This is a genomic window from Streptomyces sp. NPDC052721, from assembly GCF_040678315.1.
In the GTDB taxonomy this organism is placed as follows: domain Bacteria; phylum Actinomycetota; class Actinomycetes; order Streptomycetales; family Streptomycetaceae; genus Streptomyces.
Genome location: NZ_JBFATL010000056.1, coordinates 1 through 49152 on the forward strand (window position 1 = coordinate 1; position 49152 = coordinate 49152).

Below are 49152 nucleotides of genomic sequence, written 5' to 3' on the forward strand. Positions count from 1 at the left end.
CCCGGTGAACGTCTCCACCCACACCGGCTCAGCCCTCAACACCCCACCCATACAGGCAAAATGCCCGCCACCAAGCCTTCTGCAACACCCTTTAGCCCGTGGCCGTCCCCCGAGTGCGCGGGGGTTGCGCGCGCCATGCGGCGGAGCCGCGCGGTGACACAGCCCCGCGCCCCTTCGGGGCGCTCACATGCCTGACGGATCCTGTGGTCCCCGACCTGACAGCACCTCTCCGTACGCCTGCATCAGGTCGGGCAGCCGCAGGGTCGCCAGGTCGTCCCGGGACAGGGAGCCCGGGTACGCCGACAGCCGAAGATCCCGGTACGCGCAGCTCTTCTCGTACAGCGTCCGCAGGAACCGGCCGTTCCCCAACTCGTCGATCCACCCTTGATCGACCACGTGCCCGGCGATGGACCGCAGCTCGTCCAGCGCCTCCTCGTCCCACAGGTCCCCGTTCTCCGCCGCGAGCACCTTGCCGATCTCGGTCAGCTCCAGCGGCCGGTAGGAGGGGAAGTCCACCCGGGTGGTGAAGCGGGAGGACAGCCCGGGGTTGGCGGCGAGCAGGCGGTCCATGCCCTCCGGGTAGCCGGCCAGGATCACCACCAGGTGGTCCCGGTTGTCCTCGGCCCGCTTCAGCAGCACCTGCAAGGCCTCGTCGCCGTACGCGTCCCCCTTGCCGTACCCGGAGTTTGACAGCGAGTAGGCCTCGTCCACGAACAGCACCCCGCCGATCGCGGAGTCGATCAGCTCGTTGGCCTTCACGGCCGTCTGCCCCAGATACTCGCCGACCAGGTCGGCCCGCTGGGCCTCCACGAGGTGGTCCCCGCCCAGCAGCCCCAGCGCGTAGAACACGCGGCCGAGGATCCGCGCGACCGTGGTCTTGCCCGTGCCGGACGGGCCGGAGAAGACGAAGTGCCGTTTGGGCGGCTGGACCGGCAGCCCCTGCCCGGCCCGCAGCCGCGCCATGTTCAACTGCGCCGACAGCGCCTTGACCTGGCGCTTGACCGGTTCGAGCCCCACCATGCGCTCCAGTTCGGCGAGCGCCTCCTCCAGTAACGCGGGGTCGGTGGGCCCGGCCGGGATCGACGCGGCGGACACCCCGGACACCCCCGTCCTGGTCCGCACCGAGGGATCGGCCACCGACGGCAGCGGCCCGGTCGGCAGATCGGGCTCCGGCAGCCGCAGATCCCGGCTCTCCGTGCCGAACAGCGGATCGAACCCGTCCGGCCCGTCCACCGCGTCCTGCCCCGCGCCGGTCAGCGTGATCGCGGCGTAGTCGGCCGTCTCGTCGTACCCGTCGCCCTCGGAGATCGCGGCGAGCCGGGCGGAGGTGTCCATGAAGGCCGGGTCGACCCGGTGCACCGCGCGGTACAGGGGGAGCGCGGCGGCCGAGCGGCCCGTTCCCTCGTGCGCCCTCGCCAGCCAGTAGCGCAGTTCCTTGCGCTGCGGCTGCTCGCTGCGGCACCGCATCAGCGCCGCCGCCAGCAGTGGCTCGGCCTGGCCGTACATCTCCAGCCGGACCCGGGCCATGCCGCCGAACAGGCCGGCCTCGATGCCGAGCAGGGGGTCGGCCAGCAGCGGATCGGTGTGCCGGACCAGCTGTTCCCAGTCCTTGACCAGATAGGCGCGGCAGGCGTGCAGGAAGCGGACCTGCGGGTCGGCGTCGACCGGGGGCAGTCCGGCGAGGGCGCGGTCCAGCTCGGGCACATGCCGGCCGTCCAGCCAGTGGGAGGCGTGCGCCAGCAGCAGGTCGCGCGGGCTCTCCAGCACCGGCTGCACCCACCAGCCCAGCCAGTACCAGGAGTTGAGGCTACGGCGGTGCCGGGCGCGCTGTTCGCCGAAGCGGTCGCGGTGCCGGAACATCCGCAGCAGCGCGGTGGTCGTGTCGACCCGGAGCGCGTGCAGCCCGAGCCAGGCGTCCGCCATGCCCGGGTCCATCCGCACCGCGGTGCGGAACTCCTCCTCCGCCTGCGGGTAGGCGCCCATCGTGTAGGCGTCCACACCCCGCAGCCAGGCGAGGTCGGCCGGCGCCTCGGGGCCCTGCGTGCCGAAGTCCATCACGTCCCCCCACAGACCGTGTCCCCGTGCTTCACCACCGGGCAGTCGCCCGACGGCCGCCGCGGTCGAACCGCTGTGCCGCGGACCGGAGTTGCAGGTGCGCGAGGCAGCCGCTCGAAGGTCGCACCGAGGGCATCGTACCCGTGGTACCTGCGCGTGCCGAAGGGTGCCGCACGGGGCGTTCGACGAGGTGGGCGCAGACGGGGCGCACGGCGTTTCGTGACAGAGGGTGAGAGTGCGGGTGCGCGGGGCGCCTGGAAAACGGTCTTCGCGGGCAGAACGAAGCCCCCGGTCACGGGGGAACAACCGGGGGCTTCGCGTGGGTGAGCGACTCCGAAAGCCGCACATTGAGAACGTAAGACCTGTACGGCCCCCCGGTCAAGCGGAGTTGAGGCGCCGGAAGAAGTTGTCCCGCGAGGCTCTTCACGACTTCACCACATCCGGGACGGTCCATCACTCAGCGTGATGGACGGCCCGGCTCAGTGCGTCGTCGCCGGTCCCGGCAGTACCTCGTATCCCTCATGCCGCTGGAGCACCAGCAGATCGGCATGGGGGCGCGAGGGATCAGCGGCGAAGTGCGCGCGCTCCGCCGCGACCCAGCCGTCCCAGAACTCCCGTTGCTCCGCGCCGTCCCGTCGCCGCCCGCGCGCCCAGGACTCCTCCCGGGGCAGCTCCATCCACAGCAGCCGGGCCAGATGCGGCCGCAGGGCGCGGCGGCCGGCGCCGACACCCTCGATCAGGACGACGGGAGCGGCCGGCAGGGGGCGCGGGGCGTCGAAGGCGCGGGCCCGCCAGTCGTAAGGGGTGTAGTGGGCGCTCTCGCCACGCGCCAGGGGTTCGATCACCTGGGTCATGAGCCGGTCGGTCCACGAGAAGAGCCGTTCATGGCTGGCGATGTCGTCGAGGTGGAGCACCGGAGCCCCGCCCAGCGCGTGCGCCAGCCGCCCGGCGAAGGTGGACTTCCCCGAGCCGGCGTGCCCGTCCACGGCGATGAGCCGGACCGGCCCCAGGGAGGGCGGGAGCCCGTGCAGCCGGGCGGCGAGGTCGTGAATGGTGATTCCCGGGGTGTCGTGCTGTGCGTGCGGCATGAGGTGTTGTGGGTTTTCGGTGAACCAGTCTAGTGGTGGTCACGCGCCAGCAGTTGTCACGCCTTGAACCATCGGCTGGCGGCCAGTCAATGGCACCGATAAACAGTCCGAATCCCCTGACCGATATGTCGAATTCGGCGTTCCGGGTGTGCCCCACGCTGAGTAAGGTGCCTCCTGCGCAAGGTGATGCGTCGAACGGGGACCGGCAGGGGGACCATGGCCGCGGAATTATTCGAAGGGCACTATGTATGGCATCCGGCGGCCGACGACCGGGTCCTGGCGAGCGTATGCGTCGATGTGCGCGCCGGACGCTATCGATACGCCCACGAGGCGCTCGCCGACACGCGAGGCGACTTCGCCCTGCGCGCCCACCGCTCGCTCGTCCTCGCCTCCGAGGCGGCCGGCACCGACCTGGTGGAACGCTGGCTGGCCGAGGAGCCGACGCCGGAGGCCGCGCTCATGTGGGCACGGGTCGCGGTGCAGCGCGCCCTGCGGGCCGCCGACGCACGTGACGAGCGCGCCGAGGCGCTGGAGCGGATCGCGCTGACCGCCTGCGACCGGGCCGCCGAGGCGGCTCCCGCCGACCCCACCCCCTGGGTCGCCCGGCTCGCCATGGCCCGGCTGCACCGGCTGCGCGACCCGGCCCCGCAAGGCCTGCTCACCGCCCCGCCCGGCCCCTGGCGGCTGTTCGCGCACATCCTGTCCCTCGACCCCTGGCACCGCGAGGCCCACCACCGCTTCCTGTCCTGCTTCTTCACGCGGTACGGCGGCTCGGTCACCGCGGCCTGGGACGTGGCCGCCTTCCTCAGCCAGCGGGCGCCCGCCGACTCCGCCCTCCGGCTGCTGCCCCTGGTGGCCCTGGTCGAGAGCTACAACCCCACCCAGCTCCTCGCCGACCGGGTCTGGGAGCAGCCCCAGTGGCGCTCCACCGCGCTGGCGATCTACCAGCACTGGCTGCCCACCGTGGCCGGCTACCGCTTCACCCCCGTGCTCGACCTGGCCTACCTCGCGCACGCTCTGATCATGGCCCAGCGCGCGTTCGAGGCCCGGGCGGTCTTCACGGCGATGGGCCCGTACGCCTCGCGCATGCCGTGGAGCGCCTTCGGCGACCCCGCCGAGCAGCTCTCCCGGGCGCGGCGCGCCTGTGGCCTGCCCGTCCCGGGGCCCGCCTGACCCGCTCGTCCCCCACCCCCATCCAGAGAAAGGCCGATCTGTGTCGGAACGGATGTCGACTCCCCGGGCCCGCGCCCGCGCGGCGGACTCCGTCGTGCTCGACGACGACGCCACCCTGCACGCGATGGGTTATCCGCGGAAACTCACCCGGCGCTTCCAGGCGTTCGACAATTTCGCGATCTCGTTCACCATCATCAATATCCTCTCGGGTATTTTCTCGTCCTTCGGGTTCGGCATGAACGCGGGCGGCCCCCGTATTCTCGTGTTCGGCTGGATCGGCGTCTCGCTGATGGTGCTGCTCATCGGCGCGGCCATGGCGGAAGTCGCCTCCGCCTATCCGACGAGCGGTGCCCTGTATTTCTCCGCCGGTAAACTCGCCAAGCGGCACAAAGGCGCCTGGTCGTGGTTCACGGGCTGGCTGAACTTCGTCGGCCAGATCGGCGGCACCGCCGCCACCGGCTATGCCGCCGCCACCTTCATCCAGGTGTTCGTGCAGCTGCAGTGGCCCTCCTACCAGCCGACCGCACACCAGACGGTCCTGATCACGGCCCTGATCATCGTGCTCCAAGGGCTCGCCAACACCTACACCGTCCAGCTCGTCGCCGTACTGAACCGCATTTCGGTGTGGTGGCTGCTGATCGGACTCGTCGTGATCGTCGGCGCACTCATCGTGATGCCCGGTCATCACCAGTCCGCGTCCTTCGTCACCCATTTCGAGAACAACACCGGCTTCACGAGCGGGCTTTACGGCGGCATGCTCGGCCTGCTGGTCACGAGCTGGACCTTCACCGGGTTCGACGGCAGCTTCCACATGTCCGAGGAAACGGTCCGCGCGACGGTCAGCGCACCGAAGGGCATCACCCGCGCCATCGGCTATTCGGCGATCACCGGTCTCGTCCTGATGCTGGCACTGGTCTACAGCATCGGCGACTACGCCAAGGTGGCCGGCGCCGCCGCGCCGCCCGTCCAGATCCTCATCGACGGCCTCGGCCTGCGCACCGCCAAGGCGATGCTCCTCATCGTCATCGGCGCGATGCTCTTCTGCGGTCTGGCCAACCTCACCAGCAACACCCGCCAGATCTTCGCCTTCTCCCGGGACGGCGCCATGCCCGGCTCCCGCTGGTGGCACTCGGTCTCGCCGCGCACCCGTACGCCGGTGAAGGCGGTCTGGCTCGCGGTCGCCTGCTCGCTGGCCCTGGTGGTGCCGGGCTGGTGGTCGCACACGGCGTTCACCGCCATCGTCAGCGTCAACGTGGTCGGCCTCTTCCTGGCCTACGCCGTACCGATCTTCCTGCGGCTGCGGCTCGGGGACGCGTTCCAGCCCGGCCCCTGGCACCTGGGCCGCTGGGGCAGGCCGATCGGCTGGCTCGCGGTGACCTGGATCCTGCTCAGCAGCGTCCTGTTCATGCTGCCGCAGGCCTCCCCGATCACCGTCGACTCCTTCAACTACGCGCCGATCGCGCTCGCCGTCGTCCTGCTGGTGGCGACGGTGTGGTGGTTCGCCACGGCCCGCCGTCGCTTCCAGGGGCCGGTCAGCTACGGCCGCCCGGACGAGGTCGCCGCGATGGATCTCGTCTGAGCATGCCGGGGTGCCGCTCCACCGCGTGGGGGCCGGCCGCGCCCACGCGGTGGAGCCGCACGGCGGCACTGCCCGCGCCCCTTCGCGCGCCCCCGCCAGTGGCCCAGACCAATATTGGTGCCGCGGCATGCGCCGAAGTGCTGGCAGCGGGATCCGGCCTGCTTCATAGTTACCGCACCGGATCAGCCCGTCTCGGACACCCTGGGGGTCGTCGCGCCCATGAGCAGAGCCCAACAGCCGTCCCGCAGAACCGTTCTGGCCGTGGCCGTCGCCGCGGCGGTGACCGGCACAGCGGCCCCCGCTGCCGCCGCCGCACCGCGACCCGCCGGCAGCGACGACCCCGGCCAGGCGCAGCCCCGCCCGATCGACTACCACTGCTGGACCACGTTCCGCGACTGGCGCTGCGGCACCGCCCAGGGCGCCCGGGCCGTCTCCGGGAGCCGCCCCGGCGTCGTGATCGGCGCCCCGGCCGGCCGCACCGACTACACCGACCCGCACACCGGCACCACGGCCACCTGGGAGTACGCCACCTGGACCTCCCCGGTGCACCGGCTCACCGTGCCCGCGACGGAGGTCATCGCCTCCTGGAACGCGCACACCCCCGCCGGTACCTGGCTCCAGGTCGAGCTGCACGGCACGTACTCCGACGGCACCGAGACACCCTGGTACGTGATGGGCCGCTGGGCGGCAGGCGACCAGGACATCAAGCGGACCTCGGTGGACGACCAGACGGACGGCAAGAGCACGATCTGGACGGACACCTTCGCCATCGACGACGCGAGCACCGGCCTGCGCCTGACGTCGTACCGGCTGCGCCTCACCCTCTACCGCAGGCCCGGCACGCACCTGACCCCGACGGTCTGGCGGCTCGGCGCGATGGGCTCCGACATCCCCGACCGCTTCACGGTGCCGGCCTCCACCCCCGGCCTCGCCCAGGAACTGGCCGTCCCGCGCTACTCGCAGGAGATCCACAAGGGCCAGTACCCCGAGTACGACAACGGCGGCGAGGCCTGGTGCAGCCCCACCTCCTCGCAGATGATCATCGAGTACTGGGGCGGCCGGCTCACGCCCGAGCAGCTGTCGTGGGTCGACCCGTCCTACGCGGACCCGCAGGTCTGCCACGCGGCCCGGTTCACCTACGACCACCAGTACCAGGGCTGCGGCAACTGGCCCTTCAACGCCGCCTACGCGGCCACCTTCGACGGCCTGCAGGGCGTGGTCACCCGGCTCGCCTCCCTCACCGACCTGGAGACGCTGATCGCGGCCGGCATCCCGGCCATAACGTCCCAGTCGTTCCTCAAGCAGGAGCTGACGGGGGCCGGTTACGGCACCTCCGGCCATCTGATGACCGTCATCGGCTTCACCGCGGACGGGGACGTGATCGCCAACGACCCCGCCTCACCGAGCGACGAGGCGGTGCGGCGCGTCTACAAGCGGCGCGAGTGGGAGAACATCTGGCTGAGGACCAAGCGGTACAACGCCTCCGGCAAGGTCGTCTCCGGCACCGGAGGGGTCTGCTACCTCTACTTCCCGGCCCACCCGACCCCGCACCAGCGCAAGGCGCTCGCCGCGGTGGGCGTGTACTGAGGCCTGGTCGGCGCGGCGTGTGACCAAGCTCATCGCCGCGAACGCCGTCGCGGGTGGCATGGTGGACGGATGGGTGGGGGGATTCCGCCGTATACGTCCTACCTCTGCGAGTAACACCATGACCGCACACCCGGCCACCGCCACCCGCGCCGTCACCGGCGGCCCGCAGGAAGACGGCCCCAAGATCGTCGAGCATGTCATGGGCTGGGTCCTCGTCGCGGTGTTCGCGATGCTCGTGACCCAGCTCGGCCTGCTCTGAACCGGTGCGCACCCGCCTCGGAACCGGCGCGCACCCGCCTCTGAACCGACCACTCACGCGTGCGGCTTGTTCTGACATACTGCGCCTGTCCCGTCGTACCTAGCTCAGGGCCGGTCTTGAACATGCCGCAGCAGCGTGCCGTCACCCAGGCGCGCGGCACCGAGCGCTCCGCGACGCGTCGCGCGGAACTCATCGCCATCGGGCGGAAGTTGTTCGCCGACACGTCCTACGACGCGTTGTCCATGGACGACATCGCCCGCCAGGCGCAGGTGGCCAAGGGCCTGATCTACTACTACTTCCGGTCCAAGCGCGGCTACTACCTGGCGATCATCCAGGACTCCGTCGCCGATCTGGTCACCTCCGCCGCCGGCGGGGTCCAGCTGCCCGCCGTGGACCGCGTGCACCGCACGATCGACGGCTATCTGCGCTACGCCGAACAGCACCAGGCCGCCTACCGCACCATCGTCAGCGGCGGCGTCGGCTTCGACACCGAGGTGCACGCGATCCGGGACGGCGTGCGCGAGGCGATCGTCACCACGATCGCCGAGGGAGCCTACGGCCGTGGTGACATCTCCCCGGTGGCCCGGATGGGGCTGCTCTCCTGGGTGTGCAGCGTGGAGGGCGCCACCCTGGACTGGATCGGCCACCCCCGGCTGTCCCGCGCCACCCTGTGCGAGCTGCTGGTGAAGACGCTCGGCGGGGCCCTGCGCGCCATCGAGGAGCTGGACCCCGCCCACCCGGCCCCGCCGCCCGCCCGCCGGGACGGCTGATCCGGGACGAACCGTCAGTTGATCGCCTTGATCAGCTCACCGTTCGCGGTGTCGCCGCTCAGCTCCCAGAAGAAGGTGCCGCCGAGGCCCTGCTGGTTCTTGTACGTCATCTTCGTGGCGATGGTGGCCGGGGTGTCGTAACTCCACCAGTCGCTGCCGCACTTGGCGTAGGCGGTGCCGCCCACCGTGCCGGTCGCCGGGCACTTGGTCTTGAGCACCTTGTAGTCGTCGATGCCCTGCTCGTACGTCCCGGCCGCCGGACCCGTCGCCGTACCCCCGGGGGCCGCCTGGGTGACGCCGGTCCAGCCGCGCCCGTAGAAGCCGATGCCGAGGAGCAGCTTCGAGGCCGGGATGCCGAGGCCCTTGAGCTTCGCGATCGTCGCCGACGTGTGGTAGTTCGCCTTGGGGATGCCCGAGTAGGAGTTCAGCGGGGAGTGCGGGGCGGTCGGGCCGGTCGCGTCCCAGGCGCCGAAGTAGTCGTACGTCATCGGGTTGTACCAGTCGACGTACTGGGCGGCGCCGGCGTAGTTCGCGGCGTCGATCTTGCCGCCGCTGGTGGCGTCCGCGGTGATCGCCGCCGTCACCAGGTTCCCGGAGCCGAACTTCGAGCGCAGGGCGGCCATCAGGTTCTTGAACGCCTCGCGTCCGCTGGTGTCACAGGTGTTGCCGCAGGCGTTCGGGTACTCCCAGTCGATGTCGATGCCGTCGAAGACGCCCGCCCACTTGGAGTTCTTCACCAGGTCGTAGCAGGACTGGGCGAAGGCGGCCGGGTTCTTCGCGGCCTCGCCGAAGCCGCCGGACCAGGTCCAGCCGCCGAAGGACCACAGGATCTTCAGGCCGGGGTGCTTCTTCTTCAGCTTCAGCAGCTGGTTGAAGTTGCCGCGCAGCGGCTGGTCCCAGGTGTCGGCGACGCCGTCGACGGACTCGGCGGCGGTGTAGGCCCGGTCGGTGGCCGCGTAGGAGTCGCCCATGGCGCACTTGCCGCCGGTGACGTTGCCGAAGGCGTAGTTGATGTGGGTCAGCTTGGCGGCGGAGCCGGAGGTCTCGATGTTCTTGACGTAGTACTTGCGGTCGTAGGTGCCCCATTCGGTGAAGTAGCCGACGACCTTGGAGCCGGCCGCCAGCTGCGGGGTGCTCGGTGCCGCCGCGGTCGCCGTGCCCGTTCCGGCCAGCAGGCCGGCGCCGAGGGCGGCGGTACACGCGGCCGAGACGAGGGCCCGGACGAGGGAGCGGTGCGGAGTGTGCATTCGGGTGTCTCCTCGTGGGGGAGAGGGGAACGCGCGCCGATTGGCATGAACGCGGTAAAGCGTTGGTCATGCACCCTAGGAGGACTAGACCATTAGGTCAATGGTTCGGACCAATCTCGCCCCTGCGCACAGCCCCGACTGGACTCCTGAAGTAAGCGGTCGTTAACTGGTGACGGGAGGTCGCTGATCGGGCATACTCACTGCGCATGCCGCTGGTCAGCAGCTTCCGAGACCCGGGAGCGGGCGCCTTCGGCCAAGCGCGTTTCATCAGGCGGAGCCGCCCCCCACCCCGGGCCGGACCGCCGGTGCCCGAACAGGGAGGAGCCCGACGCCATGTCCGACCGCGACCCGCAGCCGGTGGAGCGTCAACTGCCGACGGAAGAGGCGAGGGATCTGCTCGCCCTCGTCCGGGAGATCGCCCAGCGCGAGATCGCGCCCAGGGCCGCGGAAGAGGAGGACGCGGGACGCTTCCCGCGCGAGATCTTCACCCTGCTCTCCGAATCCGGCCTGCTGGGCCTGCCGTACGCGTCCGAGTACGGCGGCGGCGACCAGCCCTACGAGGTCTACCTCCAGGTCCTGGAGGAGCTGGCCGCGGCCCGGCTCACCGTCGGCCTGGGCGTCAGCGTCCACACGCTCGCGTCCTACGCCCTCGCCGCCTACGGCACCAAGCAGCAGCAGGTCGAGCACCTGCCCGCGATGCTGGGCGGCGGCCTGCTCGGCGCGTACTGCCTCTCCGAGCCGTCCTCCGGCTCGGACGCCGCCTCCCTGCGCACCAAGGCTGTCCGGGAGGGCGGCAACACCTGGGTGATCGACGGCACCAAGGCCTGGATCACCCACGGCGGCATCGCCGACTTCTACACCGTGATGGCCCGCACCGGCGAGGACGGCCCCCGCGGGATCACCGCCTTCCTCGTGCCCGGCGACGCCCCCGGCCTGAGCGGCGCCGCGCCCGAGAAGAAGATGGGTCTGAAGGGCTCACCCACCGCGCAGGTGCACTTCGACGGCGTCCGCGTCCCGGACGACCGGCGCATCGGCGAGGAGGGCCAGGGCTTCTCCATCGCCCTGGCCGCGCTCGACTCGGGCCGGCTCGGCATCGCGGCCTGCGCCATCGGTCTCGCCCAGGCGGCACTGGACGAGGCGGTCCGCTATGCCACCCAGCGCCGCCAGTTCGGCCGGCCCATCGCCGACTTCCAGGGCCTGCGCTTCATGATCGCCGACATGGCCACCCAGATCGAGGCGGGCCGCGCGCTGTACCTCGCCGCGGCCCGGCTGCGGGACGCGGGCAGGCCGTTCGCCAAGCAGGCAGCCATGGCCAAACTGCACTGCACCGACACCGCCATGAAGGTCACCACGGACGCGGTGCAGATACTGGGCGGCTACGGCTACACCGCCGACTTCCCGGCCGAGCGCTATATGCGCGAGGCCAAGGTCCTGCAGATCGTCGAGGGCACCAACCAGATCCAGCGGATGGTCATCGCCCGTCACGTGGCGGGGCCAGAAGGTCGCTGAACTGGCCCGTGAGCACCGTCGGGGCCGCCAGCCTGACCCACTCCGGGTCATGGCGGCCCGGCAGGGTGCGGCCCCGGTCGGCCCAGGTCCGCATGAGGTCGCGGTAGATGGGCGGGTCCGGCGGCGCGGCCGACGGAACCGATTCCCCGGGGCGGGGGACGAAGATACGGCGCTGACGCCCGGTTGCCGAGTACGTGGGGGTCATGCCAGGGCAACGCGGCGACGGCCGGACAGGTCACCCTCCGACGGAATCGAGCTTCAGTTCATCCCCGTCCGGTTCCCTCCCCGGCCTCCTCAGGACAGCCGGCACGCCGTCAGCTGACCAGCGGCCAGGGGGCGTCCCCGGCCGACGACCGTCCCGTAACCCTCATGCGAGGGCGGCCGGCTGACACGCCGACCCTGCACCACGGCAGCCTGCGTGCCATGGTGCGGAGCACGTACGTGTGGGGTGAGCCGGCTCAGGCGGCCTGGCGACGCATCGACGGCACGCGCATCGGGCGCGAGCCCGGGCCGCCGACGTGCGAGAAGGGCTGCGTCCGCCAGTTCAGACCCTGGGGCAGCGTCAGCAGCAGGGCGGTGTCCTGCTCCTGCGGCTCGAAGGACTCGTCCGCGGGGCGGGCGTCGGCCGCCGCACGGCCCGTACCCGCGCAGACCGTGAGTCCGAACGGGTTCCACGGCGAGGCGCACAGCGCGTGCTCCGGCAGCACCTCCTCGTCCGCCAGCAGCGCGATCGGCTGCGCGCAGTCCGGGCAGATCACCCGGTACATCTCGAAGGTGTCGTAGGCGTCCAGATCCTCGTCGAAGACGTCGGGTTCGACGCCCTCCGGCGCGGATTCGGCGACCGGCTGCCGGTGCATGGACGCGGATCGACCAGGGCGATGGGTACTCTGCATGGGATTCTCCCCCTAAGGCTGGGCCGTGAAGGCGCTGCGGCCTCGACCACAGCAAGCACTTCCCGCCCGGTCTCCGCGGTAATCACGAGACCATCACGGAGCCTGTTCGAGGCATGTGGTCTTCGTCACATGCCGCATGCAGGTGCCCGTCCCGGGGCTTTTTCTGCCGAACAGGGAATGACCTGCGCCTCTGAGGTATCCGTGGAGATCAAGCGCACTGTAGGTTTTGGCGGCATGGAGGAGCTGGACCGTCAGATCGTGCAGCTGCTCGTCAAGGACGGGCGGATGAGCTACACAGACCTGGGCAAGGCCACGGGCCTGTCCACGTCGGCCGTGCACCAGCGGGTGCGCCGGCTGGAACAGCGTGGCGTCATCCGCGGCTACGCCGCGGTGGTCGACCCCGAGGCCGTCGGGCTGCCGCTGACCGCGTTCATCTCGGTGAAGCCGTTCGACCCCAGCGCCCCCGACGACATCGCGGACCGCCTCGCCGGGGTCCCCGAGATCGAGGCGTGCCACAGCGTGGCGGGCGACGAGAACTACATCCTCAAGGTGCGCGTGTCCACCCCGCACGAACTGGAGGAACTGCTGGCCCGGCTGCGCTCGCTGGCGGGGGTCTCGACGCGGACGACGGTGGTCCTCTCCACACCGTACGAGGCCCGGCCACCCAAGATCTGACAGCCGCCGGGCCGACAGCGCCGGGTGCCTTCCGGACGCCCCAGGTGCAGCTCCTGCCCGGCGCCGAGAGAAACTGTCGGCTATGAGCAACCGCACCGCCGAGCCCCCCACGACCGTCCTGCTCCGCCGCGGCGAGGTCCACAGCCCCGCGGACCCCTTCGCGACGGCGATGGTCGTCGAGGCGGGCCACGTCGCCTGGGTCGGCTCCGAGGGCGCGGCCGACGCCTTCGCCGACGGCGTGGACGAGGTGGTCGATCTCGACGGCGCCCTGGTCACCCCGGCCTTCACCGACGCCCATGTGCACACCACCGCCACCGGCCTCGCCCTGACCGGTCTCGACCTGTCCGGCGCCCCCTCCCTGGAGGCCGCCCTCGCCCGCGTCCGCGAGTTCGCCGCCGCCCGCCCCGACGACCGGGTCCTGCTGGGCCATGGCTGGGACGCCGCCCGCTGGCCCGGCGGCCGGCCGCCGACCCGTGCGGAGCTGGACGAGGCCACCGGCGGACGCCCGCTGTACCTGTCCCGCATCGACGTGCACTCGGCGGTCGTCAGCACCGCCCTGCTCGACCTGGTCCCCGGCGACGTCCCGCGCGAGGACGCCCCGCTCACCAAGGACGCCCATCACGCCGTCCGGAAGGCTGCCCTCGCCGCCATCACTCCCGCCCAGCGCGCCGAGGCCCAGCGCACCGCCCTGGCGCATGCCGCCTCCCTCGGCATCGGCACCGTGCACGAGTGCGGCGGCCCGCGGATCTCCTCCGAGGACGACTTCACCGGCCTGCTGCGCCTCGCCGCCGAGGCGCCGGGCCCCCGCGTGGTGGGGTACTGGGCCGAACAGGACACCGACAAGGCCCGCGAGCTGGGCGCGACCGGCGCCGCGGGCGACCTCTTCGCCGACGGCGCCCTCGGCTCGCACACCGCCTGCCTGCACGAGCCGTACGCCGACGCGGGCCACACGGGCACCGCCTACCTGGACGCCGACGCCGTCGCCGCCCACGTCGTGGCCTGCACCGAGGCGGGCCTCCAGGCCGGCTTCCACGCCATCGGCGACGCCGCCGTGTCCGTCGTGGTGGAGGGCGTGCGCGCCGCCGCCGAGAAGGTGGGCCTCGCCCGGATCCGCGCCGCCCGGCACCGCGTCGAGCACGCCGAGATGCTCACCCCCGACACCATCGCCGGCTTCGCCGAGCTGGGCCTGATCGCCTCCGTCCAGCCCGCCTTCGACGCGCTGTGGGGCGGCGAGGACGGCATGTACGCCCAGCGTCTGGGTACGGAACGGGCCCGCACGCTCAACCCGTTCGCCGCCCTGCTCCGCTCCGGCGTACCGCTCGCGTTCGGCTCCGACAGCCCGGTCACCCCCCTCGACCCCTGGGGCACGGTCCGTGCCGCCGCCTTCCACCGCACGCCCGAGCACCGGATCTCCGTCCGCGCCGCCTTCACCGCGCACACGCGCGGCGGCTGGCGGGCCGTCGGCCGCGACGACGCGGGCGTCCTGGTCCCGGGCGCCCCCGCCGACTACGCCGTCTGGCGGACCGACGAGCTGATCGTGCAGGCCCCCGACGACCGGGTCGCCCGCTGGTCCACCGATCCGCGCTCCGGCACGCCCGGCCTGCCCGACCTCACCCCGGGCCGTGACCTGCCGGTCTGCCTGCGCACCGTGGTGGGCGGGCGGACGGTGTTCGTACGGCCGGGCGAGTGATCTCACGGGGTGGCGCGGGTTCCCCCGCCCGCCGGGGTGCCGCCGCCCGACCTGCGCATCCTCCCCACCCGCCGTGCCACCGGTGCCGTCCGCCCAGCTCAGAGGGCTGTTGACAGTCGGCGGCCCGGGGCCGGTAGGTTCGTCCGAGTCCACCACCGGACGCCCGACCGGGGGACGTTCAGCCGACTCGTCGCAGCGCCGCTGGGTCAGGGACGGTGTGCCGCACCGGGGCACCGTCACTGGGAGCCAGGCTCAGCGCCCGCGCCGACGAGGGGAACGTTCTCGCGGGTCGGCCAGGTGTGACCCGGGTGGGGCCCGGGCGCTCAGTAGACAACGGCTTTCGGTCGACCCGCAGCCAGCGGGTCCCGGGTCGGACCGAAGGGCGCCGGGCCCCCATCCGTCGTGGTACGAAGGTGCTCAGCACGTGGTGGGAGGGTACCGGAAAACGCCTTCTTACCCCGCTCTTGCGGAACGGACACCACCATAGGAACGCGCTGTCACGTCTTCCCAGGCCGCGGCCACTATGGTGGACCCCTGCGTACGACATGAAGGGGCAGCAGTGAACGACGGCGACGGGACCCTCGCGGCCAAGGCCCAGGGGAGGCAGTTCGGTCCGCTCGGCACGGCCTTGGTGATCATCCCGACCTACAACGAGGCGGAGAACATCAAGTCCATCGTCGGCCGGGTGCGCAAGGCCGTCCCCGAGGCGCACGTACTGATCGCGGACGACAACAGCCCCGACGGCACCGGCAAGCTCGCCGACGAACTGGCCGCCCAGGACGAGCACGTCCATGTGCTGCACCGCCAGGGCAAGGAGGGCCTCGGCGCCGCCTACCTCGCGGGCTTCCGCTGGGGTCTGGAGCGGGACTACGGCGTGCTGATCGAGATGGACGCCGACGGCTCCCACCAGCCCGAGGAACTGCCCCGGCTGCTGACCGCCCTCAAGGGCGCCGACCTGGTCCTCGGCTCCCGCTGGGTGCCCGGCGGCCGGGTGGTGAACTGGCCGAAGTCCCGGGAGTTCCTCTCGCGGGGCGGCTCCACCTACTCGCGGCTCATGCTCGACGTACCGATCCGGGACGTGACCGGCGGCTTCCGGGCCTTCCGCCGCCAGACACTGGAGGGTCTGGGCCTCGGCGAGGTCGCCTCGCAGGGCTACTGCTTCCAGGTCGACCTGGCCCGCCGCGCGGTGAAGGCCGGCTACCACGTCGTCGAGGTCCCCATCACCTTCGTCGAGCGGGAGCTGGGCGACTCCAAGATGAGCCGGGACATCGTGGTCGAGGCGCTGTGGCGGGTCACCGCCTGGGGCGTCGGGGACCGCCTGGGCAAGCTCACCGGCAAGGACAAGCAGGCGTAGCGGCCGGTTTCGTGGCCCGGGCCGGCCGACGGGTGCGCGCCCGGCCGATCACCCCCCTTATCCCGCGCTGAGGCGTGCCCAGGCACACTGGGGGCATGACGACTGGCGCTCCGACCTCTCCGTACACCGCCCGCCGCCGGCGCTCCCGGCTGCGCAGGTATGTGCCGCTGGGCCTCGCCGCGTGGCTGGTGCTGGAGATCTGGCTGCTGACCCTGGTCGCGGGCGCGGTGGGCGGGTTCACGGTGGTCCTGCTGCTCGTCGCCGGCGTCGTGGCAGGCTCCGTGGTCATCAAGCGGGCGGGCCGCCGCGCCTTCCAGAGCCTGAACGAGGCGCTGCAGCAGGGCGGCTCACCGGCGCGCGGCGGCGGCAACGGTCTGATGATGCTCGGCGGCCTGCTGCTGATGATCCCCGGCCTGGTCTCGGACGCGGCGGGCCTGCTCCTGCTGCTCCCGCCGGTCCAGAAGGCGGTGAGCCGCTTGGCGGAGAGCGCCCTGGAACGGAGCCTGCGCAAGGCCGCCCCGGGCAGCCTGGGCGACGCGTTCCAGCAGGTCCGCATCCACCGGCCCGACGGCAAGGTGGTGCAGGGCGAGGTGGTCAGGGAGGACCGGCCCGGGCCGGGGGAGCAGAGGCCCCCGCTCACGCGCTGAGCGTCCGGCACACGCCCGCACAACGACCGCGGGCGCCGTACGTCTTCACGTACGGCGCCCGCGGTCGTTGTGCTGTATGCGCGTTACGCGCTCTTGCGGCTGTCCCTGGGGTGGACCGCGATATTCATCGCCCCCGAGCGCAGCACCGCCAGACGCTCCTCAAGGACCTCTTCGAGTTCCTCACGGGTGCGTCGCTCCATCAGCATGTCCCAATGGGTACGCGCGGGCTTGGCCTTCTTCTCCTCAGGGCCGTCGCCGTCCACGAGGAGTGCCTGGGCACCACAGACCTTGCACTCCCACTCCGGCGGGATCTCCGCCTCGACCGAGAAGGGCATCTCGAAGCGGTGCCCCTTCTCGCATGCGTACTCCACGGCCTGGCGCGGGGCCAGGTCGATACCGCGGTCCGTCTCGTAGCTGGTCACCACGAGGCGCGTACCGCGAAGAGCTCGCTCACTCATGAATCGTGCCTCCCGGGCTTGTCGCCCACAGGACAGGTGTCGCTGTCGTCGTCATCCGGTCAACGTCCGGTCGGCGGTAAAGATTCCCGTTCCGAGTCCCGTTCCGGGTCATGCGTCGCCGTCGTAGCCGCCCCTTGTTCTACCCACAGGCGCCCGGTTTGTCACATCTGCTAGCAGATGTCACCCAGCGTTTCGGCATCTTTGACGCGCAGTAACGGTACGCCTGGCAGGCCAAACGCGTACACTACCGCCCTTTCACGCCGAGTGCTAAATCGGCGCTAGATCTTTTCCGGAACCGGGTTCCCCGCCTCGGCGATCGCACGCCGTACCGGGACCCGGGCGAGCAGGACGAAACCGAGGACGAAGAAGGCCACCAGGGAGAAGATCGCCGACCGGTAGCTTCCGGTCAGCTGGTAGGTCACGCCGAACAGCAGAGGCCCGAGCCAGCTCATCCCGCGGTCGCTCATCTCGTACGCCGAGAAGTACTCGGCCTCCTTGCCCGGCGGCACCAGGTGGGAGAACAGCGACCGGGACAGCGCCTGGCTGCCACCGAGGACCAGGCCGATCCCGGCGGCCAGCGCGAAGAACCACACCGGCGCCCGCGCGGGCAGGAACCAGCCGGCCGCCAGCGTGAGCGTCCACGCCACCAGCGAGCCGAGGATCGTCCGCTGCGCGCCGTACGTCCGCGCCAGCCGTCCCATGGTCAGCGCCCCCGCCACGGCCAGGACCTGCACCAGCAGGACCGCCCCGATCAGCGTCGACTGGCCGAGACCCAGCTCCTCGGAGCCGTAGACCGACGCCTGGGTGATCACCGTCTGGATGCCGTCGTTGTAGACGAGGTACGCCAGCAGGAACGCCAGGGTCAGCGGGTGCCGGCGCATGTCCCGGACCGTCGCGGCCAGCTGCCGCAGCCCCGGTGCCGTGGCCGGGGCCACGCGCGCGTGGCGGTCGCGCAGCCTGCGCAGCGGTACGAGCGTGAAGGCACCCCACCACAGGCCCGCCGAGGCCAGACAGACGCGGACGGCGGCGGTCTCGGAGAGACCGAAGGAGTCGTGCGCCGAGTACAGCACCAGGTTGGCCACGAGGACCAGGGAGCCCGCCGCGTAGCCGAAGGCCCAGCCCCGGGAGGAGACCGCGTCGCGCTGCCCGGGCGGCGCGATCTGCGGCAGATAGGAGTTGTAGAGCATCATCCCGACGGACTGCGCCGCGTTGGCCACGACGAGGAGCACCCCGCCGAGCAGATACCGGTCGCCGTCCAGGAAGAACATCCCCGTGGTCGCAGCGGCGCCGGTGTACGCCGCAGCCGCGAGCAGCGGCTTCTTGCGGCCCGTACGGTCGGCCGCGCTGCCCACCAGCGGCATCACGACGACGGCCAGGATCACCGACAGGGACACCGCGTACGCGAAGAACGAGCCGGCCCGGACCGGGACGCCCAGCGGGTGCACATAGCCGTCGGCGTCCGCCGCGTGCCCGGCGACCGAGGTGAGGTACGGGCCGAGGAAGACGGTGAGGACGCTCGTCGAATAGACGGAGCACGCCCAGTCGTAGACGTACCAGCCGCGCTGCTCGCGCCTGAGACCGGCGGACCCGTCCGCCGCCTCCGCCCGCAGGGTGTCGGTGCTCACCCGTGCCCTCGCTTCCCCGCTCAACCGCGAAGGCTCGGGCCGAGGCGGCCGGGTGGTCAGACCCAGACGCCGCGGTCCTCCATGACCTTGCGCAACGTGTCGATGTGATCGGTCATGATGCCATCGACCCCCAGGTCCAGGAGCCGGTGCATCCGTTCCGGTTCGTTGATCGTCCACACGTGCACCTGGAGCCCGCGCGCGTGGGCGGCGCGGACGAAGCGGTGGTCGACGACGGGCACGCCCGACTGGGCCTCCGGTACCTGCGCGGCCACGGCCGACCGGCGCACCGCGGCCGGCAGCCCCCACGAGCGCAGCCGCAGGCGCAGCACCCCGCGCGTGCCGAAGGAGGTGGCCAGCCGCGGCCCCGCCAGCCGCTGGGCGCGCAGCACGCGCGCCTCGGAGAAGGAGCCCACGCAGACCCGGTCCCAGGCGTCCGTACGCTCGATCAGCTCCAGCAGGGGGCGCAGCGCGGGCTCCGCCTTGACGTCGACGTTCCAGCGCACCTCGGGGAACGTCTCCAGCAGTTCCTCGAACAGCGGCACCGGTTCACGGCCGCCCACGCGCGCGTGCCGCACGTCCGCCCACGGCAGGTCGGCGATCCGGCCCGCGCCGTCGGTGACCCGGTCCAGGGTCGCGTCGTGGAAGGCGACCAGCCGGCCGTCCGCCGTGGCGTGCACATCCGTCTCGATGTACCCGTAGCCCAGCTCCACAGCGCGCCGGAACTGGGCCACGGTGTTCTCCAGGCCGTCGGCCGCCCCGCCCCGGTGGGCGAAGGCGATCGGCACCGGGTGGTCCAGGTACGGATGGCGCGGGCGCGGTGTCGTGAGGCTCACGGACGCAGTATCGCGCGCCCGGGTGACGGCGCGGCAACGACCGTGCTGCCCGCCGAGGCCGACGGGACGGCGAACACCCGCAGGAAGGCCTGCGCCAGCGGGCCGATGGACACGGCGTAGAGCACGGTCCCGACCCCGATGGTGCCGCCCAGGACGAACCCGGTGACCACCACCGCCACCTCGACCGCCGTCCGCATCAGCCGGATCGACCGGCCGGTGCGCCGGTGCAGCCCCGTCATCAGGCCGTCACGCGGGCCCGGCCCGAAGCGCGCCGCGATGTAGAGGCCGGTCGCCGCGCCGTTCAGCACGATCCCCGCGAGCAGCAGCGGGACGCGGGCGGCGAGGGAACGCGCGTCCGGGAGCAGGGCGAGCGTGCCGTCCATGGCGAGGCCGACCACGAAGACGTTGGAGACCGTGCCGAGCCCGGGGCGCTGGCGCAGCGGGATCCACAGGAGCAGCACCGCCGCGCCCACGATGATCGACACCACCCCGATGCTCAGCCCGGTCAGTTCAGCGAGCCCCTGGTGCAGCACGTTCCACGGTTCCAGGCCCAGCCCCGCCGCCACGAGCAGCGCGGAACTCGCGCCGTAGAGCGCGAGACCCGCGTACAACTGGACCAGCCGCAGTCCGAGCGGCCGGCCGGGAGCGGATGGGCTGGGAGTGGACATGGAAATACCCCCCTGGGTGGTGGCGGTGGCCTGACGCATGTCACTCTGTGGCTTGGGATGAATCGTCATCCATGGCCAATTCGGGGAAGGTGGACTGATCTTCATGGCGCAGTGGACCTCGGCCGTGGGGGCCGCGCAGCTCGCCCGGCTCCTCACCTCCCAGCAGGACCGCCCGGCCGGCCCCGGCACCCGCCGTCCCCCCGCCTATCGCGCCCTCGCCGACGGCGTCCGGCTGCTCGTGCTGGAGGGCCGGGTCCCGGTGGCCGCGCGCCTGCCCGCGGAACGCGAACTGGCCCTGGCCCTCTCCGTCAGCCGCACCACCGTGGCGGCGGCCTACGAGGCGCTGCGCGGCGAGGGCTTCCTGGAGTCCCGGCGCGGCGCCGGCAGCTGGACCGCCGTACCGGCCGGCAACCCCATCCCCGCCCGTGGCCTGGAACCCCTGCCGCCCGAGGCCCTGGGTTCGGTGATCGACCTCGGCTGCGCCTCCCTCCCGGCGCCCGAGCCGTGGCTCACCCGGGCCGTGCAGGGCGCCCTGGAGGAACTGCCGCCGTACGCCCACACCCACGGCGACTATCCGGCCGGGCTGCCCGCGCTGCGCTCGATGATCGCCGAGCGGTACACCGCGCGCGGGATCCCCACCATGCCGGAGCAGATCATGGTGACGACCGGCGCGATGGGCGCCATCGACGCCATCTGCCACCTCTTCGCGGGCCGGGGCGAGCGGATCGCCGTGGAGTCCCCGTCCTACGCCAACATCCTCCAGCTGATGCGCGAGGCGGGCGCCCGGCTCGTGCCCGTCGCGATGGCCGAGGGCCTGTCCGGCTGGGACCTGGACCGCTGGCGCCAGGTTCTGCGCGAGGCCGCGCCGCGGATCGCCTACGTGGTCGCCGACTTCCACAACCCCACCGGGGCGCTCGCCGACGAGGACCAGCGGCGCCGGCTGGTGGACGCGGCCCGCTCGGCCGGCACGGTGCTCGTCGCCGACGAGACGATGAGCGAGCTGTGGCTCGACGAGGACGTCCGGGACGCCGGCATGCCCCGTCCGGTGTGCGGCTTCGATCCGGCCGGCTCCACGGTGATCACGGTCGGCTCGGCCAGCAAGGCGTTCTGGGCGGGGATGCGGATCGGCTGGGTGCGGGCGGCGCCGGACGTCATCCGCAGCCTGGTCGCCGCCCGGGCCTACGCCGACCTGGGCACGCCGGTGCTGGAGCAGCTGGCCGTGAACTGGCTCTTCAGCACCGGGGGCTGGGAGCAGGCGGTCGAGGTGCGCCGCGCGCAGGCCCGGGAGAACCGGGACGCCCTGGTGGCCGCGGTGCGCCGCGAACTGCCCGACTGGGAGTTCGAGGTGCCCCGGGGTGGCCTGACACTGTGGGTGCGCGCCGGCGGGCTCTCCGGTTCCCGCCTCGCGGAAGCGGGCGAACGGACCGGCGTGCGTGTCCCGTCCGGCCCTCGCTTCGGCGTCGACGGCGCGTTCGAGGGCTATGTCCGGCTTCCGTTCACGGTCGGGGGAGCGGTGGCGGACGAGGCGGCGGTACGGCTCGCTGCCGCGGCTCGGCTGGTGGAGTCGGGGGCGACGGGGGCGGGCGAGGCACCGAGGACGTTCGTGGCGTAGGCCGGGCCGGTTCGGGAGGCCTGGCCCGGTTCGGGGGCCCTGGGCGCGTGTTCGGCTGCGCGTCCGTCGTGGCCGTCGCGCGGTTCCCCGCGCCCCCGGGGAACCGCAGTGCCGTCCCAGGGTGCTACGAAGGCTCCGCCGCCAGGGCCTCCGCAGGGACCGGTGTCTTCTCCGCCGTCGGTTTCGACAGAACCGTCGGCTCCTCCTCCACGGCGGTGCTCCGTGGCGGCAGCAACTCCAGTACCGCCTGCCGGTCGGCGTCACTCGTGGCGTCGTCGTACGGATCCGGCGTACGGGGCACCTGAAGCCGGTGCACCGGACCGGACCCCAGCCGGGCGTACCCCCGCCCGGGTGGCACGTGCGCCGTCGACGTCGTGTGCGGCGGCGCCCCCAGCACCGCCTCCACCTGCTCCGGCGCGGCGGACCCGAGCACGACACGCGCGCGCGTGTGCTGCCGTACCGCGTCGGTCAGCGCCTCCGCGCTGTCGAACTGCTCGGCCACGACCACCGTCACGTTCGCCGCGCGGCCGTGCCGCAACGGCACCTGGAGCAGCACCTGCGGATCCTTGCGGCCGTCCGCCGCGGCGAGGTGCGCGAAGACGCTCGGGCGGTCCAGCAGGATCCACAGCGGGCGCCGGGTGTCCGGGGGCGGCGGGTCGCCCGCCTGGCGCGCCAGGTTGATCGCGATGAGCCGCCGCTCGGTCTCCTGCGCGGCCCACTCCAGGCTGGCCAGTGCCCCGGGCAGCGCGCACTCCACGGCCAGGACGCCGCTGCGTCCGGTCAGGCAGGCGTACTCGCCGGTGCCGCCGCCGTCGACGATCAGCACATCGCCGTACTGGAGGGCCTGCAGGGCGACGGAGCGCAGCAGGGTGGACGTGCCGCTGCCGGGGTGGCCCATGGCCAGCAGGTGCGGCTCGGTGGAGCGGATGCCGGTGCGCCAGACGACCGGCGGGACGTCGACCCGTTCCTCTCCGTAGGAGAGGGGGAGCGTGCGCTGGACCTCGCTGGGGTCGGTGAAGCCGAGGACGGTCTCGCCGGGCGCGGTGACGAAGCGCTGGGCGGGGATGTCGGCGGGCAGCGGGGGGAGGGCGGTGACGGTGAGCTGGTTGCCCTCCTCGTCCCACGCGAAGCGGTACTCGCGGCTGCGCCCGGCCTTCGCGGTGAGCAGCTGCTCGATCCGCGCGCGGGCCGTGGACTCGCCGTCCGGGAAGTAGGCGGGGTAGCGGATCACGAGGTGGCCGATGCGCCCGGTGTCGTCGAACTCGTGGGCGGCGTAGGCCTTCTCCCACTCCCCGCCGTGCGCGTACAGCGGCGCGGGGTCCTCGGGGCTGGAGAAGTACGGCACCAGGGCCTCGTACAGCGCCTGGAGCCGCTCGGACTGGGACACGTCGGGTCCCTCGGGCGCCGACGGGGTGCGGTCGCGGCCGTGCCAGGCCGCTGCCGCCATCACGGCGATGACGGCGAGCAGCGGCCCGTACGGCATCAGGGCCACGATCAGGACCACGGAAGTCACGAAGAACAGCAGCGGCCCGCGCTTGTCCTTGGGCGTGTCCGCCCACCTGCGCCGGCCGGCCGAGGCCAGCAGGCGCAGCCCGCGCGTGACGGTGATCAGCGGGTGGAGGACGTCGGTGGCGCTGTCGGCCGCCGTCCGGGCCAGGTCCCTGCTCCGGGCGATCTGCGTCCGGGCGATCTGGGCGCTGTCCTTGCTCAGAATGCGGGGGAGAGGGCGCCGGGCCACTGCTGTCTCCTCATGGTGCGTGCGGGCGGGACTGGCGGGGTCAGAACTTGATGCCGCCCAGGAGGCTGGCCAGGCTCTCTCCTCCGGCTTTGATGCTCGGGGCGATGCCTGTGGTCGACAGGTAGAAACCGAAGAGGGCCGACACCGTGGCGTGCGAGCCCTTCAGCCCGTCCTTGCGGAAGAACAGGAAGACGACGATGCCGAGCAGCAGCACGCCTGAGAGGGAGAGGATCATTTGGGGCCTCCTGGTGTCGATGGTGGGGGACAGTCACCATGAGTTCTTCCAGGATCACAGGATGTATCCATACGATTAAAGGTGCAACTGGGTGAAAAACGGTGGATTTACCCCACGCGGATGAGTGTGTCGGGACCCCGATCGACCAGGCCTGTTGCCGGTGCGGTGCCCCGGCGGGCGTTGCTGCTGATCTTTACCTCGGGCAGATCGGGTCATGTGCCCCGCGAGCCAGTACGCTGGCGATTCACTCGTACGAAGCAGTCCCCGAATCAGCATGGAGAGGCGGTCCGGCCGATGAGTGACGTTCCCGACCCCGAGGTCGTGGAGCTGGCGACCAAGATCTTCGATCTGGCCCGACGGGGGCAGACCGAGGCGCTCGTGGCGTATGTCGACGCGGGCGTTCCGGCCAACCTCACCAACGACCGCGGCGACTCCCTGGTGATGCTCGCCGCCTACCACGGTCACGCCGACGCGGTGCGCGCGCTGCTCGCCCGCGGCGCGGCGGCGGATCAGGTCAACGACCGGGGTCAGACCCCGCTCGCGGGTGCCGTCTTCAAGGGTGAGACGGACGTCATCAAGGCCCTCCTGGAGGGCGGAGCCGATCCTTCCGCAGGCACGCCGTCGGCCGTCGACACGGCCCGGATGTTCGGCAAGACAGAGCTTCTGGAACTGTTCGGCGTCCACTGACGTCGACGCGCTGACCAGGTACGACACGGAAAACGGGGGAGGCGGTACAGGGCCGCCGGAAATACGGTCGCGGCAGCACACACCGCGGGTCATCATGACGTCGTGATGCACGGACGCGATGGCCGGGCAGGTGTTGCCGCACCGCGCGGGCCGTGATGCGGTCCGCATGGGCCACCGACGAGAGGCAGAGAGAAATGGTCTACAGCAAGCAAGAGACGGCGGGCGCTCCGACGTTGTGTCACGCGGCCAGGTAATGCGTGTTCCCCGGTTGCGTCGACGCTTGATGTGAGGCTGTTTCCCATGTTCGATCCGGTCATAGCGCCCAGCGGTACGCTGCTCGGCCTGCTCCAGCGCGGCCGTGGTGACGGCACGCTGCACGCGCTCACGGCCCCGCGCGCCGAAGCGCTCGCGGCCCTGAACCACTGTGTGCTGCGCGACCCCCGCCACGACTGGCAGCTGGAGAACCGCTCCCTGTATTACGCCCGGCTCTACCTCGACCTGAACGGCGAGCTGGACGCCGTGCGGGCGCACCTCTTCGACCCCGAGGACGTCGTCGACACCGACGAGTCCCGCACCGGCCTGGCCCTGGCCGTCCTCGGCCACCTCGCCTCCTACGGCAGGCGGGACGCCCTGGAACTGCTGCGCAGGTACGCCGCGCACGGCTCCAACTGGGCCTGGGCCCTGGACGAGCTGGCCCTCAGGGACGACGACGCGGGCCTGCGCGCCCTCGCCGCCCCCGTCCTGGCCCGCTTCGCCACCGATCCCGAGGGTGAGGCCGAGCTGGCCGCCGCCGTACGCGACGCCTTCGAGCCACGGCCCTGGCGGTTGTGGGCCGAGGATCCGCGCGCCTCGATCGCCACGCGGGTGCGTGCCGCCCAGGAGGCCGGCTGTTTCGACCGCTGGCAGCGGCAGATGCGGCCCACCGGCCCCCGCCCCGACTGGAGCGTCCGCGCCGTCTTCGAGTGGGCCCAGCAGGGACTGGAGCGCGGCGCGGCCCTCCATGTGCCCGCCGCCCGCTGCCTGGTCGCCGTGGCCGGCCCGGAGGACCGGCCCGAGATCCTCCAGGCCGCCCGGACCGGCACCGACGGAGCCCGCTGCACCGCACTGCGCTACCTCGCCGACAGCAACGACCGTGACGCGCTCGACCTGATCGAGGCCGCCGTCGTCGACGGGACGGCACCCGTCGTGGAGGCCGCCGTCGACGCCTTCGAACGGATGCGCAGCATCGCCGCCGTCGACCGCGCGCGCGGCTGGGCCCAGCGCCCCGACGCGCTCGGCGCCGCCGCCGGACGCATGCTCGCCTGCCGCGGCGGCGCACAGGACCGCGACCTCGTCCTCGGCGCCCTCCGCGAGGCCGTACGAGGCGAGGGGCCGGACGCGCCCACCCTGTGGACCCTCGTGGACGGCGCCGGACGCCTCGGTATCGCCTGCGCCGCACCGGTCCTGCGCCATGTCTACCGCGAGACGGCCTCCTCCCATCTCCGCGGCCGTGCCGCCCGCGCGCTGGCCGCCACCGATCCCACGTTCGCCACCGGCTTCGCCGTCGAATGCCTGTGGGACTGCGAGGAGACCACCCGCGAACTCGCCGCCCGGCACGCCGAGACCGGCGACGCCCGGGTCGTGGAGCGCCTGCGCCGCCTGGCCGCCGATCCGGCCGAGGAGGCCGAGGTGCAGACCGCGGTACGCAGCCGCTTCGGACCGGACGCGACGCTCGGCTGAGGCGCGTCCGCAGTCCCCCACCCGTGCATCTGCCCCGGCGGACGAGCGCCCGCCGGGTGAACACCGGATGACCCGCGGGTCAGGCGGCCATGACGGCCGCCTGACCGCTCGGGTGCGCAGTCCGACGCTCATGGGACGTTCCCCGCGGTGAAGGATCGAAGTGGACGCGGGCACGTCCAGCGCGGCGACAACACCCGTATGCGTGCCGTCATCGTGACCAATCCTTTCCCCCGATGCGAACGGCGTGGCCCACTGCGCGCACCAGACCGGCACCTCGTAGATCGCGGTCACCCCCCCCCGCTCGTCGTCGCCCCCGCTCCCGCGCCCGGCAGCGGCCCGGACACGGACGCCCGTGCCCGGTCGCCCGTTCCCCGCGCAGACCGGCGCGGCGGGCCTGTGGTGGCCGGCCACGGCGGGGACCGGCTGGGTGCTCGGCGCTGCGACGACCTGCTTGCCGCGGCTGCTGCGCCCGGCCGCCGGCGAACTGCACCACCGCGCCCGGGGCACCGGTACCCGCCTGGACCTCGCGCATCGGCAGCGGTGCCGGCAGCCCTGCCGGCGGCCCCGGCCGAGGAGGCGGCGGCTCGGTGGTGCGGCAACGAGAGGGGCGGGGCGGTCTTGGCGGAGGGGCGGTCGAGGCGGTGGGCCTCGGGGCGACGGGGGCCGTGGACACGGTTGCCTCTGCTGGGCCGTTCGGCCAGTTGAGCTGGGCGGAGTTGGTCCGGTGAGATTCGGCGCGTGGGCGGTGGGGCTGTTTCCACCGGGTGGGCTCAGTGGCGCCGGCACCGACGAACGCGCGGCAGCGCTGTCCGTCGGCGCCGCCGGGGCATCGAGGCAGTGGGGGGGGCTGCCGGGCCTGAGGTGAGGGGGCGGGGTGGTCGGGGACGGTCACGCATGGCGAGGCGGCCCGGGCCATCGGGGCCGTCTCAGCCGGTGACGCTCAGCGGCGTCGTACCGGTACGAACCGGACCGGGGTGCCCGGGAGGGCCTGGGCGGCGGCCGGGAGGTCGGCGGTGCGGACCACCGCGATCACCGGGTAGCCGCCGGTGGTCGGGTGGTCCGCGAGGAAGACCACCGGGCGCCCGTCCGGCGGCACCTGCACCGCGCCCAGAACCATGCCCTCGCTGGGGAGTTCACCGGGCCGGGCCCGCTCCAGCCCGGGACCCTCGGTGCGCAGGCCGATGCGGTTGCTCGCCGCGGAGACCCGGTACGCGCGCGTGGTGAGATCCCGGACCGCCCGCGCAGTGAACCAGTCGTCGCGCGGGCCCAGCGTCACCCGGAGCACGAGTTCGGCCGGCGGACGCGGCTGCGGCGCGCCGTCCACGCGTGCGGGAGGACCGGCCGGGGCGCCCAGCGGCAGCACCGTGCCGTCCGTGAGCGGGGCCGGACCGAGGCCGGACAGCAGGTCCGTGGCGCGGCTGCCGAGGACCGGCTCCACGGCGACGCCGCCGGCGACCGCGACGTAGCTGCGTACGCCGGCCGTGGCCGCGCCCACCTCCAGCAGTTCGCCCGCCGGTACCACGACCGGGGCACCGCACGCGGCCGGGCGACCGCCCACGGCCACCGGGCACGGCGCGCCGCCGACCGCGACGGTCACCGTCGAACGCGGGCGCAGCGCACAGCCGTTGAGGGTGGTCTCCAGGACGGCGGCGTCCGGCGGATTGCCGACGAGCCGGTTCACCAGCGCCGCCGCGATCGGGTCGAGCGCTCCGGAGCGGGGCACGCCGAGGTGCGCGTAGCCCGGCCGTCCGCGGTCCTGCACAGTGGTCAGCGCCCCGGCGCGCACGACGACGAGCGCACGGTCGGTCATGGGGCCTCCCAGGCCACGGGCCGGGCCGGCACGAGGCACGCGCGCGCGTGGGCTGCCGTCCGCTGCCCGTTCACGCGGGTCTCCCGGGCGCGCACCGCCACCGGCACGGCCGTTTCCCTGCTGCGTACCACCCGTGCCGGTACGGCCGTTTCCCTGCTGCGTACCGCTACCGGTACGGCCCTCCACCCCCCGCTCATACGCCACCCACCGGAACGAACCGCACCCGCGTCCCCGGCTCCAGCAGTGCCGCCGGGACGCGGGTCGGGTCCCACAGCACCGTGTCCGTCGTGCCGATCAGTTGCCAGCCGCCGGGGGAGGAGCGAGGGTAGACGCCGGTGTACGGGCCGGCGAGGGCCACGGCGCCGGCCGGAACCGCCGTGCGCGGGGTGGCGCGGCGCGGGACGTGGTAACGCTCCGGGAGCCCGGTGAGATAGCCGAAGCCGGGGGCGAAGCCACAGAAGGCCACCGTGAACTCGGTGCCGGCGTGGACGCGGGCCACCTCCCGTTCCGGCACCTGCCAGTGCGCGGCGACGGCCGCCAGGTCCGGTCCCTCGTACCGCACGGGCAGTTCGATCAGCTCGCGCGCGCGGGGAGGCACCTCCGGCACCCGCGCGCCGGTCAGTTCCGCCGCCCAGCGGGCCGGCTCGGCCAGCCCGTCGAGCAGCACCGTACGGGCCGCCGGGACGATCTCGCGCACGGTGAGCGCGCCCTCCGCGCGGCGCCGCAGCAGCTCCGCGTGCAGAGCCTGCGCCTCCGTACCGGAGGACACCTCGACGAGCAGCGCGTCGTCGCCGACGCGAAGCGCCCTCACGCGAACGCCTCCACCCGCACGCCCGCCGCCACCAGCCGCTCGCGCACCCGCCGGGCCAGGCCGACCGCGCCCGGCGTGTCGCCGTGCAGGCACAGCGACCGGGCGCGCACCTGGATCAGCGCGCCGGAGTGCGCGATGACCGCGCCGGAGCGCGCGAGGCGCACGGAGCGCTCCACGACGGCGTCCGGGTCGGTCACCACGGCACCCTCGTGGCCGCGCGGCACCAGCGTGCCCTCGTCGGTGTACGCGCGGTCCGCGAAGGCCTCCGTGACGGCCGGAAGACCCGCCTCGGCCGCCAACTCCAGGAACCGCGATCCGGGCAGGCCCAGCACCGGCAGCGAGGCGTCCGCCAGGCGCACGCCCTCGATCACCGCGCGCGCCTGTTCCTCGTCGTGCACGACCCGGTTGTAGAGCGCGCCGTGCGGTTTGACGTACGCCACGCGCGCCCCCGCCGCCCGCGCGAACACCTCCAAGGCGCCGATCTGGTAGGCCACTTCGGCCGCCAGCTCGGCGGGCGGCACATCCATCGCGCGCCGCCCGAAACCGGCCAGGTCCCGGTAGGAGACCTGAGCGCCGATCGTCACCCCGCGCTCGGCCGCCCGTTCGCACACCCGGCGCATGGTGGCCGCGTCCCCGGCGTGGAAGCCGCAGGCCACGTTGGCGCTGGTGACGACGGACAGCAGCTGTTCGTCGTCGGTCAGCCGCCAGCGGCCGAAGCCCTCGCCCAGGTCGGCGTTCAGATCGATCGCGGTCATGGTGTTCTCGCGTCTCCGGTTCTCGTGCGGGGTTTCTCGGTGCGTGCTGCTCGGCTCAGCGCGTGGTGTCCGGCCGACCGGGCTCAGTCGACGCCCACCAGCCGGTACTGCTCGTCCCGTGCGTCGGTCAGGAACATCTGGCCCGGCGCGTGGGTGATCGCGAACGGCGGCCGGGAGGCCGTCACGGCCGCCTGCGGGGTCACCCCGCAGGCCCAGAACACCGGGATGTCGCCGTCGGCGAGGGTCACCGGGTCACCGAAGTCGGGCCGGCCGAGGTCCTCGATGCCGAGGGCGGCCGGGTCGCCGCAGTGCACCGGACCGCCGTGCACGGCCGGCAGCAGGCTGCTCTCCCGGATGGCCGCGCCCAGACGCTCGGGCGGCACCGGCCGCATGGACACCACCATCGGCCCGCGCAGCCGGCCCGCCGCCCGGCAGGCCCGGCTCGTCACGTACATCGGCACGTTCCGGCCCTGCTCGACGTGCCGGATCGGCACGCCCGCGCGGGCCAGCGCCCACTCGAAGGTGAAGCTGCACCCGAGCAGGAACGACACCAGGTCGTCCCGCCAGTACGCGCGCGCGTCCGTGGGTTCGTCCACCAGCTCGCCGTCCTGCCACACCCGGTAGCGCGGCAGATCGGTGCGCAGGTCGGCGCCGTCGGCGAGGACGGTCGTCGGGGATCCGGCGTCCGTGACGTCGAGCACGGGGCACGGCTTGGGGTTGCGCTGGCAGAACAGCAGCATGTCGTAGGCCCAGTCGGCGGGCACCGCGATCAGGTTGGCCTGCGTGTGGCCCGCCGCGACGCCGGCGGTCGGCCCGGCCAGGCCGGCGCGGAAGCGGGCCCGCGCGGTTTTCGGGCTCCACGCGTGCGCGTGCGCGTCGACGGTGGTGACGGGCCGGTCCTCGGTACGGTTCACCCGCGTCACGCCAGCTCCTTCCCGCGCGTCTCCGGCAGCCCGAGCAGCGACAGCGCCGCGAGGCCGTAGCCGATCGCGCCGAAGACCAGCGCGCCGCCGACGCCCCAGCTGTCCGCCAGGAAGCCGACCAGGGTCGGGAACACCGCGCCCACCGCGCGGCCCGTGTTGTACGTGAAGCCCTGCCCGGTGCCGCGTACCGCCGTCGGGTACAGCTCGCTCAAGAAGGAGCCGAAGCCGCTGAAGATGGCCGACATGCAGAAGCCGAGCGGGAAACCGAGCACCAGCAGCAGGGTGTTGGCGCCGTGCGGGATGTTCGCGTACGCCAGGACGCACACCGCCGACAGCAGGGCGAACAGCCAGATGTTGTTCCGCCGGCCGAGCCGGTCGGTGAGGTGGCCGCCGGTCAGGTAGCCGAGGAAGGCGCCGGAGATCAGGAAGGCCAGATAGCCGCCGGTGCCGACGACCGACAGACCGCGGTCGGACTTCAGATACGTCGGCACCCAGGTCGCCAGCGTGTAGTAGCCGCCCTGCACGCCCGTGGAGAGAAGGCTCGCGAACACCGTGGTGCGCAGCAGGCCGGGGGCGCCGTCCCGGCCGGCCGGCCGGAAGATGGCCGCGAACGAGCCCCGGCGCGGGTCCTGTTCGCGGGCCGCCGTCGCCGTGGGGGCGTCGTGCACCGAGCGGCGCAGCCAGACCACGAGCAGCGCCGGCAGCGCGCCGGTCCAGAACATCACCCGCCAGGCCAGGTCGTCGCCGGCGAAGGAGAACACCAGCGTGTAGACGACCGCCGCCAGTCCCCAGCCGACCGCCCAGGAGCTCTGGATCGCGCCGAGCGTACGGCCCCGGTGGCGCGCGCTCGCGTACTCGGCGACCAGGATCGCGCCGACCGCCCACTCGCCGCCGAAGCCGAGGCCCTGGAGGGCGCGGAAGACCAGCAGGGTCTCGTAGGTGGGCGCGAAGCCGCAGGCGACGGTGAAGACGGCGTACGTGATCACTGTGATCATCAGGGCCCGGACGCGGCCCACCCGGTCCGCGATCACGCCGGCGGCGGCGCCGCCGACCGCCGAGACCACCAGCGTGACGGTGGTGAACAGGCCGGTCTGGCCGCTGCTGAGCCCGAAGTACGCCGAGAGCGCCACCATGCTCAGCGGCAGGGTGAAGTAGTCGTACGAATCTAGGGCATATCCGCCGAAAGCACCGGCGAACGCGCGCCGGCCGCGCGGGCCGAGGGCGCGCAACCAGGCGAACGCGCCGTCCTCGGCGGCGTGTTCGGCCGGTCCCGGGCGGACGTCGGTGGAGGGCGCGGACCGGGACGGTGGGGTCGTGCTCATGGGCACCTCGCAGAAGAGGGACGGAGGGTGCTGGGAAGTGAGCCGTGCGGAGCACCGTAGAGGATCGTTCAACGATCCTTCAATACCCGTGTTGTTTCGTTCTGGTGTCTGCGATTGAATTCCGGGCATGGCAGAGGAGCTGACGGGACTGGCCGGCGACCGGGTCCTTCTGGGCCGTACGAGCACCGCGGAGCGGGTTTCGGACATCCTCAGAAGCCGCATCTCCGAGGGCTACTTCCCGCCCGGCACCCGGCTGTCCGAGGACAGCATCGGCGGCGCCCTCGGCGTCTCCCGCAACACTCTGCGCGAGGCGTTCCGGCTGCTCACCCACGAGCGCCTGCTGATCCACGAACTCAACCGGGGCGTGTTCGTCCGGGTCCTGACCGTCGAGGACGTGGAGGACATCTACCGCACGCGCACCCTCGTCGAGTGCGCCGTCGTCCGGGGGCTGGGCGAACCGCCGTACCGGCTGGGCGGGCTGATCTCGGCGGTCGAGGAGGGGCGTACGGCGGCCGCGGAGAATGACTGGAAAGGGCTGGGTACGGCCAACATCCACTTCCACCGGGAACTGGTCGCCCTCGCCGGCAGCGAACGCACCGACGAGCTGATGCGCAGCGTCTTCGCCGAGCTGCGCCTGGCCTTCCACGTCGTGGACGACCCGCGCCGGCTGCACGAGCCGTACCTCGCCCGCAACGCCCGGATCCTGCAGGCGCTCCAGGCCGGCAACCGGCACGGCGCGGAACAGCTGCTGGAGACCTATCTCGAGGACTCCCTGGAACGGGTGGTGGAGGTGTACCGGCGCAGGGTGGGCGAGGAAAGCGCCCCGTAGGGGCGCGGGGAACTGCCCGACCCGCCGGACGGTCCGCGCCCGGACGACGACCCGCAGCCACCTCGGCCGAACCGGCGGAGCCTGTCGTTTGGGCCGATGTCAGACCCAGGACCTAGTCTGTGCACCGTGACTTCGCCAGCATCGACGGACCGTGTTCCGCCCCAGCTCAGCGCGGGGCCGCGCCCGGCTCCGGGCCCGGCCGCCGACGAGGGGCTGGCGCGTCGGCTGCGCGCGCTCGCCTGCACCGCGCCGCTGCACGACCTGGACGCGCGCAAGGCCAATCTGGCCGGCGAGTACTCGGTGTACGGGATGGCCGAGGTGGCGCTCGCCGCCATCGACCTGGTCACGCTGAACATGGACTTCGACACCGGCGCCGACCACGAGCAGATCGTGGCCCGGCTCATCCCGCGCATCGCCGCTCAGGCCCCGGCCCGGCCCGCCGCCGAACACGAGCGCGTGGCCCGCTGGGTACTGGAGAACCTGATCAACGTCGGCAGCGTGGACCGCGGCTTCCGCGCGGTCTACGGCACCTTCGCGCCGGACGGCACGTACGTCCGCCGTGACTACGACTTCAAGCTGATCGAGGAGGTCCCCGGCCCCGGCGGCACGGTCTACCTGCGGACGACGGACGAGGCGGTCAACGTCCTGGTCGGCGCCCTCGACACCGACGTCACCAGCGCCCAGATCGCCGCCGAGGTCAAACTGGAGGTGCTGATCAGCCGCGGCCGGCTCGCCGACGCCCAGCTCGCCGCCGAGCAGGCCCGCTACCGCACGGTCCAGTACTCCGAGACGCTGCGCCGGGCCCTGGACGCCACCCGGCGCAACGTCCGCGCGGTCGACTGGCTCAACGCCGTGCCCGACATGATCGCCGAGGCCCTGGACCACGTGGCCGAGCGCTACCGCCACGAGAACGCGATCCTCACCAACATCCGCAAGGCCCGCGACGAGACCGAGGACCCCGAGCACAAGCGCCGAGCCGCCGAACTGGTCGACATCGTCAAGGACTGCATCCGGCGCCACACCCAGCTCCAGTCGCGTCTGCTGGAGGCGGGCCCGCTGTTCCGCGCCGAACAGGACCGGCAGGCCTTCGCCACCCCGGCGACGACGTCCGGGATAGACCTGTACGGCCACCTCGTCGCCCCCGTCCTGCCGCTGCCCCTGGAGCGGGCGATCCGGGTCACCGACGCCTTCTTCGCGCGCGGCACGGGACTGCGCACGCCGGTGTCCGTCCGGGTCGGGGACCTCGTGGACATACTGCTCACCCCGCCCGTGGAGCGGGAGCACCTGGGCGCGGAGATGCCCGAGCCCGACCTGATCGCGACACCGGACGACAGCCGCTTCAGCGAGGAACAGCTGGCCGCGGCGATGGAACTGCTGGATCTGCCGGCGGACGCCCCGAGGCGACTGTCCGGGCTGCTGGCCGAGGCCCGGCGGAGCGGTGACCCGGACCTCGCCTACCTGGTGGCGCTGCTGGCGGTCCACGCGGCCAGCCCGGCCGTCGGCACCGCCTACCGGCAGGGCGAGGAAAAGCTGCTGTTCGCCGTGGACGACGGGACCGAGCTGGACGATCCCGAGTTCGGCGGGGCGGACCTGATCGTGGGGACCGCGCTGCTCGACGCGGCGGGGATGGCCGCGGACCGGACGGAAGCAGCATGAGTGGACAAGAGCACGACAAGGAGCCGAGCCCGTGACCGAGCACGTCGACCGGAGTGAACCCGAGCCTGCCGCCGGCCCGGCGGGCTCCGCCGTCACCCCCGCCGACGCCGCCGACGCGGCGCGGCTCGTCGCCTTCGGACTCCAGCCCAAGCTGGCGCCCGCCCGCGACCAGGAGTACACCGAACTGCTGCGCCGCTACCGCGACGACCCGGCGTTCGCCCGGCTCGCCGACGCCGTCGCCGCCGGTCTGGGGCTCGTCGTGCTGGAGGTGTCCCCGCGCGCGGGAATGGCCGTGACCGCCGCCGAGGACTCGGTGTTCGCCGTCCGCATGGGGGACTACGCGCGTCGCACCGCCGCCGACTCCGGCGACCGCTTCCTGCACGGGCTCGCCCATCTCGCGGTCGCCGCGCTGGCGTTCCCGCGCCCCGAGGACCTGGCCGACGACTCCTACATCGGCCGGGTCACCGTCAACGGCGTCGACGCCTTCGTCCGGCAGGCCTGCCGCCGCCTGGAGGAGCGCGCCGAGGAACAGGGAGAGAACACCGACCCGGCGACCGACGCGCCCGGCCTGGAAGCGGCCTGGCGGATCTGGGCCAGACGCAGCGCCACCGGCGCCACCAAGGACGCCCGCCGGCCGGCCGCCTCCACCACCGGCATCGTGGCGAAGGCCATGGCCTTCCTCACCGACTCGGGCTTCCTGCAGCGCACCGGCGACGACAACGGCGGCACGTACCGCACCACGGCCCGCTACCAGCTCCAGGTCCGCGACCTGGCCGGCAGCGCCGCCCTGGCCGAACTGGTGGAGCTGGGCATCGTCCCGGTCACCGACGGCACGGCCACCCTGCTGCCCGCCCAGGACACCGACGACCTGGACCTGGTGGCCGACGCCGGACTGCCGTTCCACTCCTGACGCGCTGAAGCTCCCGCAGCTCCAGCCTCACGAACCACCGCACCTTTCACCAGACTTACGAGAGTCCGCCATGTACGAGCTGTCCCGGGTCCGCCTCTACTCCATCGGTCCCGCCGGTGCGCGCTACGCCGACACCGTGCTGGACCTGCGGGGAGTCGGCGAGCCCGTGCCCGACCCGGCGCCCACGCAGGTGGAGTTCTTCGAGGAGGAGCCGTCCGGTCCGCCGCGCCGGCCCGCGCCCGCGGGCGTGCTGTTCCTGGAGAACGGCGGCGGCAAGTCCGTCCTGCTCAAGCTGATCTTCTCGGTGATGCTGCCCGGCCACCGCAATACCCTCGGCGGCGCCAGCTCCGGCGTGCTGCGCAAGTTCCTGCTCGCCGACGACTGCGGCCACGTGGCGCTGGAGTGGCAGCACGTGCTGACCGGCGAGTGCGTGGTCGTCGGCAAGGTCAGCGAGTGGCGCGGCCGGCAGGTCTCCAACGACCCGCGCAAGTTCGCCGAGGCCTGGTACTCCTTCCGGCCCGGCCCCGGCCTCAGCCTGGACAACCTGCCCGTCGCCGAGTCCACCGCCGTACGGCCGCCCGCCGAGGGCACCTCCGGCGCGCACGGCCGCCGCCGCACCATGAAGGGCTTCCGCGACGCCCTCATGGAGGCCGGCAAGGTCTACCCGCACCTGGAGGTGCACTGGGAGGAGATCCACGAGCGCTGGACCGAGCACCTCGGTGACCTCGGCCTCGACCCCGAACTCTTCCGCTACCAGCGCGAGATGAACGCCGACGAGGGCGAGGCGGCCGGCCTCTTCGCGGTCAAGAAGGACTCCGACTTCACCGACCTGCTGCTGCGCGCCGTCACCGACACCCGCGACACCGACGGCCTCGCCGACCTCGTCAGCGGCTTCGGCAACAAGTTGGGCCGGCGCGCCGAGCTGATCGCCGAACGGGACTTCACCGCCGGCTCGGTCGACCTGCTCGGCCGGATCGTGGAGGCCGCCGAGGCGCGGTCACGCGCGCGTGACGTCCACGCGGGCGCCGAGCGCCGCACCCGGACGCTGGCCCGGCGGCTGTCCGCGCGAGCCGTGCGGGAGCGGATCCGGGCGGCCGACCTCGCCCAGCGGGTGACGGCCGCCGCGTACGCCGTCACGCACTGCGAGGGCGCCCGCGAACGCAGCGCCCTCATCGCCGCCGAACTCGCCTACCGGCACGCCTCCCTGGCGCTGGCCGCCGCCGAGAAGTCCGCCGCCGCGCAGAAGCGCGAACTCGCCGACGCCCGCACCCTGCACTCCGCCTGGCAGGCCGCCGAGGCCGTGCTGCGCCACCGGGCCGCCGCCGACCGCGTCACGCGCGTGTCCGCCGCCATCCAGGAGGCCGAACGGGACGCGGCCCCCGCGCTCGCCGCCCGCGCCAAGGCCGCCGTGGACCTCGTACGGGCCCTGCACACCGCCGCCGAGAGCGCCGAGGCCCTCGCCAACGAGGAGGAGGAGCGCTCCGCGGCCCTCCAGGAGGTCAGCGACTCCGCCTACCGGGACTCCACCGCCGCCGCCACCGAGGCGCAGCGGGCCCGCAGCGAGGCCGGGCACCTGCGCCAGCGGCTCGCCGAGGTCGAGCAGGAGACCGCCGAGGCCGTCCGCGCGGGCTGGCTGGACGACAGCGCCCCGGACGCCGACCCGGCGCGTGCCGCGCTCGCCGCCAGCGACGCCGAGAAGACCGCCGTGGCCGCCTGGGACGCGGCCCGCGAGGCCGCCCGCAAGGCCACCGAGCACGCGCGGGAGGCGGCCTCCGCCGAATCCCGCGCGGAGCTGACGGCGGCCCGCGCGGCGGACGCGGCGACCGCCGCCGAACGCGCCCACGAGGCCGAGCGGCGCCTCGCCGAGTCGCTGGCCGCGGAGGAACGGCTCGCGGAGCTGCTGAGCCTGCCGGGCGCGCCGAGCGTGGCACGGGTGCCCGCGCCCCGGACGGAAGAAGCCCACAGCACGCGCGCACCGGCCGCCGACGCCGCCCACAGCGCTCTCACCCCCGAGGAACTCGACCGCTTCGCCGACGAGTTGCGCGAACTCCTCGACGACGCCGTGTCCACCGCCGAACGGCACCTGTTCGACCTGCGGACGGCCGCCGCCGACGACGCCCGCATCCTCGGCGCCCTCGGTGACGGCGGGCTGCTGCCGCCCGGCCCGGACGTGCTGGCCACCGTCGAGTTCCTCGGCGAACACGGCATCCCCGCGCTGCCCGGCTGGCGCTACCTGGCACAGGCCGTCGACCCCGCCGACCACGCGCGCGTGCTCGCCGCCCGCCCCGAACTGGTCGACGGCGTGATCATCACCGACCCGGACACGCACGCGCGTGCCCGCGAAGCCCTCGGTGACGCCGCCCTGCTGCCCCGCTCCGCCGTCGCCGTCGGCACCGCCGCCGCGCTGCTCGCCCCGCCGCCCGCCGCGGGCAGCACCCCCGGTGACGTGTTCCTCGTGCCGCCGAACCCGGCCATGCACGACGAGCACGCGGCCGACGAGGAACGCCAGGCACTGCGCGCGCGGGCCACCGCGCGCGACGAGGAGATCCGCGCCCTCGCCTCCCGCCTCGGCAAGGACCGGGAACTGGCCGCGCGGCTCACCTCCTGGCGCACCGGCTGCCCCGCCGGGCGCCTCGCCGAACTGGCCCGGGCCGCCGAGGAGGCCCGCGCCTTCGCCGAGGAGGCCGAGGCCGAACTCGCCGAGGCACGCACCGTGCGCGCGGAGGCCGACGAGTCCGCCGCCGAGGCCGCCCGGATCCGCGACGAACGGCAGGAGGCCGCGCAGAAGGCCCGGCGCGCCGCCGACGCCCTCGCCGGCCTCGCCTTCCGGCTCCGCGAACGCGCCGGCTGGCAGGCGAGACTGCGTGAACTAGCCGACGAGGCCGCCGAGTCCGAGGCCCGCGCCCAGACCTGCCTGGACCGCGCCCGTGCCGCCGACGAGGACCGCCGCGCCGCCCAGCGCGCCGCCGACGACGCCCGCCGCACCGCGCGCGCCCTGCGCGCCGAACGCTCCGAGATCGCCGGCGCCCCCGACGACGTACCCGTCGCCGACGAGGACGCCCCGAAGGCGTCCCTGCCCGCCCTCCGCGAGGCCTACCGGGCCGCCTCCCAGGTGTACGAGAAGGTCGGCGTCGGCGCCGACCTGCGCGCCGAGCAGGCCCGCGCGGAGAGCGACGAGAGCGCCGCCCGCGCCGAACTGGACCGGCTCAGCAACAAGGTGCGCACCCGCGCCGAGCAACTGCTCCAGTCGCCCGACGGCGCCGACGGTCCCTCCCGGCAGGCCGCCGCCGCACGCGCGGAGGAGCTGGTGCAGCTCCTGGAGACCCGCATGTCGACCGCGAGCGAGCAGCTCGGCCGGCTGCGCGGCGAGGCCGAGCGGCACGCGCCCGAGGACGGCGAGGCGCACACCGAGCTGCCCGAGGAACTCGTCCCGCGCGACGCCGAGCACGCCCAGGCGCTGCTGCGCACCGCCACGGCCGAACTCGCCGCCCGCACCGAGGCCCTGGCCGAGGCCCGTGAGGCGCACGCGGAGCTGCTGGACGCCCACCGCGCCGCCGAGGACGCGGCCGGCGGCTTCGACGAGATCGCCGCCATGCTCCGCGACCTGCTGCGCGAACAGGCCCCCGAGGAGGAGCAGGAGGAGCCGGAGCCGTACCCGGGCACCCTGGAGGAGGCCCGGCACTCCGCCGCCGAGGCCCGCCGTTCGCTGCGGGGCTGCGCCGCCGACCTGTCCGCCGGCGAGGCGGCCGTGCGCGAGGCGAGCGACGTCCTCGTCCGGCACGCCAACTCCACGCGCTACGAGCAGGTCCGCACCCCCGCCCGGCAGCAGATCCGCGAACTGCCCGCCTCCGCGCTGCCCGAGCACGCCCAGAAGTGGGCGGACGCCTTCGCGCCCCGGCTGCGCGTCCTGACCGACGAGCTGGCCCAGCTGGAGCGCAACCGCGACTCGATCGTGGACCGGCTGCGCGGACTCGTGGAGTCGGCGCTCGCCACCCTGCGCTCCGCACAGCGGCTCTCCCGGCTGCCGGAGGGGCTCGGCGAGTGGTCCGGCCAGGAGTTCCTGCGCATCCGCTTCGAGGAGCCCGACCACGCCACCCTCACCGAACGGCTCGGCGAGGTCATCGACGAGGCCACGCGCGCGGCCGTCAGGAAGAACTCCGACCTGCGCCGCGACGGCATGTCCCTGCTGCTGCGCGGCGTCGCGGCGGCCCTGCAGCCGAAGGGAGTGGCCGTCGAGATCCTCAAGCCCGACGCCGTGCTGCGCGCCGAGCGCGTCCCCGTCGGCCAGATGGGCGACGTCTTCTCCGGCGGCCAGCTGCTCACGGCGGCCATCGCCCTGTACTGCACGATGGCAGCGCTGCGCTCGAACGACCGGGGCCGGGACAAGCACCGGCACGCGGGCACGCTGTTCCTGGACAACCCGATCGGCCGCGCCAACGCGACCTATCTGCTCGAACTCCAGCGAGCGGTGTCCGACGCGCTGGGCGTCCAGCTGCTCTACACCACCGGCCTGTTCGACACCACCGCCCTCGCCGAGTTCCCGCTGGTCATCCGCCTCCGCAACGACGCCGACCTCCGGGCGGGCCTGAAGTACATCAGCGTGGAGGAGCACCTCCGGCCCGGGCTGCCCCAGCAGCCCCAGGCCGGAGAGGCGGTGCACAGCGAGATCACGGCGACGAGGATGTACAAGAAACCGGCTTGATCAACAGGTTGACCGACCCATTGATCAAGCATCCTCCTTGAGCAGGTCGGCGCATTTCTCGCCGATCATCATCGTCGTGATGCACGGGTTGACGGCGATCAGGCCGGGCATCACCGAGCCGTCGGCGACCCGCAGCCCCTCGACCTGCGGCCCGGGGTCCGGTGGCCAGGCTTCCGTGCGTCCCGTCATCGGGTTGCCCGGGGCGCGGCGACCAGGTTTCCGGGACTCCAGGGCCCCCGGTGGTCTGACCGCCCGGGTTCCAGCGCCGTCCGTCCGGAGTCAGGAGTGCGACAGCCGCCCCGCGCCGCCGGCCCGGCGTATCCGCCTCTGTTCCCGCAGGACCGCCCGCTCCTGGCGTCGGCGGGCGCGTCGCTCCCGGCGGAGGGACCGGGCCGTGCTGCTCGGCTCGGAGACCACGCCGTACCGCTGGTTCCACACCTGGCGGGTGACCCACACGTCGACCACGGCCCAGGTGGCCACCACCGTGCTGGCCACGCCGCTGATCACCATGGGGAACGCCAGCCACGACCCGGCCAGCGTGCACAGGAACGCCACCATCGCCTGGATCAGCGTGACCGCTATGACGAGGACCGCCCGCACCGCCGCCGTACGCACCGGATCGGGCAACGGGTGCCGGCGCGCGGGCTGCTCGATCCACAACGGGCGGTAGTTCTGCCGCTGTTCGTCACCGCCGGGCTTCCCGGCGCGCTCCGGCCCCGGAATGTCCCGATCCGGCGCCTCCTTGTCCCACCGCGCCTGCGAGCGCTCCGCCACGCTCTCCTCGGGCGCCCCGCGCCGCTCCGCCGTGCCCATCACCGCGTCACTCCCCACCGCCAGCAGACCGCTCGCCCCCGGCATCCGAAGACCCCGACTCCCCAGTGGCTGCCCGGCATGCGCTGTTTTACGCCGCCGGGGTGCGGGATGCGGCTCCTGTGGCCCATTCCGCCCCCATTTCCCATAGAGAAGGACGCACGAGATCCCCCGAAGATTCCCCACTGGCGAAAAATTCCGGCCAACCGCCCGACCGTGCGGCTGTCGTGAGTACCGCGTGGGCGTCCGGATCGCGGTGGCAATCTCCCCCAATGCCCGGACAACTCGCCATGTCTCGCCGCCAGTGCGGAAGTTCGCCCTCCGGACATGTCTTCGAGTTAACTGTGCGGCGGTAGTAGGCTCGCGCCGTTTGCTGACGGACATGAGCACCCCCGGCCGGCGGGGGTCGAGCTGGGGGAGGCCATGCGCTTTCGCGGGAAGTCGATCCGCCGGAAGATCGTGGCGCTGCTTCTCGTGCCGCTGGTGTCCCTGACCGCTGTCTGGGGTTTCGCCACGGTGCTCACGGGGCGCGAAGTCGCGCAGCTGTTCCGCGTGACCGACGTCGTCGAGGACATCGGCTACCCCACCGAGGATACCGTTCGCGTCCTGCAGCAGGAGCGCCGCCAGACCCTCGTCTACCTCGCCGACCCGCGAGCCTCCGAGGCCCTTTCGGCGCTGCGCCGCACCCGCACCGCGACCGACCGGGTGATCACCACCATCCGCAGGAACGCCAAGGACCAGGACATGCGGGCCGACATGGACGCGGACGACAGCGAACACCTCACCGCCGTCCTGGACGCCTTGGACGGTCTCGGGCCCCTGCGCCGCAGCGTCGAGGGAGGCACCGTCACCCGAGCCCAGGCGCTCGACCTCTACAACCGTCTCGTGGACCCCTGCTACGGGCTCCTCGCGTCCCTCGACGGCCTGGACGACGTCGAGATCGACAAGCAGGCCCGCGCCCTGGTGAACGTCACCCGCGCCCGCGAGCTGCTCTCCCGCGAGGACGCCCTGCTCGGCTCCTCCCTCGTCGTCGGTCGGCTCACCCGCGACGAGACACGTGACATCTCCGACCTCGTCGCCCAGCGCACCCTCCTGTACGACATCAGCCTCCCGCTGCTGCCCGCCGCGGAGCGCGACCGCTACGAACGCTTCTGGAAGAACGCCGTCACGGCCCCCTTGCGGGAGGCCGAACGGACCGTCATCGCCTCGCACTCCGGCACCCCTGGCGATGTCACCGCGAAGAGCTGGGACTCATCCGCGGCAACCGTCCTGGACGAACTCGGCACCCTGGACGACCAGGTGGGCGACCGCTTCCAGGACCGTATGCGCCCCGTGGCCGTCGGCGTCATCGTGCAGGCGGCCGTCGCCGGTGCCCTCGGCCTGGTCGCGCTCCTGCTCTCCGTCGTGCTCTCCATCCGGGTCGGCCGTTCCCTCATCCGCGACCTGCGCCAGCTGCGCCTGGAGGCGCACGAGGCGTCCGGTGTCCGGCTGCCCAGCGTGATGCGGCGGCTCTCGGCGGGCGAACAGGTCGACGTGGAGACCGAGGTCCCGCGTCTGGAATACGACAAGAACGAGATCGGCGAGGTCGGACAGGCCCTCAACACCCTGCAGCGGGCGGCGGTCGAGGCCGCCGTCAAGCAGGCCGAGCTGCGGGCCGGTGTCTCCGAGGTCTTCGTCAACCTCGCCCGCCGCAGCCAGGTACTTCTGCACAAGCAGCTCACCCTGCTCGACAGCATGGAGCGCCGGACCGAGGACACCGACGAACTCGCCGACCTGTTCCGCCTGGACCACCTCACCACCCGTATGCGCCGGCACGCCGAGGGCCTCGTGATCCTCTCCGGAGCCGCGCCCTCCCGGCAGTGGCGCCGGCCCGTGCAGCTGATGGACGTGGTCCGCGCCGCCGTCGCCGAGGTCGAGGACTACGAGCGCATCGAGGTCCGGCGCCTGCCACGGGTCGCCGTCACCGGGCCCGCCGTCGCCGACCTCACCCATCTCGTGGCCGAACTCCTGGAGAACGCCACCGTCTTCTCGCCCCCGCACACCGCCGTCCAGGTCCTCGGCGAGCGGGTCGCCAACGGTTTCACCCTGGAGATCCACGACCGGGGTCTCGGTATGACGGCGGAGGCACTCCTGGACGCCAATCTGCGTCTCGCCGAGACGCCCGAGTTCGAACTCTCCGACACCGACCGGCTCGGCCTGTTCGTGGTCAGCCGCCTCGCCCAGCGCCAGAACGTCCGGGTCTCCCTCCAGCCGTCGCCGTACGGCGGCACCACCGCCGTGGTGTTCATCCCCGACGCGCTGCTCACCGACGACGTCCCGGACACCAACGGCACCGGTTTCCGGCTCGACCGGGACCGCCCGGTGAAGGGCACCGAGCAGGCGCTGGGCCGTGGTGCCGGCCGGTCCCCGGCCCCCCTGTCGCTGCCCGGCCTGCCGACCTCCCTGCTGGACGGCCCGGTCGAGCTGGAGGCGCCCGTCGATCTCGACGCGCTGGACGACTTCCCTGGCGCCCTCCCGGACGAGGACAGCGAGCGCGGCGGTCTGTTCCGCCCCCGCCGGGTCAGCGCGGGCGACGACGAGCAGGCAGCCGCCGCGTCGCCCGACCGCCTGGCGCACGACGAAACCCGTGACCACGGGGCCGTACCGCTGCCCCGGCGGCAGACGCCCAAGCTCGTCAGCTCGCACGGCAAGCCCGTCACCGACCAGCGGTCCCGCCGCGGCGAACCGGACCCCGGGCCCTCCGCCGCCACGCGCCGCTCCGACCCGGACGGACCGGCTCCGCTGCCCACCCGCCGCCGCGGTACGTCCTCGCGGCGCCCCACCGGACGTGCCGGCCACGCCGACGACAGCACCGCGACGCCGGCCGAGAGTGCCGAAGCGGTCTCGGAGGCCCCGGCGCTGCCCAGGCGCACCCGGACGGGGGCAACCGGCACCGGCGGCCCGGCGGACACGGCACCGGCCCGCTCCCGCGCCGCCGCCCCCGCCGATGACTCGGCCCCGGAGCCGGGCACCGGGCCGCTTCCCCGGCGCGTACGCCAGGCGAACCTGGCCCCCCAGCTCAAGCACGACACCGACCGGCGCGTCGAGCACGCGACGCCACCCGCCGACCGCGATGCCGAGGAGGTCCGCAGCCGGATGGCCTCCCTCCAGCGCGGCTGGCAGCGCGGCCGGGAGGAGAACGCCGCGGGCGACGAGGCGCGGAACGGCACAGCACAAGGAACGACTAAGGGGGACGGTCGATGACCGCACCGAAGGCGACCGGCGACAAGGCGACGGACGAGGGGGAGCTGAACTGGCTCCTGGACGATCTGGTCGACCGGGTCGCCAGCATCCGCAAGGCCGTCATCCTGTCCGGCGACGGCCTGCCCACGGGGGTGTCCAAGGACCTGACCAGGGAGGACAGCGAGCATCTGGCCGCCGTGGCGTCCGGCTTCCACAGCCTCGCCAAGGGCGTCGGCCGCCACTTCGAGGCGGGCAGTGTCCGACAGACGGTGGTCGAGCTGGACGACGCCTTCCTCTTCGTCACCGCCGCCGGGGACGGCAGCTGCCTCGCCGTCCTCTCGGACGCCGACTCCGACGTCGGGCAGGTCGCCTACGAGATGACGCTCCTGGTCAAGCGGGTCGGCGTCCATCTGGGCACCGCCCCGCGCACCGATCTGCCCGCAGGCGGGTAGTGGGATGACATGAGCGCAGACGGTCAGGGAAGAAACCACTGGTTCGACGACGAGGCCGGGCCGGTCGTCCGTCCGTACGCCATGACGCGTGGCCGCACCACGAGCGAGGGCCAGCACCGCCTCGACCTGATCGCGGTGGTCGTCACGGAGCCCGACACGGGCGACCCGGAATCGGACCCGGCACTGTCCCCGGAACATGTGGAGATCGTGGGACTCTGCCGGGACGCGCCCCAGTCGGTCGCCGAACTCGCCGCGGAACTCGACCTGCCCATCGGCGTCGTCCGCGTCCTCATCGGCGACCTGGTGCACGCCGAACTCGTCCGTGTGACCCGCCCGGTACCCCCGGCCGAGCTGCCGGACGAGAGTATTCTGCGCGACGTGATCAACGGCCTCCGGGCGCTGTGACCGGCGCGGAAGCGGGGTAGTGACATGACTGGCTGGCAGTTCTGGGTCGACCGAGGCGGCACCTTCACCGACATCGTCGCGCGTCGCCCGGACGGCCGGCTGCTCACGCACAAACTGCTGTCCGAGAACCCGGCACGGTATTCCGACGCGGCCGTCGCGGGCGTACGCGAACTCCTGGGCGGCTCCCAGGAGCCCGTGGAGGCCGTTCGCATGGGCACGACGGTCGCCACCAACGCCCTGCTGGAACGCAAGGGCGAGCGCACCCTCCTCGTCGTCACCCGCGGCTTCCGCGACGCCCTGCGCATCGCCTACCAGAACCGCCCCCGCATCTTCGCCCGCCGTATCGAGCTGCCCGAGCTGCTCCACGAAAGGGTCGTGGAGGTGGACGAACGCGTCGCCGCCGACGGCACCGTCCTGCGCGCGCCCGACCTGGACGCCCTGGAAGGTCTGCTCCGGCAGGCGTACGACGACGGGATCCGCGCGGTCGCCGTCGTCTGCCTGCACAGCCACCTCCACCCCGGCCACGAACGCGCCGTCGGTGAACTCGCCGCCCACATCGGCTTCCCGCAGATCTCGCTGTCCAGCGAGGTCAGCCCGCTGATGAAGCTCGTCCCGCGCGGGGACACCGCCGTCGTGGACGCCTACCTCTCGCCCGTACTGCGCCGCTACGTGCGGCACGTCGCCGACGAACTGCGTGGCGTACGGCTGATGTTCATGCAGTCCAACGGCGGGCTGACGGAGGCCGGACAGTTCCGCGGCAAGGACGCCATCCTCTCCGGACCGGCCGGCGGCATCGTCGGCATGGCCCGCATGTCGCAACGCGCCGGCTTCGACCGCGTCATCGGCTTCGACATGGGCGGCACCTCCACCGACGTCTCGCACTTCGCCGGCGCGTACGAGCGGGTCTTCACCACACAGATCGCGGGTGTCCGGCTGCGGGCGCCCATGCTGGACATCCACACCGTCGCCGCCGGCGGCGGCTCCGTCCTGCACTTCGACGGCTCCCGCTACCGGGTCGGCCCCGACTCGGCCGGCGCCGACCCCGGCCCCGCCTGCTACCGCGCGGGCGGCCCGCTCACCGTCACCGACGCCAACGTCATGCTCGGCCGCATCCAGCCCGCCCACTTCCCGGCCGTGTTCGGTCCCGGTGGTGACCGGCCGCTGGACGCCGCCGTCGTCCGTGACCGGTTCGCCGCCCTCGCGCGCGAGATCCACGAACACACCGGCGACGCCCGTACCCCAGAGCAGGTGGCCGAGGGCTACCTGCAGATCGCCGTGGCCAACATCGCCAACGCGGTGAAGCGGATCTCCGTCCAGAAGGGCCACGACGTCACCCGCTACGCCCTGACCACCTTCGGCGGGGCGGGCGGCCAGCACGCGTGCCGGGTCGCCGACTCGCTCGGCATCCGCACCGTCCTCGTACCCCCCATGGCCGGCGTGCTCTCCGCGCTCGGCATCGGTCTCGCCGACACCACGGCCATGCGTGAGCACTCTGTGGAAGCGCCCCTGGAAGCCGCTTCCATGCCCGGCATCCGCAAGACGGCCGACGACCTGGAGGCCGCCGCACGGGCCGAACTCGTCGCCGAGGACGTCCCGGAGGACCGGATCCAGGTCACCCGCCGCGCCCAGCTCCGCTACGACGGCACCGACACCACCCTCACCGTCGAGCTGGCCCAGCCCGGCACCATGCGGCACGCGTTCGAGGAACGTCATCGCGCCACGTACTCCTTCACACTCGACCGCCCGGTCGTCGTGGAAGCCCTCTCCGTCGAAGCCACCGGCATCACCGCACCCCCCGATCTCTCCGCCCTCGCCCCGTACGAGGGCCGTGCCCAGGCGCCCGGCACCGTCCGCCTCCACACCGGCGGTGCCTGGCGCGACGTACCCCTCCACCGCCGGGAGGCCCTTCCTCCCGGCGAGACGGTCACCGGTCCCGCGATCATCACGGAGGCCGGCGCCACGACCGTCGTCGACGACGGCTGGCGGGCCGCCGCGACCGATGACGGGCATCTGCTCATGGAACGCACGGCGATTACGCAGAGTTCCGATGTGGGCACAGAATCCGATCCGGTTCTGCTTGAGGTCTTCAACAACCTCTTCATGTCGATCGCCGAACAGATGGGCGCACGGCTGGAGTCCACGGCCCAGTCCGTCAACATCAAGGAGCGGCTGGACTTCTCCTGCGCGCTGTTCGACCCGGACGGAAACCTGGTGGCCAACGCCCCCCACATCCCCGTCCACCTGGGATCCATGGGCACCAGCGTCAAAGAGGTCATCCGCCGGCGCGGCTCCGCCATGCGGCCGGGCGACACCTACGCCGTCAACGACCCGTACCACGGCGGCACGCACCTGCCCGACGTCACCGTGATCACCCCCGTCTTCGACACCGACGTGGCCACGGACACGCCGAGTGAGGCGCGGGTCCTCTTCCACATCGCCTCACGCGGTCACCACGCCGAGATCGGCGGCATCGCCCCCGGCTCCATGCCGGCCCACAGCCGCACCATCGAAGAGGAGGGCGTCCTCTTCGACAACTGGCTCCTCGCCGAGAGCGGCCGCTTCCGAGAAGAGGAGACCCACCGCCTCCTCACCGAGGCGCCGTACCCGTCCCGCAACCCGCGCACCAACCTCGCCGACCTGCGCGCCCAGATCGCCGCCAACCAGAAGGGCGTCGACGAGGTCCGGCGCATGATCGAGGAGTTCGGCCTCGACGTCGTCCAGGCCTACATGCGCCACGTCCAGGACAACGCCGAGGAGGCCGTCCGCCGCGTCATCGACGCCCTGGACGACGGCGAGTACGCCTACGAGACCGACTCCGGGGCAGTCATCCGGGTCCGCGTCCGCGTCGACCGGACCGAGCGCCGGGCGACCATCGACTTCACCGGCACCTCCGCGCAGCTCACCACCAACTTCAACGCGCCGTTCGCGGTGGTCAACGCGGCCGTCCTGTACGTCTTCCGCACGCTCGTCGCCGACGACATCCCGCTCAACGACGGCTGTCTGCGCCCACTGGACATCATCGTGCCGTCCGGCTCGATGCTCGCCCCCGAGCCGCCCGCCGCCGTGGTCGCGGGCAACGTCGAGACCTCCCAGGCCATCACCGGCGCCCTCTACGCCGCACTCGGCGTCCAGGCCGAGGGCTCCGGCACCATGAACAACGTCACCTTCGGCAACGAGAGGCACCAGTACTACGAAACCGTCGCCTCCGGATCCGGCGCGGGCGACGGTTTCCCGGGCGCCGACGCGGTCCAGACCCACATGACCAACTCCCGGCTCACGGACCCGGAAGTCCTGGAATGGCGGCTACCGGTCCGCCTGGAGGAGTTCGCCGTCCGGCGGGGGAGCGGCGGCGCCGGGCGGTGGCGCGGCGGCGACGGAGCGGTGCGCCGGATCCGGTTCCTCGAACCGATGACCGTCTCCACGCTCTCCCAGCACCGCCGCGTGCCGCCGTACGGCATGGCCGGCGGGGCCCCCGGAGCACTCGGCGCCAACCGGGTGGAGCACGCCGACGGCACGGTCACCGACCTCGGCGGCAGCGGCTCGGCGGACGTCGGCCCCGGCGACGTACTCGTCATCGCAACCCCCGGTGGCGGCGGCTACGGCCGACCGTCGCCCGACCCCCAGCAAGCAGGAGAAGAGATCGATGATCTTCGGGCGTTCTGAGCGCGGCAAGGCTCCGGTCGAGCCCGTCACGCTCAAGATCCTCGTAGCCGGCGGCTTCGGCGTGGGCAAGACGACCCTCGTCGGCGCGGTCAGCGAGATCAGGCCGCTGCGCACCGAGGAACTGCTCACCGAGGCCGGGCGGCCCGTCGACGACACCAGCGGTGTGGAAGGCAAGCACACCACCACGGTGGCCATGGACTTCGGCCGGATCACCCTGCGCGAGGATCTGGTGCTCTACCTCTTCGGCACGCCCGGGCAGGAGCGGTTCTGGTTCATGTGGGACGAGCTGGCCGAGGGCGCGCTCGGAGCCGTCGTCCTCGCCGACACGCGCCGCCTGGAGGACTGCTTCGCCGCCGTCGACTACTTCGAGCGGCGTTCCATCCCCTTCCTCGTCGGCGTCAACTGTTTCGACGAAGCGGCCCGTCACCCCGTGGAATCCGTCCGCCAGGCCCTCGACCTGGACGACGACGTGCCCCTCCTGCTGTGCGACGCCCGTGACCGCGAGTCGGTCAAGGAGGTGCTCGTCGGACTCGTCCAGCACGCGATGGAGTACACGGCCGACCGCCGCCAGGCCGTCGTGCGCTGACCGACGGACACGGCCCGTACCCCCGCCGACCGGGGTACGGGCCGTGGTCCTGTGCGGAGCGCCCACGCGCGCGTGTGGCGACTTTCCCGCTGCCTTCGCGCTGCTAGGCCCTGTCGTCAAACTCCCGTCTGCCGCGCGACGCCATGCACGCACTCTCGCCGCACCGGGCCCCGACCCAAGTACATCCAGTACGAG

At 72.9% G+C, this 49152-nt stretch carries 38 protein-coding genes and 1 pseudogene; 22 read left to right on the forward strand and 17 right to left on the reverse strand.

Going from position 1 to position 49152, the window contains the following annotated elements; translation table 11 throughout:
* Positions 1 to 183: 183 nt before the first annotated feature.
* Both AB0L21_RS35370 and AB0L21_RS35375 read right to left on the reverse strand, forming a co-directional pair.
* Positions 184 to 2055: an AAA family ATPase gene (locus AB0L21_RS35370; protein WP_365788306.1), complete on the reverse strand. Its 1872-nt coding sequence runs from the start codon at positions 2053 to 2055 to the stop codon at positions 184 to 186.
* Positions 2056 to 2534: 479 nt separating this feature from the next.
* Positions 2535 to 3143, reverse strand: coding sequence for a hypothetical protein (locus tag AB0L21_RS35375; RefSeq protein ID WP_365788307.1), 609 nt, complete (start codon positions 3141 to 3143; stop codon positions 2535 to 2537).
* Positions 3144 to 3359: 216 nt separating this feature from the next.
* Here AB0L21_RS35375 and AB0L21_RS35380 point away from each other — a divergent pair, with 216 nt between their 5' ends.
* The 5 genes from AB0L21_RS35380 (at position 3360) to AB0L21_RS35400 (ending at position 8511) form a co-directional block, all read left to right on the forward strand.
* The gene (locus AB0L21_RS35380; protein ID WP_365709080.1) at positions 3360 to 4316 is read left to right on the forward strand and encodes a hypothetical protein; all 957 of its coding nucleotides are present in this window, start codon (positions 3360 to 3362) and stop codon (positions 4314 to 4316) included.
* Positions 4317 to 4356: 40 nt separating this feature from the next.
* Positions 4357 to 5895: an amino acid permease gene (locus AB0L21_RS35385; RefSeq protein ID WP_365788308.1), complete on the forward strand. Its 1539-nt coding sequence runs from the start codon at positions 4357 to 4359 to the stop codon at positions 5893 to 5895.
* Between the two features lie 219 nt (positions 5896 to 6114).
* Entirely contained in the window at positions 6115 to 7482 is a 1368-nt protein-coding gene (locus tag AB0L21_RS35390) for a peptidase C39 family protein (protein WP_365709084.1), read from the forward strand.
* 118 nt (positions 7483 to 7600) lie between these two features.
* Entirely contained in the window at positions 7601 to 7741 is a 141-nt protein-coding gene (locus AB0L21_RS35395) for an SCO1431 family membrane protein (RefSeq protein WP_356124600.1), read from the forward strand.
* 122 nt (positions 7742 to 7863) lie between these two features.
* Complete coding sequence (locus tag AB0L21_RS35400; protein ID WP_365709086.1) at positions 7864 to 8511, forward strand: TetR/AcrR family transcriptional regulator; 648 nt, start codon at positions 7864 to 7866, stop codon at positions 8509 to 8511.
* Between the two features lie 14 nt (positions 8512 to 8525).
* Here AB0L21_RS35400 and AB0L21_RS35405 read toward each other — a convergent pair whose 3' ends face one another.
* A complete protein-coding gene (locus tag AB0L21_RS35405) occupies positions 8526 to 9758 on the reverse strand; it encodes a glycoside hydrolase family 18 protein (RefSeq protein ID WP_365709088.1) in 1233 nt (410 codons plus the stop codon).
* 333 nt (positions 9759 to 10091) lie between these two features.
* Between AB0L21_RS35405 and AB0L21_RS35410 the strand changes: the two genes are divergently transcribed.
* Positions 10092 to 11267: an acyl-CoA dehydrogenase family protein gene (locus AB0L21_RS35410; protein WP_365709090.1), complete on the forward strand. Its 1176-nt coding sequence runs from the start codon at positions 10092 to 10094 to the stop codon at positions 11265 to 11267.
* Between the two features lie 458 nt (positions 11268 to 11725).
* Here the strand turns inward: AB0L21_RS35410 and AB0L21_RS35415 are convergent, their stop codons facing one another.
* Positions 11726 to 12160 (reverse strand): hypothetical protein, encoded by a 435-nt coding sequence (locus AB0L21_RS35415; RefSeq protein WP_365709092.1) that lies wholly within the window; start codon positions 12158 to 12160, stop codon positions 11726 to 11728.
* Between the two features lie 234 nt (positions 12161 to 12394).
* Between AB0L21_RS35415 and AB0L21_RS35420 the strand changes: the two genes are divergently transcribed.
* From AB0L21_RS35420 to fxsA, 4 genes are all read left to right on the forward strand, one after another.
* The gene (locus AB0L21_RS35420) at positions 12395 to 12835 is read left to right on the forward strand and encodes an Lrp/AsnC family transcriptional regulator (protein WP_014671472.1); all 441 of its coding nucleotides are present in this window, start codon (positions 12395 to 12397) and stop codon (positions 12833 to 12835) included.
* A gap of 82 nt (positions 12836 to 12917) precedes the next feature.
* Entirely contained in the window at positions 12918 to 14525 is a 1608-nt protein-coding gene (locus AB0L21_RS35425; protein WP_365788309.1) for an amidohydrolase, read from the forward strand.
* Positions 14526 to 15084: 559 nt separating this feature from the next.
* On the forward strand, positions 15085 to 15879 hold the full coding sequence (locus tag AB0L21_RS35430) for a polyprenol monophosphomannose synthase (RefSeq protein ID WP_365709096.1): 795 nt from the start codon (positions 15085 to 15087) through the stop codon (positions 15877 to 15879).
* Between the two features lie 95 nt (positions 15880 to 15974).
* Positions 15975 to 16526 carry an FxsA family membrane protein gene (gene fxsA, locus AB0L21_RS35435; RefSeq protein WP_365788310.1) on the forward strand — a complete coding sequence of 184 codons (552 nt, stop codon included), beginning with the start codon at positions 15975 to 15977 and terminating at the stop codon, positions 16524 to 16526.
* 83 nt (positions 16527 to 16609) lie between these two features.
* Here the strand turns inward: fxsA and AB0L21_RS35440 are convergent, their stop codons facing one another.
* From AB0L21_RS35440 to AB0L21_RS35455, 4 genes are all read right to left on the reverse strand, one after another.
* Positions 16610 to 16984 carry an RNA polymerase-binding protein RbpA gene (locus AB0L21_RS35440; RefSeq protein WP_003977404.1) on the reverse strand — a complete coding sequence of 125 codons (375 nt, stop codon included), beginning with the start codon at positions 16982 to 16984 and terminating at the stop codon, positions 16610 to 16612.
* A 278-nt stretch (positions 16985 to 17262) separates the two neighbouring features.
* Positions 17263 to 18609, reverse strand: a complete 1347-nt coding sequence (locus tag AB0L21_RS35445) for an MFS transporter (RefSeq protein WP_365788311.1) — start codon at positions 18607 to 18609, stop codon at positions 17263 to 17265.
* 56 nt (positions 18610 to 18665) lie between these two features.
* Positions 18666 to 19442, reverse strand: coding sequence for a glycerophosphodiester phosphodiesterase (locus AB0L21_RS35450; protein ID WP_365788312.1), 777 nt, complete (start codon positions 19440 to 19442; stop codon positions 18666 to 18668).
* Positions 19439 to 20110 (reverse strand): hypothetical protein, encoded by a 672-nt coding sequence (locus AB0L21_RS35455; protein WP_365788313.1) that lies wholly within the window; start codon positions 20108 to 20110, stop codon positions 19439 to 19441. The genes AB0L21_RS35450 and AB0L21_RS35455 overlap by 4 nt, the downstream gene beginning before the upstream one ends.
* 103 nt (positions 20111 to 20213) lie before the next feature.
* On the opposite strand from AB0L21_RS35455, the gene AB0L21_RS35460 reads away from it, so the two are divergent.
* On the forward strand, positions 20214 to 21722 hold the full coding sequence (locus tag AB0L21_RS35460) for a PLP-dependent aminotransferase family protein (RefSeq protein WP_365709104.1): 1509 nt from the start codon (positions 20214 to 20216) through the stop codon (positions 21720 to 21722).
* A gap of 124 nt (positions 21723 to 21846) precedes the next feature.
* Here AB0L21_RS35460 and AB0L21_RS35465 read toward each other — a convergent pair whose 3' ends face one another.
* Together AB0L21_RS35465 and AB0L21_RS35470 are read right to left on the reverse strand one after the other, a co-directional pair.
* Complete coding sequence (locus AB0L21_RS35465; RefSeq protein ID WP_365709105.1) at positions 21847 to 23460, reverse strand: hypothetical protein; 1614 nt, start codon at positions 23458 to 23460, stop codon at positions 21847 to 21849.
* A gap of 40 nt (positions 23461 to 23500) precedes the next feature.
* Complete coding sequence (locus AB0L21_RS35470; protein ID WP_030620070.1) at positions 23501 to 23695, reverse strand: hypothetical protein; 195 nt, start codon at positions 23693 to 23695, stop codon at positions 23501 to 23503.
* Between the two features lie 294 nt (positions 23696 to 23989).
* Between AB0L21_RS35470 and AB0L21_RS35475 the strand changes: the two genes are divergently transcribed.
* Positions 23990 to 24382, forward strand: a complete 393-nt coding sequence (locus AB0L21_RS35475) for an ankyrin repeat domain-containing protein (RefSeq protein WP_365709107.1) — start codon at positions 23990 to 23992, stop codon at positions 24380 to 24382.
* 300 nt (positions 24383 to 24682) lie between these two features.
* A complete protein-coding gene (locus tag AB0L21_RS35480; RefSeq protein ID WP_365709109.1) occupies positions 24683 to 26101 on the forward strand; it encodes a HEAT repeat domain-containing protein in 1419 nt (472 codons plus the stop codon).
* 940 nt (positions 26102 to 27041) lie between these two features.
* Here the strand turns inward: AB0L21_RS35480 and AB0L21_RS35485 are convergent.
* The 5 genes from AB0L21_RS35485 to AB0L21_RS35505 form a co-directional block, all read right to left on the reverse strand.
* Positions 27042 to 27911, reverse strand: coding sequence for a biotin-dependent carboxyltransferase family protein (locus tag AB0L21_RS35485; RefSeq protein WP_365788314.1), 870 nt, complete (start codon positions 27909 to 27911; stop codon positions 27042 to 27044).
* Positions 27912 to 28104: 193 nt separating this feature from the next.
* A complete protein-coding gene (gene pxpB, locus AB0L21_RS35490) occupies positions 28105 to 28722 on the reverse strand; it encodes a 5-oxoprolinase subunit PxpB (protein ID WP_365709113.1) in 618 nt (205 codons plus the stop codon).
* Positions 28719 to 29477 (reverse strand): 5-oxoprolinase subunit PxpA, encoded by a 759-nt coding sequence (locus tag AB0L21_RS35495; RefSeq protein WP_365788315.1) that lies wholly within the window; start codon positions 29475 to 29477, stop codon positions 28719 to 28721. Before AB0L21_RS35495 ends, pxpB begins: the two co-directional genes overlap by 4 nt.
* A gap of 83 nt (positions 29478 to 29560) precedes the next feature.
* The gene (locus tag AB0L21_RS35500; protein WP_365788322.1) at positions 29561 to 30391 is read right to left on the reverse strand and encodes a putative hydro-lyase; all 831 of its coding nucleotides are present in this window, start codon (positions 30389 to 30391) and stop codon (positions 29561 to 29563) included.
* Positions 30392 to 30396: 5 nt separating this feature from the next.
* Positions 30397 to 31722, reverse strand: coding sequence for an MFS transporter (locus AB0L21_RS35505; RefSeq protein WP_365788316.1), 1326 nt, complete (start codon positions 31720 to 31722; stop codon positions 30397 to 30399).
* Between the two features lie 127 nt (positions 31723 to 31849).
* Here AB0L21_RS35505 and AB0L21_RS35510 point away from each other — a divergent pair, with 127 nt between their 5' ends.
* The 4 genes from AB0L21_RS35510 (at position 31850) to AB0L21_RS35525 (ending at position 39819) form a co-directional block, all read left to right on the forward strand.
* A complete protein-coding gene (locus AB0L21_RS35510) occupies positions 31850 to 32551 on the forward strand; it encodes a GntR family transcriptional regulator (RefSeq protein WP_365709119.1) in 702 nt (233 codons plus the stop codon).
* 126 nt (positions 32552 to 32677) lie between these two features.
* A complete protein-coding gene (locus tag AB0L21_RS35515) occupies positions 32678 to 34207 on the forward strand; it encodes a hypothetical protein (RefSeq protein WP_365788317.1) in 1530 nt (509 codons plus the stop codon).
* A 31-nt stretch (positions 34208 to 34238) separates the two neighbouring features.
* Positions 34239 to 35117, forward strand: coding sequence for a hypothetical protein (locus AB0L21_RS35520; protein ID WP_365709123.1), 879 nt, complete (start codon positions 34239 to 34241; stop codon positions 35115 to 35117).
* 70 nt (positions 35118 to 35187) lie between these two features.
* Positions 35188 to 39819: a hypothetical protein gene (locus AB0L21_RS35525; protein WP_365788318.1), complete on the forward strand. Its 4632-nt coding sequence runs from the start codon at positions 35188 to 35190 to the stop codon at positions 39817 to 39819.
* Positions 39820 to 39843: 24 nt separating this feature from the next.
* Here AB0L21_RS35525 and AB0L21_RS35530 read toward each other — a convergent pair.
* Together AB0L21_RS35530 and AB0L21_RS35535 are read right to left on the reverse strand one after the other, a co-directional pair.
* A pseudogene (locus AB0L21_RS35530) lies at positions 39844 to 39963 on the reverse strand (GMC oxidoreductase); the annotation flags it as partial.
* Positions 39964 to 40098: 135 nt separating this feature from the next.
* On the reverse strand, positions 40099 to 40677 hold the full coding sequence (locus tag AB0L21_RS35535; RefSeq protein WP_365709126.1) for a hypothetical protein: 579 nt from the start codon (positions 40675 to 40677) through the stop codon (positions 40099 to 40101).
* 375 nt (positions 40678 to 41052) lie between these two features.
* On the opposite strand from AB0L21_RS35535, the gene AB0L21_RS35540 reads away from it, so the two are divergent.
* The 5 genes from AB0L21_RS35540 to AB0L21_RS35560 are packed head-to-tail and all read left to right on the forward strand — an operon-like array spanning position 41053 to position 48957.
* Complete coding sequence (locus AB0L21_RS35540; RefSeq protein WP_365788319.1) at positions 41053 to 43872, forward strand: nitrate- and nitrite sensing domain-containing protein; 2820 nt, start codon at positions 41053 to 41055, stop codon at positions 43870 to 43872.
* Positions 43869 to 44303 (forward strand): roadblock/LC7 domain-containing protein, encoded by a 435-nt coding sequence (locus tag AB0L21_RS35545; protein ID WP_365788320.1) that lies wholly within the window; start codon positions 43869 to 43871, stop codon positions 44301 to 44303. Before AB0L21_RS35540 ends, AB0L21_RS35545 begins: the two co-directional genes overlap by 4 nt.
* Before the next feature lie 9 nt (positions 44304 to 44312).
* On the forward strand, positions 44313 to 44708 hold the full coding sequence (locus tag AB0L21_RS35550) for a DUF742 domain-containing protein (protein ID WP_365709151.1): 396 nt from the start codon (positions 44313 to 44315) through the stop codon (positions 44706 to 44708).
* Positions 44709 to 44732: 24 nt separating this feature from the next.
* Entirely contained in the window at positions 44733 to 48371 is a 3639-nt protein-coding gene (locus tag AB0L21_RS35555) for a hydantoinase B/oxoprolinase family protein (protein WP_365788321.1), read from the forward strand.
* On the forward strand, positions 48352 to 48957 hold the full coding sequence (locus AB0L21_RS35560; RefSeq protein ID WP_365709155.1) for an ATP/GTP-binding protein: 606 nt from the start codon (positions 48352 to 48354) through the stop codon (positions 48955 to 48957). The genes AB0L21_RS35555 and AB0L21_RS35560 overlap by 20 nt, the downstream gene beginning before the upstream one ends.
* Positions 48958 to 49152 lie beyond the last annotated feature (195 nt).

Coding starts and splice junctions, on each gene's coding strand:
- AB0L21_RS35560 (WP_365709155.1), top strand. CDS start 48,352: ATGATCTTCGGGCGTTCTGAGCGCGGCAAGGCTCCGGTCGAGCCCGTC.
- AB0L21_RS35380 (WP_365709080.1), top strand. CDS start 3,360: ATGGCCGCGGAATTATTCGAAGGGCACTATGTATGGCATCCGGCGGCC.
- AB0L21_RS35420 (WP_014671472.1), top strand. CDS start 12,395: ATGGAGGAGCTGGACCGTCAGATCGTGCAGCTGCTCGTCAAGGACGGG.
- fxsA (WP_365788310.1), top strand. CDS start 15,975: ATGACGACTGGCGCTCCGACCTCTCCGTACACCGCCCGCCGCCGGCGC.
- AB0L21_RS35505 (WP_365788316.1), bottom strand. CDS start 31,722: ATGAGCACGACCCCACCGTCCCGGTCCGCGCCCTCCACCGACGTCCGC.
- AB0L21_RS35405 (WP_365709088.1), bottom strand. CDS start 9,758: ATGCACACTCCGCACCGCTCCCTCGTCCGGGCCCTCGTCTCGGCCGCG.
- AB0L21_RS35375 (WP_365788307.1), bottom strand. CDS start 3,143: ATGCCGCACGCACAGCACGACACCCCGGGAATCACCATTCACGACCTC.
- AB0L21_RS35460 (WP_365709104.1), top strand. CDS start 20,214: ATGGCGCAGTGGACCTCGGCCGTGGGGGCCGCGCAGCTCGCCCGGCTC.
- AB0L21_RS35485 (WP_365788314.1), bottom strand. CDS start 27,911: ATGACCGACCGTGCGCTCGTCGTCGTGCGCGCCGGGGCGCTGACCACT.
- AB0L21_RS35510 (WP_365709119.1), top strand. CDS start 31,850: ATGGCAGAGGAGCTGACGGGACTGGCCGGCGACCGGGTCCTTCTGGGC.
- AB0L21_RS35415 (WP_365709092.1), bottom strand. CDS start 12,160: ATGCAGAGTACCCATCGCCCTGGTCGATCCGCGTCCATGCACCGGCAG.
- AB0L21_RS35475 (WP_365709107.1), top strand. CDS start 23,990: ATGAGTGACGTTCCCGACCCCGAGGTCGTGGAGCTGGCGACCAAGATC.
- AB0L21_RS35525 (WP_365788318.1), top strand. CDS start 35,188: ATGTACGAGCTGTCCCGGGTCCGCCTCTACTCCATCGGTCCCGCCGGT.
- AB0L21_RS35455 (WP_365788313.1), bottom strand. CDS start 20,110: ATGTCCACTCCCAGCCCATCCGCTCCCGGCCGGCCGCTCGGACTGCGG.
- AB0L21_RS35440 (WP_003977404.1), bottom strand. CDS start 16,984: ATGAGTGAGCGAGCTCTTCGCGGTACGCGCCTCGTGGTGACCAGCTAC.
- AB0L21_RS35535 (WP_365709126.1), bottom strand. CDS start 40,677: ATGCCGGGGGCGAGCGGTCTGCTGGCGGTGGGGAGTGACGCGGTGATG.
- AB0L21_RS35400 (WP_365709086.1), top strand. CDS start 7,864: ATGCCGCAGCAGCGTGCCGTCACCCAGGCGCGCGGCACCGAGCGCTCC.
- AB0L21_RS35470 (WP_030620070.1), bottom strand. CDS start 23,695: ATGATCCTCTCCCTCTCAGGCGTGCTGCTGCTCGGCATCGTCGTCTTC.
- AB0L21_RS35425 (WP_365788309.1), top strand. CDS start 12,918: ATGAGCAACCGCACCGCCGAGCCCCCCACGACCGTCCTGCTCCGCCGC.
- AB0L21_RS35540 (WP_365788319.1), top strand. CDS start 41,053: ATGCGCTTTCGCGGGAAGTCGATCCGCCGGAAGATCGTGGCGCTGCTT.
- AB0L21_RS35390 (WP_365709084.1), top strand. CDS start 6,115: ATGAGCAGAGCCCAACAGCCGTCCCGCAGAACCGTTCTGGCCGTGGCC.
- AB0L21_RS35370 (WP_365788306.1), bottom strand. CDS start 2,055: ATGGACTTCGGCACGCAGGGCCCCGAGGCGCCGGCCGACCTCGCCTGG.
- AB0L21_RS35480 (WP_365709109.1), top strand. CDS start 24,683: ATGTTCGATCCGGTCATAGCGCCCAGCGGTACGCTGCTCGGCCTGCTC.
- AB0L21_RS35550 (WP_365709151.1), top strand. CDS start 44,313: ATGAGCGCAGACGGTCAGGGAAGAAACCACTGGTTCGACGACGAGGCC.
- AB0L21_RS35410 (WP_365709090.1), top strand. CDS start 10,092: ATGTCCGACCGCGACCCGCAGCCGGTGGAGCGTCAACTGCCGACGGAA.
- AB0L21_RS35545 (WP_365788320.1), top strand. CDS start 43,869: ATGACCGCACCGAAGGCGACCGGCGACAAGGCGACGGACGAGGGGGAG.
- AB0L21_RS35395 (WP_356124600.1), top strand. CDS start 7,601: ATGACCGCACACCCGGCCACCGCCACCCGCGCCGTCACCGGCGGCCCG.
- AB0L21_RS35555 (WP_365788321.1), top strand. CDS start 44,733: ATGACTGGCTGGCAGTTCTGGGTCGACCGAGGCGGCACCTTCACCGAC.
- AB0L21_RS35495 (WP_365788315.1), bottom strand. CDS start 29,477: ATGACCGCGATCGATCTGAACGCCGACCTGGGCGAGGGCTTCGGCCGC.